Below are 57671 nucleotides of genomic sequence, written 5' to 3'. Positions count from 1 at the left end.
CAGCAGGCCATAAAGCGCTTCCGCATCGCGCAGTTGCTTACGGTCAGCATGCTGCGTCAGGCTGGTAATAATGCGCCGCGTCGTTTCCACACCCACGTCGGCAATCAGCAGTTGTTCTTCCAGTTCTTCGAACAGGTCATCGTCGATTTTCTTGCCACGGAACAGGCTGATAAAACCCGAGCCCAGGTTCTGGCGGGTCTTCACCAGGCTGCGCTTCAGGCGGGCAAAGAATCCCTCTTTGGTGGGGCGCTCCTGTTCCTGCTCGTGCGCTACCAGCGGTGCGGCGGCTAACGGAAGATCGCTGACCGTGTCGTCTGGCGCTGTCGCCCCGGCATCGTGCCCGACAGTTTCAACGTTAACGACGTCCGCGTCTCCCAGTGCCAGCGCAGCCAGTTCTTCGTCACTCAACGGCGCATCGTCCGCCTGTTCAGTTTCAGCGATGGCAGCGTCGTGCGGCGCGATATCTGTCACGTCGGCATCCGCCAGCGCCAGCGCGGCCAGCTCATCGTCGCTCAGCGGCGCATCGTCCGCCACAGGTGCCTGTTCAGGCGCGGATGAGGCAAGCTCAACCTCCGCTGACGGCAGCGCAGTCAGTTCCTCATCGTTGACGTCATCGGCAGGCTCAACGGGCGTGATCATACCGGTATGCGGATCAACCGCCGTTTCAGGCCCGGCTACACGGGCGGTAACCGGTACGTCTTCAGACGTAGCTGCATCACTTTCCTGTTGCTGTTCAACACGGTTTTCAGGTGCGGCACCGCGTTCCTGTTCAGCGGTTTCCGCCTGACTGCGTGCCGGGGCTTCCTGTTCTGGCTGCTGGGCTTCCGGTTGTGCCGTCTGCGCATCCGTTAAGGGTTGTTTCTCTTCTTCTTTGCCAAATCCCAGCCAGGAAAAAAAGCCTCGTTTCTTCTCTTTTGCCATTGTGTAACCACACTCCTCGATGGCTTCATCCCGGTAGCACAATGTTCCCAGGGTTAAAAACAGTATTGGTGATAAACGCCAAAGTGGCGTTAAACCGCAGAATTATGCATAACATCAGCAGCGTCGTAGTCTAACACTTTCCTGGCGGCTCACCACAGCACCCTTTTTTAACGTTTCTTCTCATCGTTTCGCCCGTTAAACTACGCAACAAATTATGACGATTTGTGAGCAAGATGATAAAACCTCCCCGTAAAACAGGTGGTGCGGGCCAAATCCGCATTATTGGCGGACAGTGGCGCGGCCGCAAATTACCGGTGCCAGACAGCGCGGGTCTTCGTCCCACCACCGACAGGGGGCGAGAAACCCTGTTTAACTGGCTGGCACCCCACCTGCAGCAGGCTGACTGCCTGGATTGCTTTGCCGGAAGTGGCGCACTGGGGCTGGAAGCGCTCTCACGCTATGCCGCGTCGGCAACGCTGCTTGAGCTGGAGCGCCCGGTGGCGCAACAGCTGAGCAAAAACCTTCAGACATTGCAGGCCTCAAACGGCAACGTCGTACAAACCAACACCCTGAGCTGGCTGGCGCAGGACGGCCATCCCTTTGGTATCGTGTTTGTCGATCCTCCGTTTCGGCAGGGTTTGCTGGAGCAAACCCTGCAACTGCTGGAAAAAAATAACTGGCTGACAGCGGATGCACTCGTCTACGTTGAAAGCGAAGTGGAAAACGGCCCACCGCCGGTGCCGGTTCACTGGGATTTACATCGCGAAAAAATTGCGGGCCAGGTGGCCTATCGTTTATATCAGCGCCAACAGGAGACGCATGATGTTACTTAATTTAGGACGCCTGCTGATGCTGTGCGTATGGGGTTTTTTACTGTTTAACCTGATTCATCCGTATCCGAAGCCCCTGACCTGGTTCATCAATGTGGCCTTGATATTTATGATCCTGATGCACGGCCTGCAGTTAGTCCTGCTGCGCACGACGCAGGGCAAAGATGCACCACCGCTCGATCGCGCTACCCAGATCAAAGTCTTTTTGTTTGGCGTGTTCGAACTGGTTGCGTGGCAGAAAAAAAATTTCCCACGTAAATAAAGGATAACGGCGGGCGTCACGCTCGCCGTCAGTTTCCGGCAGGCGTGAAGCGGATAAAACGCGTGCCCTGAAGTGTCAGCTCGCCTTTCGTGCCCTTGTCCATCAGGTGGTAGTCGCTTTCATTAACGCGCATCTTAATATCGCTTTCGCCATTGAGCGGATGAAACCAGGCCTCATAGCGCATTTCGTCTCCGGCGATCACTTCGCGCTCACGTGAGCGGCGACTGGATACCGAAAACTCACGTTTGGTTTTGACCTCAACCGCGACGGTGCGTACCGGCGAGGCATCGTTGACGGCTGCCTCGCGCCGCTGTTTGATGAACTGGCGTGTCGCGAGTACGGCAATAATGGCCACGACGATAATAAAAAGTAGCGGTGGTTTCATCTTTCCTCAGCGTTTATCCGGTCTCAGATCGTCTTGCATTGCGCGATAAAGCATACAACCAGAGTTGACCGATTGTCACATCGCGCTGGCATAACCTAGACTGACAGGAGTGTTTCAGGAACTGTCACCATTTTGGTAAAAAGGGAGAAGCAATGCTCTGGTCCTTTCTCGCTGTACTTTTCTCCGGCTGGCTGTACGTTGATGCCTCTTACCGGGGCCCGCAATGGCAACGCTGGTTATTTAAACCTGTTACGTTGCTCCTGTTAGTCGGTCTGGCCTGGCAGGCCCCCACACGCAATACATCTGATTACCTGATTGTGGCTGGGTTAGTCGCCACGCTCATCGGCGACACGCTGACGCTGCTCCCGCGGCAACAAATGCTTTATGCGCTGGGCGCGTTTTTCCTGTCGCATCTGCTGTACACGCTGTGTTTTGCGGCCAATATGACGATGACATTTTACTGGCCCATCCCACTAACGTTTCTGATCATCGGGGTGGTTGTGATTGGTGTGCTGTGGAGTAAGCTGGAAACGCTGCGCTGGCCCGTCTGTACGCTGATCGGCATGACGCTGGTCATGAACTGGATGGCTACTGAACAATATGTCTTCCGCCCCAGCGATTACAGCTTCTCAATTCTGGTTGGCTCTGCCCTGCTGCTGCTGGCCAATATCGTGTGGTTTATCAGTCATTATCGCCGCCGTTTCAGCGCCGACAGCGCGATTGTAGCGGCCTGCTACTTTGCCGGTCACTTTATGATCGTCCGCTCCCTGTGGATCTACTGAAAAAAGACACAATAATGCTGGCGTTGGGTTAAACCTCTGGGTGTAAGATAATCCGTGGGCACGTCGCCCACGTCTTCCGGAGGTTATATGCATCAACATCATGCTTGTGGCTGCGGTAAGCCACGCAATACTCATCGAGCCGCAAAACCACTTTGTGCCATTCGCCCTGTTCGTCCGGGCACCTTATCCATTACTGCGGCCTCTCCTGAAACGACAGAGCGCGCCAGCTGCGGCGGCGACTGTAGCTGCTCTGCCGCGTCTGCCGGCGAAGCCAGTGACGAAGGTGACCGACGACGATCCTCTGATGCTTTTCAGTTCAGCTGGCAGGTTAGCGGTATGGACTGCCCCAGTTGTGCCCGCGCAATCGAAACCGCCGTTCGCCAACTTCCTGACGTCCTGCAGGTCCGCGTCGTCTTTTCCAGTGAAAAACTTGTCGTTAATGCCCGCGCCCCGGTTCAGTCTGCAATAGAAGACGCGGTGGTAAAAGCAGGTTTTCATCTCTCCTCAACCTCTGTTTCTGCGCCTGCGCCATCGCCCTGGCGTGCCCGTTTCCCGCTTTTACTGCTTGCTGCGCTCATGGTAGCCAGCGCTGCGCTCAGTCAGGTGAGTGCCGTTTGGGGCGACCGGTTATTTATTCTGACGACGCTGGTCGGGCTGGTGCCGGTCGCGCGTAAGTCGTGGCAACGTCTGCGAACCGGCTCTGCCTTTACCATTGAAACTCTGATGACCCTGGCGTCGGCAGGTGCGTTATTAATTGGTGCGCATGCGGAAGCCGCCATGGTTCTGCTGCTGTTCCTGTTGGGCGAAAAACTGGAAGCCTATGCCGCAACCCGCGCGCGCAGTGGGGTAAGCCAGCTGATGGCGCTGCGTCCCGAGTTCGCTGTGCGCCTGCAAAATGGCACCCGTAGTGAGGTGCCCCTGTCCGCGTTGCAGCCTGGCGACCGGATCGTAATCGCGGCCGGTGGCCGTTTGCCGGTCGACGGCTGCTTACTGGCGGAAAGCGCCAGTTTCGATGAGAGCGCGCTGACGGGCGAGTCGGTACCGGTGCTGCGTCAGCGTGGCGAAAAAATACTGGCGGGTGCGACCAGCGTTGATCGTCTGGTGGAACTGGAGGTGGTTTCCAGGCCTGGCGAAAGTGCCATTGACCGCATTTTGCAGTTGATTGAGGAAGCCGAAAGTCATCGTGCTCCGGTAGAACGTTTTATCGATAACTTTAGCCGGATTTACACGCCAGCCATCATGCTGCTGGCCCTGCTGGTGATGGTGCTGCCGCCCCTGTTTGGCGCGGGTGCCTGGCTGCCCTGGGTTTATAAAGGCCTGACGCTGCTGTTGATCGGCTGTCCCTGTGCGCTGGTGATCTCCACGCCCGCCGCCATCACGTCCGGACTGGCCGCCGCCGCCCGCCGTGGTGCGCTGATTAAAGGAGGCGCGGCCCTGGAACGGCTGAGCACAGTGCAGACGATCGCGTTCGATAAAACGGGTACGCTGACAGAAGGCCGGCCGCAGTTGACGCGAATTTTGCCGTTCGGCGAGGCTAACGAAGACGCGATTCTGCAATTAGGTGCCGCGGTGGAACAAGGTTCTACCCATCCACTGGCAACGGCGATTGTGGCAGCCGCACAGTCCAGGGCACTGCCGCTTCCGTCTGCCACTCAACAGCAGGCACTGGCGGGAAGCGGTATTCAGGCTGAAGTGGACGGCCAGCGCATAACGTTGCTGGCACCGTCGTACGTCAGCAGCCTGAGCCCGGCGCACCAGGCAATGGTGCATGAGCAGGAAGCCCAGGGCGAAACCCTTGTGATGGTGCTGCGTAATGGCGAGGTGCTGGGGGCGCTGGCCTTACGGGACAAGCTGCGCAGCGAAACCCCCGCCGCCTTGCAGGCCTTAAAAGCACTTGGCATCAACAGCCTCATGCTGACAGGTGATAACCCGCGGGCGGCCGCTGTCGTCGCCCAACCTTTAGGCATCGCCTGGCATGCCAGCCTGTTGCCAGCCGGTAAGGTGGAGGCGGTTCGTCAGCTCAGTGAGCAGCAGGTGGTGGCGATGGTGGGCGACGGTATCAACGATGCGCCAGCCATGAAGGCCGCCACGCTGGGTATTGCGATGGGCAGTGGGACGGATGTCGCGCTGGAAACGGCGGATGCCGCCCTGACGCGCAATCAGCTCAGCAACCTGGCCCCGATGATTGCCCTGGCGCGCCGCACCCGGGCGATTATTCGTCAGAATATTGGTATTGCGCTGGGGCTGAAGGCGCTGTTCCTGGTGACGACGCTGGCGGGGTTAACGGGATTGTGGCTGGCGGTGCTGGCTGATTCCGGTGCCACCGCACTGGTCACGGCAAACGCGTTGCGGCTGTTGCGCACGCGGGATGCATAACCTGACGGCGGCTCACTGCCGCCGTTATTCTCCCATCCCTTTCTGAATCAAAAACTGGTAAGGCAGCGTGTCGGTTTGTTCGGCCAGTAGCTGGTGCTCCATAAACCGGCAAAAACCGGGGATATCCCGCGTGGTTGCCGGATCGTCCGCGATAATCAGCAGCGTTTCACCGTCCTGCATGCCGCGCACCGTTTTACGTACCATCATGACCGGCTCGGGACAACGCAGGCCCTGAGCATCCAGTTGATGGTCGGCGGAAGAAAATGCATCACTCATGACGGTCTCGATTTCAGTTAACGGGCGCTTATTCTAGCGCGTCCGCCCTTTGACGCAAGGCGGTAACGATTGCGTTAAAATTAGCCATTGCATTAATAGCACAACAGGGTAAGATGCGGCCGTTTTTTGTTCATACAACTGCAGCGCACTGAATGTTCAGTTGCCTGCACTGGGTTCCCTCACCCCACCACTAAAAAGGCTTACTATGCTCGCATTTACCCCGCGTCAGCGCGCTCATGCGCTCGTCTGGTTGTCCCTGTTTCATCTGCTGGTGATCACTTCCAGCAATTATCTGGTGCAGTTGCCTGTTTCCCTTTTCGGTTTTCATACCACCTGGGGCGCCTTTAGCTTTCCGTTTATTTTCTTGGCCACTGATCTGACCGTGCGCATCTTTGGTGCGCCGCTTGCACGCCGCATTATTCTGGCGGTGATGGTGCCGGCCCTGTTTATCTCTTACGCGATTTCCAGCCTGTTTTACCAGGGCGAATGGCAAGGCTGGCAGGCGCTGCAACAGGTAAACCTGTTTGTCGCCCGTATCGCCTGCGCCAGCTTTATGGCTTACGCATTGGGCCAGATTCTGGATGTGCACGTTTTCAACCGCCTGCGTCGCTTGCCGCAGTGGTGGGTGGCGCCAGGCTGTGCCATGTTTTTAGGCAACATCAGCGATACGCTGGCCTTCTTTTTCATTGCCTTCTACAAAAGCTCCGATCCGTTTATGGCACAGCACTGGGTAGAAATCGCTCTGGTCGATTACAGTTTCAAACTGCTGATTTGTATGATTTTCTTTTTGCCTGCCTATGGTGTTTTACTCAACGCTGCGCTCAAACGCCTGGCCGAACGCCAGGCCCAGCCGCAGATACATTTCGGCTAACCGGCAATACAGCCTTTCCTGACAATCCGCTAAAATCTCCTGACAATACTCAGGTTGCGTTTGCAACCTGATTCCTGTTGTATAAACGCCTTCGTGGAAAGTTAAAAAGGGATTCTGATGCGTAATTTAGTGAAATATGCGGGAATTGGTTTGCTGGTACTCGGCCTTGCCGCCTGCGATCAAAAGAAAGATGAAGCAGCAAACGATAATGGCGCATCTGCCAGTCAGTCTGCACAAACCGTGGCGCTGATGGACGGTAAATTACGTTTTACCCTGCCACCTGGCCTGTCAGATAAGAGCGGTAAACTGGGTTCTCAGAGTACCAACATGCACGTTTATGCTGATGAAAGCGGTGCGCGGGCGATTATCGTCATTGCCGGTGAGCCGACGAATGAGGCCCTGGATGTGTTAGCGCAACGCATGGAACAACAGCAGCGTAATCGCGATCCCCAGCTTCAGGTTGTCTCCAATAAAGCGGTCACGCTGGGCGGTGAGCCGGCACAGCAGCTGGATACCGTCATCTCAGCAAACAACCAGACCTCCTGGTCCTCGGTTATTCTGGCCAAAGTCGATGGTAAGCTGATGACGATGCAGATTACGCTGCCCGGGGACAATCAACAGCAGGCCCAAAGCGATGCTGAAACCGTGGTGAAAAGCATTACCCTGAAATAACGGCAAGGGCACACCACACCACCGCGCGTTAATACTGAGCCATGCAATGATCATTCTGCCGCATGGCTCAGTTATCACTCATCCCTTCTGCTTTAGACACGCTGTTCGCGCGCCTGACGCCAGTAATCAATCAGCCGCAGGTAGTTCTCTTTTACCGCCGCCACCAGTGCGTCGTCACGTATTTCACCCTGCAACCACTGGCGCGAGGGCTGTGCAAAGATTGTGCGCCCCACCGCAAACCCTTTTACCCACGGGGCCTGCGCCGCCGCGGCAAACCCCGCTTTAAGCGTGGCTTCTGGCGCATCAAGTCCCAGTAATAAAATGCCACGACAGTAAGGATCCTGCTGTTCGATCAAGGCACCTATGTCACGCCAGCTTGCCGGAGACAGGGGTGGGAGCTTCCACCAGTCAGGCTTGATGCCAAGCGAATAAAAGTGGTTCAGCATCTTAAGAAAATGCGCTTCATTGTGGTCTGGCTGGCTGTCAGGCAGGATCACTTCCAGCAGTAACTCATGACCGCTCTGGTTACAGCTTTTCCACACTTCCAGCAACAGCGCGTCCTGCTCCTCGCGCAGTTCGGCACTGTCGTGAGGATGATAAAACACCAGGCATTTCACCACATGCTCCGCTGGCCAGCCGATCAACTGGGAACCAATGCTGCCATGTTCCAGGCGTAACGGACGCGACCCCGGTAGTTCAATGGGTCGGCCAATCCATCGGTTCTTACCCGTAATCGCATTCAGCGTTTTCTGACCGAAGGTCGTGTCCGCCAGAATGCCGCTTTTACTTTCAATGCCGGCTTGCTGCACGGCCTGCTCCGCAGCCTGCAATAGCAAAAGTTTCAACTGCGGAATGCGCGAAACGTCCGCGCCAGCCTCCGTAGCCATCTCTACCAGCTGTTTGCGGTGATCAAAAGCGAAAATATTCAGTTCCGGCCAGGCGTGTTGACGCGACGTGACGCGGTGCAGATGGGTCAGACGGCTATCCAGATCGGGGCGTTTCACGTCCTGTTCGCGGCTTAAAAAGTCATCCAGCTCCTGTCGGGTGGGCATCGCAGGGGCGCACCCGTGTCGCGAAACCACCAACGCGCCACAGGCGTTTGCGTAGCGGCAGGCCTGTTCCCATCCTTCATCATTTAACCAACCGCGCAGCAGACCGGACATAAACGCGTCCCCTGCGCCCAGCACATTCAGGACCTCGACACGCACGCCGCTGTGCAGTTTCACCGCTGCCCAGTTGTCTGGAATCGCGCCTTCAAATACCACGCATCCCATTGCTCCTCGCTTACAGACCAGCGTTGCGTTGCTCACCGTGCGCACGTTTTTCAGCGCGGTCAGCGTATCGGTGCTGCCGCCTGCGATATGAAACTCTTCTTCCGTGCCGACAATGAGATCGAAATAATGCATAACCTGCTGCAGTTGCGCGGTGACTTCAGAGGAGGCGATAAACCGGGTTTCCCCGTCCCCCAGTGAAGTCAGGCCCCACAATACCGGACGATAGTCGATGTCCAGCGCAGTACGCAGATCATGCTTACGGGCATATTCCAGCGCTTTCAGCACGGCCGCTCGCGTCTGCGGGTGCGACAAATGCGTGCCGGTTACCGCAACCGAGCGAGAAGAAGCGATAAAGTCTTCATTAATGTCGTCTGGCACCAGGGCCATATCGGCGCAGTTGTCGCGGTAAAAAATCAGCGGAAAAGTGTCTTCATCTTTAATGCCCAGGATGACCAGAGCGGTCAGCCGCTTTTTGTCCGTGATAAGTGCTTCTGTATTGCAGCCGACCCGCTGCAAACTTTCCCGCAGAAAACGGCCATTATGTTCATCGCCTACACGAGCCAGCATGGCGGATTTCAGCCCCTGAATCGCCGTACCGTATGCGACATTGCCTGATGACCCGCCCAGATATTTCGCGAAAGACGTGGTGTCTTCCAGCCGCGCGCCAATTTGCTGACCATAGAAGTCGACGGCAATGCGTCCGATACAAATCACATCAAGACGCTTCTGTTCTCTCTGCATGCTTCTAGTTTCCTTCTGTGATGAGCAGACACTGCGGACAGGTTGTGCGTGGGGTCTGAAGGTGTCTGGTTAACGATAAACGCAGTATGAGGAACAAATATTCCAAACTCAATTCAAAATGAAACTTACACTGCGATTATGTGAAGCAGTTAAAAATCTGTTATGCCCGACACGTCAGTCAGGCGTTGCCGGACGGGACCTCGCGGACCCGGTGCGACAGGGCCATGACGCTCCTGCCCGTTTTGCAGCATCTTTCTGCGTGATGAAATGAAATCTCGAAAACTTTGTAACTCTCACTAAACATTCCAGTTACGCTTATGGCATAGCTTCCCGCTGTCCTGTAAGCAAGGGTAAATTTGATCCCCCTCGCAAAATGAAATATTTCTTCTGTAATCGTATTTTATGAAAAATGCATTTGTTTATAATCCTCTGACATTTCAGTTCTTCAGGTAGCCTTTTCCGTTACGTCACGCCTTTTTAGCGCGGTGCCGGACTCTGCTACTGCCAGCACGTTGAGGAAGGTTTATGGCCACCATCAAACTGACTACCGCACAGGCATTAGTTAAGTTTCTCGATAATCAATACATTGACGTAGACGGCACAGAGACAAAGTTTGTAAAAGGTATTTTTGCCATTTTCGGTCATGGCAATGTGTTGGGACTGGGACAAGCGCTGGAGCAGGACAGCGGCGATCTGGTGGTCTATCAGGGGCGTAATGAACAAGGGATGGCCCACGCCGCAACGGGCTTTGCCAAACAGTCTTTGCGCCGCCAGATTATCGCCTGTACGTCGTCCGTAGGGCCCGGCGCCGCCAATATGCTGACGGCCGCCGCCACTGCCACCGCAAACCGAATTCCTCTTCTGCTCCTGCCGGGCGACGTCTTTGCCACCCGCCAGCCCGATCCGGTCCTGCAGCAGATTGAGCAGCCCTGGGATCTGAGTATCAGCACCAACGACGCCTTTCGTGCCGTCAGTAAATACTGGGACCGCGTCAGCCGTCCGGAGCAACTGATGAGCGCCTGTATTAACGCCATGCGCGTCCTGACCGATCCGGCTGAAACGGGTGCCGTCACGCTCTCTTTACCGCAGGATGTTCAGGGTGAAGCCTGGGATTATCCGGATTATTTCTTCCAGAAACGCGTTCATCGTCTGGATCGGCGTCAACCCACCGTTGCCCAGCTCGAAGATGCGCTGAAGCTCATCATCCGTAAACGTAAGCCATTAATTATCTGCGGCGGGGGCGTGAAATATTCCGGCGCAGGCGAGGCACTGCGTGCATTTGCCGAACGCTATCAGATTCCGTTTGCTGAAACCCAGGCGGGAAAAGGTACCTTATTATCTGATCATCCTCTCAACGTCGGCGGCGTGGGTGAAACCGGCTGTCTGGCGGCCAACCTGCTGGCAAAAGAGGCCGATCTGGTGATAGGCATTGGAACGCGCTACACCGATTTCACCACCTCGTCGAAATGGATCTTCCAGCATCCTGATGTGAGCTTTCTGAATGTCAACGTCAGCAACTTTGACAGTTATAAGCTTGATGGCGTGCAGCTGCTGGCCGACGCACGTGAAGCACTGCTGGCGCTCAGTCATGGACTGGTTTCACAGCACTATGCCAACGACTGGGGCGATCAGATTGCCCTGGCCCGGCAGCAGCTGGAAGACGAGACACAGCGCGTTTATCACATCACGCCCAACGATACCGCCTTTGAGCCTGAGATTACCGATCACCTTGACCGAAAAGCCGTCTATGCCGAATTTAACCGCCTTACGCAGTCTTTGCTGACACAAAGCAGCGTAGTGGGCACGCTGAATCAGCACCTGCCTGCCGATGCCGTGATCGTGGGCGCTGCGGGCAGCCTGCCCGGCGACCTGCAACGCGCCTGGCGTACGCGGGGTTATAACGGCTATCACCTTGAATATGGTTACTCTTGCATGGGGTACGAAGTGAATGCGGCACTGGGCGTCAAACTGGCGCAGCCTGAGCGAGAGGTTTATGCCCTGGTAGGCGATGGCTCGTTCATGATGCTGCATTCCGAGCTGGTGACCTCCCTTCAGGAAGGGGCGAAAATCAATGTGGTCCTGCTGGATAACATGAGCAATGGCTGCATTAACAACCTGCAAATGGGGCACGGCATGGACAGCTTTGTTACCGAGTTCCGTTTCCGTAATCCGGATGGTGGCAAGCTCGACGGCGGACTGGTTCCGGTGGATTTTGCCGCCATTGCTGCCGGTTATGGCTGCAAAACCTATCGCGTCAGTACGCTGGAGCAGCTTACCGCCGCGCTGGAAGACGCAAAAACGCAGCGCGTTTCCACGCTGATTGATATCAAAGTGCTGCCCAAGACCATGATTCACAACTACTTCAGCTGGTGGCACGTTGGTGTGGCACAAACCGCCCACTCGACGCGCGCGCAACAGGTGGCGAACACGCTGAATACGCATCTGGCTCAGGCCCGTAAATACTGATTTCCGGGCCGTCTGACGGCCCATGTTTCTACTCTCCGATTTAACCCTACAGGTGTAATTATGACATTGAAACTTGGTGTGATTGGAACAGGTGCGATTGGTCAGGAGCACATTCGGCGCTGCAACAATGTCTTACAAGGGGCAAAAGTGGTTGCGGTATCCGATATCAATGCGGAAGGCGCCAAAGCCGCGCTGCAACGTCTGAACAGTGATGCAGACGTATGCGAGGATGGCTTCGCAGTCATTCAGTCACCCAACGTGGATGCCGTGCTCGTCACCTCCTGGGACCCGACCCATGAAGCGTTCACGCTGGCTGCCATTGAGGCGGGCAAACCGGTCTTCTGTGAGAAGCCGCTGGCGATGAGCGCTGAAGGCTGTCGTCGTATCGTGGACGCCGAGATCAAACACGGCAAACGTCTCGTACAGGTCGGCTTTATGCGCCCCTACGATGCCGGTTATCGGGCATTGAAAAAGGTGATTACCGATGGTGATATCGGTGAGCCGCTGATGCTGCATTGCGCGCACCGCAACCCGACGGTGCCGGAAAACTACAACACCGAAATGGCGATTACCAATACGCTGATCCACGAGCTGGATGTCCTGCGCTGGCTGACCCGCGACGACTATAAAACCGTGCAGGTGGTGTTCCCGCGCGTCAGTTCTAAAGCCCGTCCACACCTGAAAGACCCGCAAATCGTTCTGTTTGAAACGCAAAAAGGGATTCGCATTGATGTGGAGATCTTTGTGAACTGTACCTACGGCTACGATATTCAGTGCGAAGTCGTGGGCGAGGAAGGTATCGCCAGACTGCCCGAGCCGTCATCGGTACAGTTACGTAAAGACGCCAAACTGTCCAATACCATTCTGGTCGACTGGAAAGATCGCTTTATTGAGGCATACGACGTTGAGCTACAGGCCTTTATCAACGACGTAAAAGCGGGCCAGTTAACCGGTCCTTCCGCATGGGATGGTTTTGCCGCCTCGGTCGCTGCTGACGCCTGTATCAAAGCGCAGAAGAGCGGCGCGATCGAACCCATTGAAATGCCCGCCCGTCCGGCATTTTATAACTGACTCCTCTCGCCTTCAGGCAGGTAACTGATGAACAATCAAAAGGTTAAGCTGGCGATCGCGCCCATTGGCTGGACGAATGATGATATGCCCGAACTGGGCAGCGAAAACACCTTCCAGCAAACGGTCAGTGAAATGGCGCTGGCCGGGTTCACCGGCAGTGAAGTCGGCAGTAAATACCCACGCGATCCTGCGGTTCTGAAACCGATGCTGGAGATTCGCGGTATTGAGATCTGTAACGCCTGGTTCAGCACCTTCTTTGCACAGGGCGACAAAGCGAAAACGATTGAGGGATTCACCGAGCACATGAATTTCCTCTTCGAGATGGGCGCCCGGGTGATTGGGTGCTCTGAACAAAGCAAGAGCATACAAGGCACGACGCTGGCGGTGCTGGACGATAAGCCCGTGTTTAACGACGATGAATGGCAGCGCACGGCGGAAGGCTACAATGAACTGGCCGCGATCGCCGCCCGTAAAGGCATGCGCGTCTGCCTGCACCATCACATGGGCACCGCTATCCAGACGCCAGCAGAAATTGACCGTTTTATGGCCATGACGAACGATACTGTCGGCTTACTTTACGACACCGGCCATATCTACTATTCCGAAGGCTCACAGCAGGCCATGCTGGCGGTACTGGAAAACCACTTGCCGCGTATTTTCCACGTGCACCTCAAAGATGTGCGGGATGACATCGTCGCTGAAGTCAGAGATCAGCATCTGTCTTTCCTGGACGGCGTAAAAAAAGGCACTTTTACCGTGCCGGGCGATGGCGTGATCGACTTTAAACCCGTGTTTAAAATCCTTGATGATTACGGCTATCAGGGCTGGATGGTGGTGGAGGCAGAGCAGGATCCCGCGCTGGCGAATCCATTTGAGTATGCGGTGAAGGCACGAAAATATATTCGCGAGCACACCGGGCTGTAAATTCACCCTGACGCAGGACGATATGCATAAGGCTGCCCCAGGGCAGCCTTTTTTCAGCCCGATCGCACCGTTTGACGACGAATCTGTGAGTCATTTCATAAACCAATGAAATAAATTATGCCTGAAAAACAAACAAATGAAATTTTCCATCCATCTGGTATCATAGCGATTCTTATCCAGCCACGCTTTCCGCACATGAGCCGACGTAATGAGCAATAACCCTTCCCAACTTTCACTGCTGCAGGACGAGATTCGTCGCCGTTATGAAACGCTGAGTAAGCGTCTGAAGCAGGTGGCTCGTTATATTCTTGATAACAGTAACAGCATCGCCTTTGATACCGTCGCGTCTATTGCTCAGCAGGCCGATGTGCCGCCTTCGACCCTGATTCGCTTTGCCAACGCCTTTGGTTTTAGCGGCTTCAACGAAATGAAACAAATTTTTCGTCAGCATCTGATGGAAGAGACGGTTAACTACACCGAACGGGCACGCCTGTTCCGCCAGACCGCCGCAGACGACGCAGCGAACGCGCCTGAAAGCCCGGCGGAAATTCTGAATGTCTTCACCATGGTAAACAGCCAGGCGTTGCAGCAACTGGCGATGCAGGTGAGCCCGGAGCAGTTGAACAAAACGGTGCAGTTACTCAATGATGCCGAGAATGTCTATGTTATCGGCCTGCGTCGCTCGTTCAGTGTCGCCTCCTATCTGGTTTACGCCCTGCGCCATCTGGAGCGCCGCGCCTTTCTGATTGACGGGTTAGGCGGCATGTTCACTGAACAGCTGACGCTGGTGAATCCGAAAGACGTGGTGATTGCTATCAGTTGTTCGCCTTACGCCCGCGAAGCGGTAGAAGTGGTTGAGCTGGGCGCCAGGCGCGGTGCCCGCCTGATTGCGATTACGGACAGCCAGGTGAGCCCTCTGGCCGCGTTCAGCGACGTTTGCTTTGTGGTGCGGGAAGCCCAGGTTGACGGTTTCCGCTCTCAGGTGGCTTCACTCTGTCTGGCTCAGACGCTGGCGGTTTCCCTGGCACTGAACAATGCCCGGACGCCCCCCGCATCCTGACGATCGCGCCACCTGACAGGGCGGCGTAGCCTGCGCCCGTCAACCAGAAACGGCCTCGTCAGGTAACAGACAGAGCTTGTCGCCGAACACCGTTCTCTGGTCAACTTACAGGTATCATCACGCAATAAAAAAGGCAGCGAATAGCGCTGCCTTGTCAGTTCTCGCCACGGATTAACGTCGCGGATAACTGTCGCTATTAACCCAGGCGTGATCGTGCTCCCAACTGAACTTCCACAAACGTACCGGCCCCGCCATGACGTTAAGGTAGTAATTGTCGTAGCCTGCCAGCGTCGCCACAGGATGATAGCCGCGCGGCACCATGACCACATCACGGTTATACACTGCCATGCACTCATCCAGCGAACGGTCGTCAGTATAAACGCGCTGCATGGCAAACCCCTGCTCGGGTTGAAAACGGTGGTAATAGGTTTCTTCCAGATAGGTTTCGTGTTCGCTGTTTTCCTGATCGTGTTTGTGGCTCGGGTAAGAGCTGGTATTGCCCTCATCGGTATACACTTCCACGACCAGCAGGCTCTCTGCCGGTTGAGAGTCCGGCAGAATATTATGCACCAGGCGCTGATTTTGCCCTTTGCCCCGCCGTTCAACGCCAACATCCTCCGGCGCAATCAGGCGAGCGGGCAGCTTGCCGCCCTGCCCGGGTGCCTGGCAGACCGCCAGCTCAAGATCGCTTTCAGCCTGAACCCTGACGTCATCATCATGAGGAACATACACAGAATAAGGCGGCGTGCGCTCAAACGGTGACAGACGTTTGCCGATATTCGGGAAACGTGCGTGGCGCGTGGTGACGGAAGCCAGCCCCGCGACCAGCACCAGGCAAAGTTCGCTGTCGCCACTTTTCAGGTCGAGCGTTTGCCCTTTTTTCAGCAGATAGGATGAAAAACCGACATAACGCCAACCGGCGCGCGCTGGCGTCACCTGCTGAATGCAGCCGTTATTGTCGGGCTGTTTTACCTTCGAAAGTAAGGCCATTCGCCTCCTCCTGTTTTGCGGTCCTTCACCTGACAACCCGCGCCCCTGTGTGTCGAACGCAGCGTCAGTGGTGCAGGTGATTTAGCCTAACGTTGGCATGCTGAATTCGGACACCGTTTGCTGACCGCCTGGCCAACGCACGGTGGCGGTTTTCATGCGGGTGTAAAAACGCACGCCGTCTGGCCCGTGCACGTTTAACGCACCAAAGACTGACCGTTTCCAGCCCCCAAAACTGTGGAAGGCCATCGGCACCGGCACCGGCACATTGACGCCGACCATTCCGGCCTCAACATCCTGCACAAACTCCCGCGCGGTATGGCCATTGCTGGTAAAGATGGCGCTGCCGTTACCAAATTCGTGGCTGTTAACCAGCTTCAGGGCACTGTCGTAATCCGGCGCGCGCATAATGCTCAGCACCGGACCAAAAATTTCCTCACGCCAGATGGTCATCTCGGCGGTAACGTTATCGAACAGCGTACCGCCGACGTAGTAGCCCTCTTCGAAACCGGCGACTTTGTGGTTGCGGCCATCAACGACCAGCTTCGCCCCTTCCTGCTCGCCCAGATCGATATAGCCCAGCACTTTTTTCTGGTGTGCCGCAGAAACCACAGGCCCCATTTCATTTTCATCGCTGCCTTGCTGGATTCCCGGCCCAACCCGTAATGCGTTGATCAGCGGTGTCAGGCGCGAAATGAGCTTATCGGCGGTATCGTTGCCCACTGCAACGACAACCGGCAGCGCCATGCAACGCTCGCCCGCCGAGCCAAACGCACCGCCCATAATCGCGTTTACCGTGGCGTCCAAATCGGCGTCTGGCATAACGATGGCGTGATTTTTTGCCGCGCCAAAAGCCTGAACGCGCTTACCGTGCGCACTGGCCGTTTTGTAAATATGCTCGGCCACACCGGATGAGCCAACGAAGCTGACGGCGGCAATACGCGGATCTTTATAAAGCTGTTCTGCATTGTCATTGGAACTGTGCACGACATTAAACACGCCATCCGGCAGGCCCGCCTCCTTCAACAGCTCGGCCATGCGCACCGATGCTGACGGATCCAGCGCAGGCGGCTTGAGAATAAAGGTGTTACCGCAGGCCAACGCAATCGGGAACATCCACAATGGCACCATTGCCGGAAAGTTGAAGGGGGTAATCCCTGCCACGACGCCCACCGGCTGCATCAGCGAGTAACTGTCTACGCCACCGCCTACATTCGGGGAATACTCGCCTTTAAGCAGGTGCGGAATACCACAGGCAAATTCGATGACTTCGATACCGCGCGTCAGCTCACCCAGCGCATCTGACCAGACTTTGCCATGCTCAGACACAATCAGCGCCGCCAGTTCATCGCGGTGCTGCTCCATCAGAGCTTTAAAATTGAACATGATGCGTGCGCGGCGCAGCGGGGAGGTTTTTGACCAGGCAGGAAAGGCCGCATGTGCCACATCAATCGCCTGAGCCACTTCATCTGCGCTGCTTTGCGTGAGCTCACGGATAACCTTGCCGGTTGCCGGATCGAACACAGGAATGGTTTCGTTGCTGGCGCTGAATGTGGTTTGACCGCCAATAAAGTTTCCTACGATAGTCATGATGTTGCCTCTTTGGTATGTACGGTTCCAGCGGGCAGAGCACAGAAGTGGCATGCTGGCTGGGCAGGAAAAGCCAAAAGCATGCTGGAAAACTATTACAATGGAATAAATTTTTCAAATAGATATTTTTGGAAAATTACTTTTTAGCGGCACAGATCGCATTTCTGTTTTCATAAAGGATTGACGCCTTCGCGGCGGCCATTCTGGCTCGTCATCGCTGACGGTGTAATCGGGGTCCCCATGACATTGTCGCTTCAGGGCGATTTAACGCCTTTGCGGGATGAAAGGTTTTCGGCCTGACGGCATTAAGCAGCCCGGATATGTTTCATCAATTTAAAATATGAAATATACATTTCTTTTTGCTGAGAGTCGGCCAGAAAAATGGCTGCTGGCCATGAGGACAGGTGTCTGGTGAAAAAACATCACTACGCACTAACGCAGTGCAAAAAAGGGCGTTAATCGTCATTTCATGAACCAATAATTTCCTCACTGCCCCATCAGGAATCATGTGTTTCACTTTCCCTGGGCGAGCAACACGTTTTATCACAACATTATCGCTATGATTTTAAAGGCATTGATAGCAGAGGAACGTTTATCAGATAAACCTGGCCTGCTTTATGCAACATCTGGTGACTTCCCCGCACTGAGATGAGATAACCGTGTCTGACGAAAAAAACAGTGGCTTACTGTACGGCCTTGATCAGCGAATTCCGCCTGTGCAGGCTTTTTTTAGCGCATCGCAGCATGTACTGGCAGGTCTGGTCGGGATTATCACGCCGCCTTTGCTGATTGGCACCGCGCTTGGTCTGGAAGCCTGGCTTCCGTATTTAATTAGTATGTCGCTCCTTGCTTCGGGCATCGGCACCTTTCTGCAGTCAAATCGCGTGTGGGGCGTGGGCGCAGGCATGATATGCATGCAGGGCACCAGCTTTGCTTTTCTCGGCGTCGCCATTTCAGGTGGCCTGTGGGTCAAAGCCCAGGGCGGCAGCCCTGAGGACATTATGGCGATGCTGTTTGGCGTCAACGCCGTGGCCGCGCTGGTTCCGGTTATCGTCAGCCGCTTTATTGATACCTTAAAACGGGTCTTTACGCCGGTCGTGACGGGAAGCGTGATTGCGTTAATCGGTATCAGCCTGATTAAGGTCAGCGTGATTAACTGGTGCGGCGGTCAGAATGCACAGGATTTTGCCAGCCTTAGTAACCTCGCCCTGGGGGCGTTGACGCTTGGCGTGATCGTGCTGCTGAGCTGTTCGGGGAACCGCTGGCTGCGTCTGTCATCCATCGTGGTCGGCATTCTCACCGGCTGCATCGCGGCGGCACTGAGCGGCAAATTTCAGGTGCATGGTTTGGGGGACAGCCTGTTTCGCCTGCCCGCGCTGTTTCCGTTTGGCTTTCACTTCAACAGCAGCCTTTTTGTGCCTGTGGTGCTGGTTTCACTGGTCTGCATCATTGAGGCGGTAGGCGATCTTACCGCAAACCACCTGATCTCCGGTAAGTCGATTACGGATAAAGCGTTCAGTGCGCGCCTGAAAGGCGGCATTCTGGCTGACGGACTGAGTTGTATGATTGCCGCCATGCTGAGTGCCTTTCCAAATACCACCTTTGCGCAAAACAACGGCGTCATACAGATGACCGGTGTGGCAAGCCGTTTTGTTGGCCGCTATATCGGTGTGATGCTGATTTTACTGGCTCTGTTTCCGCCGTTTAGCGAAGCGTTGCGTCAGATTCCCACGCCCGTCCTGGGTGGCGCGACCATGGTGATGTTTGGCTGCGTGGTAACGGCCGGCATTCGTATTCTCAGCCAGACCGCGCTGACGCGCAGAGAGATGCTAATTGTCGGCCTGGCCTTGAGCTTCGGCTTAGGGATTGAGTCCGTGCCTGCTGCCCTTTCCCATCTGCCGCCCCTGTTTGCGAACCTGTTTGGTTCAGCCGCCACCAGCGGCGGGATTGTTGCCATCGTGCTGAATATTCTGATTCCCGGCGGGCAGGAGCCGGTGCCACAGGACGCCACGAAAGAGGAATCTGCGCCCTCAGTGTAAGGCGGCGGCAGGCGGTCGCCTGCGTCGTTTCATTGCGGCGGCATCGCTGTTGACAGCATATCGCAGTGACAGTCGCCATTGTCCGCCGCGGCATCAGGACGCTTAACACCCTTTCGCGTCCTGTTTCCCGTCACCGTCTCGCCTCGCTTACCCTTTTCCTCAACGAATCCGCTTCTGATTTTTCCTTCAACTACACTTCAATCAGTTATTTATGCGTAGAGAGAACGAATGAACGGGTTGCAGCAGGAAAGAATTGGACAAAATATCTTAATCAAACTGGCGATGTTAGTGATTATCCTTGCCGGGATAAGAGCCGCTTCTGATATTCTGGTGCCGTTACTCCTGGCGGCGTTTTTTGCCATTGTGTTGAATCCCTTAGTCACGATACTGATGCGGCGCGGACTGCGGCGCGGGATGGCGATTACGCTGGTGATCACGGTCATTTTTGTTGTGATTTTGCTGCTGGGGGCCGTACTGGCCAGCTCCATGAGTGAGTTTTACGATCTCTATCCTCAACTGCGCACCATCATGGAAAAGAAAATGCTGGTCGTTCAGCATCTGGCGGCCAGCATTCATCTGAATGTCTCTACCGATGCGCTGGTTCAGCGCTTCGATCCCAACACATTGATGAATCTGGCCAGCGTGGCGCTGAGTGGTTTTTCCGGCGCAATGACCAATACTGTCCTGTTGATCCTTACCGTCGTCTTTATGCTGTTTGAAGTGCACCACCTGCCTTACAAAATGCGCAACTCGTTTGTGAACCCCAAAATTCGTATTGCGGGTTTACACAAAGCGCTTAAAGGCGTGACGCATTACCTGGCATTAAAAACGCTGATCAGCCTGATTACCGGTATCTCGGTCTGGCTGACGCTGTACCTGTTGGATGTGAAATTTGCATTACTGTGGGGCGTGGTAGCCTTTATCCTGAATTTTATTCCCAATATCGGGCCGATTATCGCCGGTATTCCCCCTTTCCTGCAGGCACTGTTGCTGAACAGTGTGTTTGACGCGGCGATGGTGGCGGCGCTGTTTACCGCCATTCATATGGTGTTTGGCAATATGTTAGAGCCGCGCATCATGGGGCGCGGACTGGGATTGTCGACACTGGTGGTCTTTCTGTCCTTGATCTTCTGGGGCTGGCTGTTGGGTCCGGTCGGTATGCTGCTCTCCGTACCGCTGACCAGCATTACAAAAATTTTGATGGAAACCACGCCAGGCGGAAGCCGGCTGGCAATCATGCTGGGCACCGGACGTCCTAAACCTGCCCGGCTGCTAACCAAGTAAACGCTGCTGCACATGCTGCAGATGCGCTCTCATCGCAGCCTGTGCAGCCTGCTCATCTCCCCCGACAATGGCCTCTGCAATGCACTGATGGTCGGCGTTCATTTCGTCAGCAAAGGTATTGTCGGCATAATGGCGTTCCAGCCGACGAAAATGCGCGCTGTCGCGTTTGTTCCACAGGTTTTCCATCATCTCCCGCAGCAGATCGTTACCGCTCATCTCGCTAATCAAAAGATGAAAGGCTTTATCCTGTTCTATAAACGCCGCATCGTTTTCATTAAATTGCTGGAGGCTGATGCTCATCGCCATGAGCCGCTCACGTTGCGCCTCACTGCCGTTACGCGCCGCCATTCCTGCCAGCAGACTTTCATAGGCTTCGCGCGCCTGTAAAAGATCCTGCAGGCTGAAATGTTCGGTGTCTTTGACCGCTGAGGGCTGAGGCAGGGTTTGGGCGACAAATACGCCCGTTCCGGTCTGGATAGTGACGTAGCCCGTCATTTCAAGCGCAATCAGCGCTTCACGCACGGACGAGCGACTGACGCCCAACTGCTTTGCCAGCTCTCGCTCCGGTGGCAACGCACCGCCGGGTACGAAATCCCCACGCTGAATGCCCGCGATAATGGCATTGGCGATCTGTCGATAAAGTCGTTCAGTTTTCAGTACCGGTAGCACCATCACCTTCTCCTGTTATGGCCGTCTTTGCAGAATCCAGCCGGACGTATTTACTATGCTGCGATCCGGATCACGGCCTTAATTTACGCGCTAATTTACTCTTGGTCCAGCGGCCTGACCACTGGGCCACCCGTTCATCAAGGAGTAATAATGGAACATACATGGCGCTGGTACGGCCCCAACGATCCTGTTTCACTGGACGATGCTCGCCAGGCAGGTGCAACCGGTATTGTTACGGCACTTCATCACATCCCAAACGGCGACGTGTGGCCCGTAGCCGAAATCAAAGCACGTCAGGCACTACTGGCGGAAAAAGGACTCACCTGGTCTGTTGTTGAAAGCATTCCCGTTCACGAATCCATTAAAACGCAACGGGGCGATTATTCGCGCTATATCGCCAACTATCAGCAGTCGATTCGTAATCTGGCCGCCTGCGGGATCGATACCGTGTGCTACAACTTTATGCCGGTGCTTGACTGGACGCGTACCGATCTGGCCTGGACCTTGCCGGATGGGGCGAAAGCGTTGCGGTTTGACGCCGATGCGTTTGCTGCGTTTGAACTGTACCTGTTAAAACGTCCCGGTGCGGAAAAAGAATACAGCCCCGCCGAGCAGCAGGCCGCTGCTGCCTGTTTTGCCGCGATGAACGAAGAAGAGAAAGCCACGCTGGTGCGCAACATCATTGCGGGTTTACCCGGTGCGGAAGAAGGCTACACGCTTGAACAGTTCCAGGCCCAGCTGGCCCAATATGATGGCATTGATAAAGCCAGACTGCGCGAGCATATGGCCACCTTCCTGCGGGCTATTGTGCCAGTGGCAGAAGAGGTGGGCATCAAACTGGCGGTACATCCCGACGATCCGCCGCGTCCTATTCTTGGCCTGCCGCGCATTGTCTCCACCCAGGAGGATATGCAGTGGCTGAAAGAGACTGTCGACAGCCTGCATAACGGATTCTGCTTCTGTACAGGTTCGTACGGCGTTCGCGACGATAACCCACTGGTTACGATGGCCGAAACCTTTGCCGATCGTATTAACTTCGTGCATTTACGCGCCACAAAACGCGAAGCAAACCCCAACAGCTTCCACGAAGCCGCTCATCTGGCGGGAGACGTTGATATGGTTGGCGTCATCAAAGTCATTCTGGCTGAGGAGCAGCGCCGTCGTCGTGCAGGCAATCTACGCGCTATTCCTATGCGTCCCGATCACGGTCATCAGATGCTGGACGATTTGCACAAGCGTACCAATCCGGGCTATTCAGCAATCGGCAGGCTCAAGGGGCTGGCCGAGCTGCGTGGCGTAGAAGTCGCGCTGAAGCAAATCTACTTCCAGGATTAGCCCACCACGGTGACGCTGGAGGGGGCGTGCCAGACCGGGAAGCCATCGTGTTCCGTTGACCCGGCGCATGTGGTCCGTGCCTGCGGCGTCAATGCCCTTTTGCTTTCTCCACCGCGCGGGGACATTCTTTTGCCCCGCGCACACGGCCTGCCTGCCAGCCACAGGAACACTTAGCAGAAAATGTGAGTATTCACTTTCATCAGTACACTCTGTCATATGCCGTCTTTCACCCAATCCGGGCATGAATTTTCTGTCAATAAATTATGGACGAGGCCGATAATGACGATTATCGGAGGCAAAGGATCTCCGACCGTTCACCCGTGGTGTGAACTGGCGTGCTATGCTGAATAAACCCTTAGCACCGCTCAAAAACATGATTACAATTCAGAGGTTATACGGTGCCGCTGATTAAAGAAAAACCGGCCCATACCAGGCTACTTATCGTCTTTGCTGGCGTCCTGCCACTCCTTCTGGGACTGTTTTTTTGTGCCATTGATGCGCGTCAAACTGTGCGCGAGCAACAGATCAACACGGCAGCGACTTTACTGTCTCAGGCAGAAAAAATCAGCGACAACGCCTGGAGCATGATTGCCTGGCTTCGGCAGTACGAGGAGCAGCCCTGCGAGCAAATTGAGCATGCATTGCGGCTTAACGGCACGCTTTATCCCTATTTTCGTGGCCTGGGCACGCTGGAAAACGACGTGATCACCTGCTCTTCGGCTTACGGTAATAAACCCTCAACCCTGAAGGCGATGATTGGCGTAACGCCGCCGGTGGCGCGCAAAGACGGGTGGAGTTTGTCTCTGCGCGGCTCCTACAGCGTACCCGACCGGCCCGCCGTCATCTTTGTGCGTAACCTTACCGCAGGCAGAGCCGTCTGGGTAATGGTGGAAGGGCAATATCTCATCGATTTTATGAGTGCGTTAGGGAGCACGCACGATTATCAGATCACGATGCGCTTCAGTGATGGTGCGTCAATTGTGTCAGGTGAACATGATTTTACCGGGGATACCGGGCCTTCTCCTCAACTTTATCGCGCCACGTCATCGCGCTATCCCATCAGCGTAACGCTACTGGCACCGGGCACAGAACGCATAAAAGCACTGAAACAGTTGTTGCTCCTGATTATGCCTTTTGCTTCCGTGTTTTCCGTTTTGTTGATGATTCTAACGGCATCATGGCTACGCCGGCGATTTTCATGGGCAGATGACATTCGTCGCGCCATTCGTTCCGGGCAGTTCAGCGTGCACTATCAGCCCACCTACAGCTATGCGCTTAAACGCTGCACCGGCGCAGAAGCCCTTTTGCGCTGGACGCTGCCCAATGGTGACAGCGTGCGTCCCGATACCTTCATCAGCGCGGCGGAAGCCGAGGGAATGATCATTCCCGTTACCCGCCATTTAATGGATTTAATCGTTGAAGACGCGCGGCAGTGGAAAACGAATCCCGGTTTTCATCTGGCAATTAACGTGGCCGCCGACCATCTTCAGCATCCAGACTTCGTCGATGAGATGCTGAGCTTCGCGGAAAAGATGGCAGTAACGGAATTTAACCTCACTCTGGAGCTGACCGAACGAAGCCTGATTAAGGAAGGTAACGTGGTGGCGGACAAACTGGAAAGATTGCGTGCGGCGGGGATGAAAGTCGCGATTGATGACTTCGGAACCGGCCATTGCTCGCTCAGTTATCTGCAAACTTTCGCGCTGGACTATCTCAAAATCGATCGGGGCTTTATTAATGCCATTGAATCACTGGATGGCGAAACGCCTGTGCTGGACGCCATTATCAGCCTGAGCCACAAGCTTAAGCTACAGGTATTAGGTGAAGGTGTTGAAACTGCACTGCAATTCCACTACCTGCAACAGCACGGCGTGACCTTCGTGCAAGGCTATTTTTATGCCCGCCCTATGGAAAACAGCGCCTTCATTGCATGGATGGAAAAATATGGTCATTTGCCAGCGCCTCCTGAAGCGCTCTAGAGCACATCAGGTCACCATCGGATGACAACAGCACGAGATGATTTTGTAGGGATTTAGCGCCGTTTACGTGCCGCGCGCAATGCGACGGCTACCGTTTCTTCCTGCTGGCAGACAGACAGGCCTTCACAGGGCCGACGGGTTCGCTGACTTAGCCGCTGTAGCGTTGGCACCGACTGCTGGAGTAACTGCTGGCATTCTTCATATGCCGAGCACTGCTTCCCCGTTGTCGTCGACGTGATAAGCGTTTCGCTCAGCTTCGTCAGTCGGTTTATCCAGCGTTTCCCCCGACAGCGAAACCAACCCGGCGCAGAGTCCATCTGTGTCCTCTCGCCGCGCTGCCGGTCAGCGGACAACATGGTGGCAGGATAGATTAATTTTTTTTCCACACTATCGATGAGCGCCACCCAGGGATTTTGGCTCATGGCGATATCCTCCTTGACAATTTCTATCCAAATCAAGGGGGATGAGTATTACTGAAGGGAATTGATTAGGCAAGCCTCAACGGTCAACACGAAAAATCATAAGTAATTTTAACCTGTAATGCGTCAGAGCGCATTTTCACTTGCGATCGGCACGTATAGTTACCAGGCAATCGCGTTCGCCTGCTTCTTTTTTTAGCCAGTAAGACTGGTGTAAACACAAGGCAGAGTTGGTCACTTTCAGGCCAAACATGACAAATATCACACAAAAACGTTATACTCTGCGGTCGATGAAATGAATCACGGCAGTTTTCGTTGTATTTATACGTCGACAGATAATGCTGTTTTACGGCTATGCTTAAATTTCCTCAACGCAGCGGTCTGAACGCTGTGGTCGGTTCGCGCCGTTGAGGACTTTCATGTTCCATTACAGGGTAATTCTATGAAATTGCGTAGGAAGCGTGTAAAACCGATTGGGATCGATGATGTGACCATCATTGATGATGCCCGTTTACGAAAAGCCATTACCGCCGCGTCGTTGGGTAACGCCATGGAGTGGTTTGATTTTGGTGTTTATGGCTTTGTGGCTTATGCCTTAGGTAAAGTCTTTTTTCCGGATGCCTCACCGGGCATTCAAATGATTGCCGCCCTGGCAACGTTCTCTGTTCCTTTTCTGATTCGTCCTTTAGGTGGCCTGTTCTTCGGCATGCTGGGTGATAAATATGGCCGTCAGAAAATACTGTCCATTACCATTGTCATTATGTCGGTCAGTACGTTCTGTATTGGTCTGATTCCCTCTTACGCCTCCATCGGCATCTGGGCACCGATTTTGCTGCTGTTGGCCAAAATGGCGCAGGGCTTTTCCGTGGGCGGGGAATATACCGGCGCATCGATTTTCGTGGCGGAGTATTCACCGGACCGCAAACGTGGCTTTATGGGAAGCTGGCTCGACTTCGGTTCTATTGCCGGTTTTGTACTGGGTGCGGGCGTTGTCGTCCTGATCTCGACCATTATTGGCGAAGAGAACTTCCTTGAGTGGGGCTGGCGTCTTCCTTTCTTCCTGGCCTTGCCGTTGGGCATTATTGGTTTATATCTGCGTCATGCGCTGGAAGAAACGCCAGCATTCCAGCAGCACGTTGATAAGCTGGAACAGGGGGATCGCGAAGGCCTGCGTGATGGTCCGAAAGTCTCTTTCAAAGAGATCGCCACCAAACACTGGCGCAGCCTGCTAGCCTGTATCGGCCTGGTCATTGCGACCAACGTGACCTACTACATGCTGCTCACCTACATGCCAAGTTATCTGTCACACAACCTGCATTACTCGGAAGATCATGGCGTGCTGATCATCATCGCCATCATGATGGGGATGCTGTTTGTACAGCCGGTAATGGGCATGCTGAGCGACCGTTTTGGCCGCCGTCCGTTTGTGATTCTGGGCAGTATTGCGTTGATGGTTTTTGCTATTCCCGCCTTTATGATGATCAACAGCGGCGTGCTGGGAATGATTTTTGCCGGACTGCTGCTACTGGCGGTAATCCTGAATGCCTTTACGGGCGTGATGGCATCGTCTCTGCCTGCAATGTTCCCTACGCATATTCGTTATAGCGCCTTAGCCAGCGCCTTCAATATTTCGGTATTGATTGCCGGTCTGACGCCAACGGCCGCGGCCTGGCTGGTCGAAGCGACCAACAACCTCTACATGCCCGCGTACTATCTGATGGTCGTGGCGGTGGTCGGTCTGATTACCGGTCTTTACATGAAAGAGACCGCGAATAAGCCGCTGAAAGGGGCGACGCCTGCCGCATCAGATTTAGAAGAGGCGCGCGAAATCCTTCAGGAACACCACGATAACATCGAACAGAAAATCGAAGATATCGACGCAGAAATTGCCCGTCTCGAAGCGAAACGTAAAAATCTGGTGCAGCAGCACCCGGACATTAACGAGTAAGCTCCCCCCGTCTCCCGCCTTGTGGCGGGAGACGTTTTATTCTCTCAGCGCACCGCACACAAACCTTCATCGCCTGCTCTTAATCGGAGTAGACTGTCCGTCTTATTTGAATTAGCTACGTGAGTAACTATGTCTGATTTTTCCCTTACCCAACGTCCCAGAAGATTGCGCGCCAGCGCATCCATGCGTGCAATGTTTCAGGAGTCCACCCTCAGTATCAACGACCTGGCTTTACCCATTTTTGTTGAGGAAGGCGTTGATGACTATAAAGACATTCAGGCTATGCCAGGCGTAAGGCGTATCCCGGAAAAACGTCTGGCCCACGAGATTGAACGTATCGCCAGGGCAGGCATCCGCTCCGTGATGACCTTCGGGATTTCTCATCATACCGACGCGACCGGCAGCGATGCCTGGAATGAAAACGGCCTGGTCGCACGGATGTCGCGCATTTGCAAAGATACCGTGCCTGAAATGATTGTGATGTCGGATACCTGCTTCTGTGAATACACCAGCCACGGCCACTGCGGCGTGCTGTGCGATCACGGCGTGGATAACGACGCAACCCTCATCAACCTGGGTAAGCAGGCCGTTGTCGCGGCAGCGGCAGGCGCTGACTTTATCGCGCCCTCGGCCGCGATGGATGGTCAGGTGCAGGCTATCCGCCAGGCACTGGATGCTGCGGGCTTTACGCAAACGGCGATTATGTCTTATTCCACCAAATTTGCGTCATCCTTCTACGGCCCGTTCCGTGAAGCCGCTGGAACCGCGCTGAAAGGCGATCGCAAAACGTATCAGATGAACCCCATGAATCGCCGCGAGGCCATTCGCGAATCACTGATTGATGCCGCCGAAGGTGCCGATTCGCTGATGGTGAAACCGGCTGGCGCCTATCTGGACATCCTGCGCGACATTCGTGAACGCACTGAGCTTCCCCTGGCGGCTTATCAGGTCAGCGGTGAATATGCGATGATCAAATTTGCCGCGCAGGCCGGCGCGATTGATGAACGTAACGTGGTGCTTGAGAGCCTGGGGGCCATTAAACGTGCGGGTGCCGATCTGATCTTCAGTTATTTTGCGCTCGACCTGGCGGAGCAAAATCTGCTGTAGGCAGTCGTTCTCTGCGATGCGACAACGTGTCGCAGAGAGGCCTGCTTTAACTTTGCTCAGGGTGACATTTTACTTGCAGCATGGTAACGTGATGTAATAGTACTACAAAGTCACCCCTCCCACCTTTGCAACAAATAATATACATATCACGCATAAATATAATTGCTCATCATGTTATTTCACATTCCTGGAAATAACCATGCACTTCCTTGAGAATCTTTACGTAACGCCTATTTTGAGAAACATATGTTAATTTAAAATCATCCTCATTATTTAAGGGGGTGTTATGAATGAGAACAAATACAATGAGAGCGTAATTATTTCTGTTACTGAATGGATTAATGAAAATCTCGATCAGCGATTAAGCATTGATGATATTGCGGAAAAGGCGGGCTATTCAAAATGGTATCTGCAGAAGTTATTTTCCCGCTATAACGATGAAACGCTTGCACGCTATATTCGCAAGAAGAAATTAATATCCTGTATTAACGATCTCAAAAACAGCCGTACACCTATTATCAACCTGGCCGTTAAATACCATTTTGAAAGCCAACAATCTTTTACGCGCTCGTTTAAACAGATGATGGGCTGTACGCCCAGCGTTTGCCGCAAAAGACAAATGAAAGGGGGAACGGACAGCGCCACGTCCACCGGTGCGCATCCCTGTAGTCTCTGCATACGGACGCCGAAAAAGACAAAAAAGCCGGTTTACAGCGGAATAAATGACACCCGGAGCAGCGACGATTTAGTCCGCTTTTTTTAAATACAGGCGTTACTCGTCCGGCTTATAATATTGCACGCCAATCTGAATTCGCTCTCGCCCGTTGGCAACACGATGACGATTGGTATCGCGTAATGAGTAAATACATCCGCAGTACTCTTGCTGATAAAAGCTTTCGCGCTTACTGATTTCGATCATACGCGCCGAGCCGCCGCCTTTGCGCCAGTTAAATTCCCAGTAGGTCAAATCGGGATATTTTGCCGCCGCACGGACACCGCAGTCATTAATCTGCTGCATGTTCTTCCAACGGGAAATCCCCAGACAACTGGTGATAACAGGAAAACCATTTTCATGCGCATAGAGCGCCGTACGCTCAAAACGCATATCGAAGCACATGGTGCATCGCTCACCACGCTCAGGCTCCCATTCCATGCCTTTGGCCCGTTTAAACCAGTCGTCACGATCGTAATCTGCATCGACAAAAGGCACATTAAACTTTTCAGCAAAGCGGATATTCTCCTCTTTACGCAGTTCGTACTCTTTAAGCGGATGAATATTCGGGTTATAGAAATAGATCGTGTATTCAATGCCGGAGGCCAGCATGGCTTCCATGACTTCCCCTGAACAGGGCGCACAGCAGGAGTGCAGAAGCACTTTTTTGTGTCCACCGGGCAACGGTAGCGGTTGACGCTGATAGGGCTGAGACATAAGCACCTTCAATCAATGAAATAAAAAAGGCAGTGTAATGCCGGGACAGGTCTGTTGCAAAACTTCAGTGTATCGGATCGCCCCTGCCTGTCGTGAAGGCCTGAGGGCGAATTCCTTTACGCCATTACCATTGCAGCGTTTTTCCCGCGTAGTCCACATAGTGGTGACCACCGCGCCCCTGAAACATCGTCAACTGCGTGAAGATCCCTTCCGCGCTTTTTTCAGCCGTAAGGGGGGCCTTATCGCCGCCCATATCCGTTTTCACCCAGCCGGGATGCAGCGTTAACAGCGTGCCATTCTGCGCTTCTACCTCTCTGGCAAGGGAACGGGTCAACATATTGAGCGCCGCTTTACTGGCCGAATACAGAGGAGCGTCCGCGCTGCGGTTCTCATTCAGGCTGGCAAGCTGCGAAGACGTTAACGCAATCACGCCCTTTTGCTGATTCAGCAACGGCAGCAAAATCTCAGCGCAACGTACCGGCGCGACGGCATTGGTCAGGAACAGCTGCATCAGTTCGCTGTCATCCGTCTCGGCCAACTTTTGATGCGCTGGCCCGTAAACGCCTGCATTAATCAAAATGGCGTCATAAGGCTCTCCACTCAGCTGGACCGCAACGTGTTTAACCGCGTCGGTATCCGTTATATCCACTTGATGCCAGTCAACCTCAGAGTGCTCGCCTTGTGGCGGAATAGCACTGCGGTAAGTGGCCGTCACCTGCCAGTGATGGGCTACAAACGCGTTAACCACGGCAAGTCCGATGCCGCGCGACGCGCCGATAACTAAGATTTTCCCCTGATGAGCCATAGGATTGTCCTCGTTGATGAAGTCAGTAAGCAGAGTAGAGGCGGGTTAGCGCACGCACTGCATTATACAGGCTGTTTTGTGCGGATACCGCCGCTCCGACCCTGCTGTGTGTCCTGATACGCCCTGCCTGGGTTATTCAATCTGCTGATCAGGCGGCGAAGATTTGTTGCCATCCCGGCTCTTTTCCACACTCTGCGGATGATCTTCCCCCATTGCCAGGGCTGTCGCGCTGGCGGGATCGAACAATGAGAAGCTCTCGATCTGGTCCAGCATGATCACTTTGCGAAACGCCATGGCATTTTTGGGTTCTGAATCCAGCGTGATGCCGTGCTCGGCGTACCAGCTACTGTAATTATGTTCGACCGCCAGCTTTAATGTATGGCTGTCACGATAACCGCTCAGCATCGGAATGAGCACGATATTGGCGGTGCTTTCATATTCAAAAGTTGCCGCATGCACCATGCCTATGTAGATGCGTCGCGATTTTAGCGTGATCCATGCCAGTTCCCCCTCCTCCATGCACTGGAAAAGCATCTGCTCGACGCCGTTAGAACGGGAGAGTTTTTGATAGAGGTCTTTTCGGCCAGAGACATTCAGCCGTGCGCTACCCGCCCAGTTCGAGCGATAAAGGCAAAACAGAATGGCGAAGGTCAGCATAATGACTACCGGTGCCTGAATACCTAAAAAGCTCCAGTTCATAAACTCCATTTGCAGCTGAAGATGATCGCCGGGAAAAATATAAAGCGCGTTGGAAACGGAGGAAATAATAAATAAGACAAACCAAATAAATGCGGTGGCAAAAACCCCCTGAAGCACGAATATACAACCGTATAACGCCACCAGAAAATAGACATCCCAGCCTGAGGTACGGCGCATTTTGAAACGGCTGGAAAGATCCCGACTGGTGTACCAGTAACCACTTACCATCAATACCATAAAAATCGCGGTACCCACCTCAGACTCCTTTTAAGCTATTGACGTGCCGGTTGAAATCCTCCTTTACTTCCTCACTGAGGATATTGACCGCGGCGTTACCGTTTTCATCGATAATAATGCGCTCACCATCGGCAATGGAGTCGTTTATGTCCTGGCGGCTCATTATCTGGAGGAATTTATCCGGGCTGGCGAACAAGGAACGAACAAAGCTGATCATGACAGGTCACTTACTGAGTTAAAAAACACAAGTATGTGACCGAATTGGCTTTGCTGCCATTTTATTGCCGGTAAACATTCTTAAAAGCCTGATTAACGAAGCGGTAAATGTTGCTGATTTTTTCGCGTTCTGCTCTCCCCCTTTATAAAAGATGGCGAAACGAATTCATTCATCCCTGACGATGATGCCCTTCTTAACGCTATCCGGTCTGCCCGATGCACGCCATAAAACGACAGGGCACAAACCGCTTTTGTCGCCTGAGGGCAGCTCATCGCGGCGGTCGACAGCGCCGTGCATCGTACGCACCTTGTTGCCGGCCCCGACGTAAAGGATCGGCCACTCGCTCGTACGCGGAAAGAGGAATATCGTTTCTTCAGTCTGGATCACATTACCGGGTTATTTTGTTGCACTAGTGTGATGCAAGTTTCAATTACGTTGCACCTCGATTGCGCTTAATTTTTCGGCAGGCTATCAACTCCACCATTCCGCTGCACATAATCACCTGACGTGGCTGTTTTTTAACAGGCCAGGGCAAACTGGCATGCATTGTGCTTGTTACTTCAATAACAACATTGCGAGCAATGACAGCCAGGTAACATTGAGGACGACATGAGCGCTCACGCCGAACTGCTGAAAAAAATCGAGGCTGCCATTAGCCAGCAAACGCCCAGCGAAAAACGGATAAGTTCGTGGCTGCTCAGCCATTCCGAACAAATCCCCTTTGAAACGGCGGACAGCATTGCCCAGGCGACCGGCACCAGCGGAATTACTGTCGGGCGTTATTTGCGCAAGCTGGGATTTAAAAATCTTGATGATGTGAAAAACCTGCTGCGCGATGTGCCGAATACGCCGTACAAGCAATGGGGCGTGATTGACCGTCTTGATTCATGGGAGCAGCAACGCACGCTGCCGGATCCGGCCAGTCAGTCATTACAAATGGAGTTAGAGGCTATCCGCTATGTCTACCAGCTGGCGCAGACGGAGACCTTTCGCCATATCAGCCAGCAAATAGCCGAGGCCGAAACCGTCATCGTGTTGGGGATTCAGTCCACCCGGGGCATCGCGAACACCTTCTTCAGTCATCTGGAATATCTGCGACCGCGCGTGACCTATGCCGATGGCAGCTCGGGCAGTTGGCTGGAGTCGCTGAACTCCGAGTCGTCAAAGCCTTACGTCATTCTTACGGATACGCGAGCCTATTCCACCGTAGCAAGACAGTTTTGTCGGGTCGCCACCGCACGTGGCGTGTCGATGGCGCTGGTTACCGATATCTGGTGTCCATGGGCCCGGGATTATCCGGTGGATTTACTTCAGGTAAAAACGGACACCGCCAATTTTTGGGATTCGCTGGCCCCCATCAGTTGCCTTTTCAACCTTCTGCTGTCTGCAGTCGTCGAACGCCTTGGCCCCGCGCTTTCTCAGCGCCTGGCACAAAACCGACTGTTGCAGCAGGAATTTGGTCAGTTTGAACATTGATAAAACAGGGATTACAGAATGATGCAGGAAACAGAGCTGGTCGATATCGCAGTGGCCTTTCCGGCGCTGACTATCGATCTGAAATATGCCACCGCCGATAACATCACGGGCCAGCCCATCTACAGCGTAGCCCGCTGCCTGCTGCATCCCGATGCCGCCGTCGCGCTGGAGAAAAGTATTGCTATTGCCAGCGTGGCGGGTTTTACGCTGCTGGTGCTGGACGCCTATCGCCCACAAAAAGCGCAGGAGCTGCTTTGGCACGCCTGTCCTGATCAGAATTACGTCGTGCCTTTATCGCAAGGCTCGAATCACAGCCGTGGCACCGCGATTGATGTCACGCTAATCGATGCTGACGGGCACATTCTGGATATGGGAACCGGGTTTGATGAAATGCAGGCGCTGTCGCACCCCTACCATCCCGACGTGCCGCTGGCTGCTCAGCGCAACAGGCTACTGCTTAATGCCGTGATGTTTGGCGGTGGCTTTACTGGCATTGCGACCGAATGGTGGCATTTCGAGTTACCGGAAGCGGCCCGTTATCCGCTGATTAACGATGTTTTCACCTGCATATCCCCAGCCCAGACTGACGGAGTTTTACCATGACAATGACGCACACAGCACCCCGTTATTTTCGCCCTTTGTTACTTGCTATTACCCTCGCGGCCACGACGACATCCGTGCTGGCTGCGGTACCGAAAGACATGCTGGTGATCGGAAAAGCGGCCGATCCGCAGACGCTGGATCCGGCGGTGACGATTGATAACAATGACTGGACCGTTACGTATCCTGCCTACCAGCGCCTGATCAAATACAAAACAGAAGACGGTAAAGGCACCACGGAGATCGAGGGCGATCTGGCTCAAAGCTGGCAGAGTAGTGACGATGGCAAGGTCTGGACGTTTACGCTACGTCCGGATGCCGCGTTTGCCGATGGCTCACCCGTGAATGCTGAGGCGGTTAAGCTCTCTTTTGAGCGTCTGATGCGTATCAAACAAGGCCCGTCGGAAGCCTTTCCAGCCGACATGAAAGTCGAGGTAGTCGATCCGCATACCGTGCGTTTCACGCTGAACACCCCGTTCGCACCGTTTCTTTATACGCTCGCGAATGACGGCGCGTCCATTATTAACCCTGCCGTGCTGAAAGCGAACGCCGCCGATGATGCGCGCGGCTATCTGGCCGAGCATACCGCAGGATCCGGTGCCTATATGCTGCAACGCTGGCAGAAAGGTCAGCAGCTGGTGCTGGTGCCTAACCCGCACTTTACGGGGCCTAAACCGGCCTTTAAGCGCGTTTCCGTGAAAATTATCAGCGAAAGCTCTGCTCGTCGTTTGCAGCTGGCAAAAGGCGATGTCGATATTGCCGATGCGTTACCGGTAGACCAGTTCGCCGCGCTGAAGAAGCAAGGTGACGTCACCGTCATGGATTATCCCGCCCTGCGTGTGACCTACCTCTATCTGAACAACAGCAAAGCACCGCTAAATCAGCCTGATTTACGCAGAGCGATCTCCTGGGCGACCGACTACCAGGGCATGGTACAGGGCATTCTGGGCGGCAACGGTAAACAGATGCGCGGTCCGATTCCGGAAGGCATGTGGGGCTATGATCCTCAGGCCATGCAGTACAGCTTTAACATGGATAAAGCCAGGGCTGAACTGGCTAAACTGCCCAGCAAACCGCAGACCTTGTCCTTTCTCTATTCGGACAACGATCCAAACTGGGAGCCGATTGCCCTTTCCATGCAGGCCAATCTGAAGACGCTGGGCATCAACGTTAAGCTGGAAAAACTGGCCAACGCCACCATGCGCGAGCGTATCGGTAAAGCGGATTATGACATTGCCATTGGCAACTGGAGCCCGGATTTTGCCGATCCCTACATGTTCATGAACTACTGGTTTGAATCAGACAAAAAAGGTCTGCCCGGCAACCGCTCTTTTTATTCCAATCCGGCGGTCGATGCGCTGCTGAAGAAAGCGGTTTCCACGACCAGTCAGGCTGAACGGACCCGCGATTACCAGCAGGCCGAGCAGATCGTGATTAACGATGCGGCTTACGTGTATTTATTCCAGAAAAATTATCAGGTTGCGATGAATAAGTCGGTTAAAGGCTACGTGTTTAATCCGATGCTGGAGCAAATCTTTAACCTCGCCACCATGCATAAAGAATAACAACCTTCACGCCCGTTCACGCAGGGCCTGCCTGGCCCTGCTGAGGAAGACATGATGAGTTACTGGAGTCTGTTAAGACAGCGTAGCTGGGGACTGCTGTTGGTCGTCGCTGGCGTCTGCGTCATTACGTTTATTATTTCGCATCTTATTCCCGGGGATCCGGCCAGGCTGCTGGCCGGCGATCGTGCCAGTGATGAAATTGTCCAACACATCCGCCAGCAGTTAGGGCTGAACTTACCGCTGTGGCAACAATTTATCCGTTATGTACAGCAACTTTTGCATGGCGATCTGGGCACCTCGATCCGCACAGGCCGCCCGGTGTTAGATGATTTGCGGGCATTCTTTCCCGCCACGCTGGAGCTGGCCTTTTGTGCGCTGTTGATCGCGCTGCTGGTCGGCGTGCCGCTGGGCGTGCTTTCTGCCGTTTATCGCAACCGCTGGCTTGATCATCTGGTGCGTCTGCTGGCGCTGACCGGTATTTCGACCCCGGCGTTCTGGCTGGGACTGGGTGCCATCGTCCTGTTTTATGGCAAGTTGAACCTGCTGCCCGGCGGCGGACGCCTGGATGACTGGCTTGATCCACCCACACGCATCACCGGTTTCTACCTGGTTGATGCCTTGCTGGAGGGCAATACTGAGGTCTTTATGAACGCCCTGCAGCATCTGATTTTGCCTGCCACCACGCTGGCCTTTGTCCATCTGGGCATCGTGGCGCGTCAGATTCGCTCGGCCATGCTGGAACAGTTGAGCGAAGACTATATTCGCACCGCGCTGGCGAGCGGACTGCCTAAGTTTACTATCGTCGTGCGCTATGCCCTGCCCAACGCCCTGATCCCCTCTGTGACCGTGCTGGGGCTGGCCCTGGGTGACCTGCTGTATGGTGCCGTCCTGACCGAAACCGTTTTTGCCTGGCCCGGTATGGGCGCGTACGTGGTGTCCTCGATTCAGGCACTCGATTTTCCCGCCGTGATGGGTTTTGCCATCGTCGTGTCCTTTGCGTACGTGCTGGTCAACCTGTTTGTGGATCTTCTTTATCTGTGGATTGACCCGCGCATGGGTCGGGGAGCGTAACGCATGATGATGACGCAAGAACAGCCTGCTGTACGTCAGGCGAAACCCACGCTTCTCGTCTGGAAGCGTCGGCTCTGGATGGTGCGTAAAAGTCCACTGACCCTGCTGGGGGCCGCCATTATTGTCCTGATGCTGGGATTGATGGTGTTCTCGCCCTGGCTGGTGCCCCACGATCCGAATGCCATCAGTTTGACCGACCGTCTTCAGCCGCCCAGTGCTGCGCACTGGTTTGGCACCGATGAAGTGGGCCGGGATCTGTTTAGTCGCGTGCTGGTCGGCAGCCAGCAGTCTGTCGCGGCGGGACTGGCCGTGGTGCTGCTGGCGGGCATCAGCGGTTCATTACTGGGCTGTCTGTCCGGTGTTCTGGGCGGTCGCAGTGATGCGCTCATTATGCGCCTGATGGACATCATGCTGTCTATCCCTTCGCTGGTGCTGACCATGGCGCTGGCCGCGGCGCTGGGACCGAGCCTGTTTAACGCCATGCTCGCCATCGCCATTGTGCGTATTCCTTTTTACGTCCGGCTGGCACGCGGTCAGACGTTGATTGTCAGACAGCATACCTTTGTCGAAGCCGCCAAAACCTTTGGTGCCTCGCGCTGGCATCTGATTAGCTGGCATATCCTGCGTAATGCACTGCCGCCGCTGGTGGTACAGGCCTCGCTGGATATCGGCAGCGCCATTCTGATGGCCGCGACGCTGGGCTTCATTGGCTTAGGCGCGCAGCAACCGACCGCTGAATGGGGCGCGATGGTAGCGAACGGGCGCAACTACGTGCTGGACCAGTGGTGGTACTGCACCTTCCCCGGCGCGGCGATCTTAATCACCGCCGTTGGATTCAATTTGTTTGGCGATGGGATTCAGGATCTGCTGGATCCGAAAGCAGGAGGACGTCACTGATGCAAGAGAGAATCCTGACGATTGAGGATTTACGCCTCAGTTTCCCGGTCTATCAGGGCGAGGTGAATGTGCTGAACAATGTGTCCATGCACATTAACCGTGGTGAAATTGTCGGCGTAGTCGGGGAGTCCGGTTCGGGGAAATCGGTCACCGCCATGCTGGCGATGCGGCTGATTCCCGAACACAGCTATCAGATCAAAAGCGGCAAACTGGAACTGGCGGGACAGAATGTCCTGACCGCCAGTGAGGCCGCGATGCGTAAAATGCGCGGCAATCGCGTTGCCATGATCTTTCAGGAACCCATGACCGCCCTGAATCCCACTCGCCGCATCGGCAAGCAGATGGTAGATGTCATTCGACAACATCGTCCCGTGTCAGCCCGTGAGGCCAACGCACGGGCGCTTGCGCTGTTGGGCGATATGCAAATCGCGGACGCAAAGAACGTGATGGCGCGCTATCCCTTCGAGCTTTCCGGCGGCATGCGTCAGCGTGTCATGATCGCCCTGGCCTTTTCCTGTGAACCCGATCTGCTGATTGCCGATGAACCTACGACCGCGCTGGATGTCACCGTACAGCGTCAGGTACTGCGCCTGTTAAAACAAAAAGCGGAGGCAACGGGCACGGCGGTGCTGTTTATCAGCCACGATATGGCGGTGGTTTCGCAGTTGTGCGACCGGATTTACGTCATGTACGCCGGCGCAGTCATTGAAAGCGGCATGACGGAAACCGTCCTGCATTCACCGAGCCATCCCTATTCCATTGGCCTGCTTGCCTGCTCGCCCGATGCCAGCGAACCGCGCGCCCCGTTAGCGTCCATTTCCGGCACCGTCCCCAACCTGACCTGCCTGCCCTCGGGCTGTACGTTTCGCGAGCGCTGCTTCGCGGCAGGCGAACGCTGCACCCGCGCACCACGTTTACAGGCGACGGGCAACGCTGCCCAGCAGGTGGCTTGCTGGTATCCACAACAGGAGACGCGCCATGTCTGATGCTCTGCTCACGCTACAAAACGTACACGTTGCCTTTCCTGCGAAGAAGAACTGGCGTGGCAAAGTGACGGAACGGGTTCATGCACTGAATGGCCTGGATATCCAGGTCAGACAGGGCGAAACGCTGGGCATTGTCGGTGAATCCGGTTGCGGCAAAAGCACCCTGGCGAAACTGTTGATGGGCATGCTGAGTCCGACAACGGGTCAGCTTGACCTGGCCACCGCCGCTGGCGGAGGCCGGGAACGTCGCATGCAAATGGTCTTTCAGGATCCGCTCTCGTCACTGGATCCCCGCCTGCCGGTCTGGCGTATCATGACCGAACCGGTCTGGATTCAGTCACGCGCGTCAGAAAAAACGCGACGCGCCCTGGCTGAATCCCTGGCCCGTCAGGTGGGGATTCGCCCGGAATACCTGGACCGGCCACCGCATGCGTTTTCCGGCGGTCAGCGTCAACGCATTGCCATCGCCCGGGCACTGTCCTCCCAACCCGACATCATTGTGCTGGATGAACCTACCTCGGCACTGGATATTTCTGTCCAGGCGCAGATTCTGAACCTGCTGGTGGAACTGCAACAGCAGTACAATCTGACGTATATCCTGATCTCTCACAACGTCTCGGTCGTCCGTCACATGAGCGATCGCGTTGCGGTCATGTATCTGGGCCAGATTGTCGAACTGGGCGCGGCTCAGCACGTTCTCGATTCACCTCAGCATCCCTATACGCAATTGCTGATGGACTCTGTGCCACGTATTGGCGCGCCGCTGGAGGGGGCTCCCGTCAACACCGAACTACCGGGTAACCGCCACCTGCCAACCGGCTGTTTCTTTCGCGATCGCTGTCCGCAGGCAACAAGTGGCTGTGCCACGCCTCAGCCTTTGCGCGTTCAGGATGACGGGCGGGCGGTCAGGTGCTGGCTGGCCCATAACCTTATGCATGCCTGATTCACAACACATCAAGCGGGTGGCGCAACGCGACCACCTTTTAACGATCACTCTTTCAGGAAGACATTGCGATGAAAATCATTGTGCTTGGCAGCGGCGTGGTGGGCGTCACCACCGCCTGGTATCTGCAGCAGGCAGGGCATCAGGTCACCGTGATCGAACGTGAAGCGGGCCCGGCATTGGGTACCAGCGCCGCCAACGCCGGTCAGATCTCGCCTGGCTACGCCGCGCCCTGGGCCGCACCAGGCGTGCCGCTTAAAGCGGTTAAGTGGATGGTGCAGCGCCATGCGCCCCTTTCGGTACGGCCGGATGGATCTCGCTTCCAGCTGGCCTGGATGATGCAGATGCTGAAAAACTGCAATCCTCACAGCTATGCCGTCAATAAAGCCAGGATGGTCAGACTGGCAGAGTACAGCCGTGACTGCATCAGTGCGCTGCGGGCCAGCACAGGAATTGAATATGAAGGACGCCAGGGCGGCACCCTGCAGCTGTTTCGCACAGAACAGCAGTTTGAAAACGCAGCGCGTGATATTGCCGTGCTGCAGGAGGCTGGCGTGCCGTATCAACTGCTTGAAGCCGACCAGCTGGCGACCGTCGAACCTGCACTGGCTGACGTAAAGCACAAGTTGACGGGAGGTTTACGGTTGCCTAACGATGAGACTGGCGATTGCCAGCTGTTTACCCAGCGACTTGCCGCCCTGGCGCGCGATGCCGGCGTCACGTTCCGCTTTAACACGCAGGTGGATGCGCTACTGACCGAAGGTGACAGGATCAGCGGGATTGTCTGTGGCGATCAGACGCTGACGGCGGACGGGTACGTTATGGCATTTGGCGCTTACTCTACCCAGTTGCTTCGACCACTGATGTACATTCCGGTGTATCCGCTGAAAGGCTATTCCCTGACGATTCCCCTCGCCGATGAGGCCGGTGCCCCGGTTTCCACGGTACTGGATGAAACCTATAAAATTGCCATCACGCGTTTTGATAATCGCATCCGCGTCGGCGGTATGGCGGAAATCGTGGGATACAGCAAAACCCTGCTGCCCGCGAGACGGCAAACGCTTGAGATGGTGGTAAACGATCTTTATCCCCGTGGCGGCCGCGTTGAGCAGGCGACTTTCTGGACCGGATTACGGCCGATGACGCCTGACGGCACGCCGATTGTCGGTCATACACATTTCACCAACCTGTGGCTGAACACCGGACATGGCACGCTGGGCTGGACGATGGCCTGCGGATCCGGCCAGCTGTTAAGTGATGTGATTTCAGGCAAACAGCCCGAGATTGCGCACGCAGACTATGCGGTTTCGCGCTATGCCTGAGCGCGTCACTGATGGCGAAGCTCGTTACACGGCCTGCGCGCAAGCCCAGGCCGAGCTCCAGGCCCACTGGAAATTATAGCCTCCCAGCCAGCCGGTCACGTCAACGACTTCACCGATAAAATAGAGTCCCGGCACGTCACGTGCTTCCATTGTTTTAGAGGACAGCTGAGTCGTATCCACACCGCCCAGCGTGACTTCAGCGGTACGGTAACCCTCCGTGCCGTTGGGCTGCACCTGCCAGTTGTGCAACGTCTGCACCAGCGCTGACTGCTGCTTGCTGTTCAGCTGCTTCAGCGTGACATCCGGCACCACCTGCATTTCCTGTAAAATTTCGACCAGGCGCTTAGGCAGAATTTTCGCCAGACTGTTTTTCAGACTCAGATTCGGGTGCGCGTCACGCTGAATCGTGAGGAACGCATCCAGCGGCGTGGCAGGCGAGAGATTGACCGAGATAAACTCACCCGGCTGCCAGTAGCTGGAAATCTGCAAGACCGCCGGGCCGGACAGGCCACGATGGGTAAACAGCATCGCCTCTTTGAAGACGGTGCCGTCTTTCGCTTCGATGGTCGTTTCCAGCGCCACACCGGACAGTGTCTGCAGTTGTTCAAGCAGGGGTTTATGCAGCGTAAAGGGCACCAGGGCGGCACGGGTTGGCAACACCGTTAACCCAAACTGCTCGGCCACTTTATAGCCAAACGGTGACGCGCCCAGGCCCGGCATGGAAAGCCCGCCGCTGGCGATGACCAGCTTCTCTGCCTGTACGCTGCTGCCGTTGAGTTGCAGGACGTAGCCCGCTTCATCGCGGGTTACACTCAGGATTTCGCTGCGCAAACGCAGGGTCACACGCCCCTTTTCACACTCGGCGAGCAGGAGATCGACCATCTGCTGCGCAGACTCATCGCAAAACAGTTGCCCCAGCGTTTTCTCGTGCCAGGCAATGCCGTGACGATTCACCAGATCGATAAAATCCCATTGGGTATAACGCGCCAGCGCTGACTTACAGAAATGGGGATTATTCGACAGGTAGGCGGCCGGTTCGGTATAGAGATTGGTGAAATTGCAGCGCCCGCCGCCTGACATTAAAATCTTGCGGCCCGGCTTTTTGCCGTTATCCAGCAGTAATACGCGGCGACCGCGCTGTCCAGCCTGCGCGGCACAAAAAAGCCCCGCGGCCCCTGCTCCAATCACGATAACGTCAAACTGTTCCACTGCCATTGTCCACCTGATAAAAGAGGGGCAGATTGTAGTGATCTGCCTGCGTTGATGCCAGTGTCAAAAAATTGCCGCAATTATGTCATAATGTAAATTTATAATTTTTAAGGAATTTACGCCTTTAAGCTTACAAAATTGACACTTTTAAGCCGGTTCAGGTCTATATTTTCCTTTCCCAGACCACATATTGTCGCGGATAATGCGCCGCGTTCATGTCCTCCAAAATGGCGTAACGTCTATGCTACATCTGTTTGCTGGTCTCGATCTTAGCACCGGCCTGTTACTGGTTCTTGCTCTGCTGTTTGTATTGTTTTACGAAGCAATTAACGGCTTCCATGATACGGCCAACGCGGTTGCGACGGTCATCTATACACGCGCTATGCGTGCTCAGCTTGCTGTGTTAATGGCTGGGGTATTCAATTTCTTTGGCGTGCTGCTCGGCGGATTAAGCGTGGCTTACGCCATCGTGCATATGCTCCCGACCGATCTGCTGCTCAATGTTGGCTCCGCTCACGGTCTTGCTATGGTCTTCTCCATGCTGCTGGCCGCGATTATCTGGAACCTGGGAACGTGGTATTTAGGGCTTCCGGCCTCCAGTTCTCACACCCTGATCGGCGCGATTATCGGTATTGGCCTGACCAATGCGTTAATGAGCGGGACATCGGTGGTGGATGCGCTTAACATTCCGAAAGTGCTGAATATCTTCCTGTCGCTCATTCTCTCCCCCATTGTCGGTCTGGTGATTGCGGGCAGCCTGATTTTCCTTCTGCGCCGTTACTGGAGCAACACTAAAAAGCGTGCACGCATTCATATGACGCCCGCTGACCGTGAGAAGATTGACGGCAAGAAAAAACCGCCTTTCTGGACCCGTACCGCCCTGATTATCTCCGCCATTGGCGTCAGTTATTCACATGGTGCTAACGACGGGCAAAAAGGCATTGGTCTGATTATGCTGGTCCTGATTGGCGTTGCGCCAGCGGGCTTTGTGGTCAATATGAACGCGTCGGGTTACGACATCACGCGAACGCGCGATGCTGTGAATCACCTGGAACAGTATTACCAGCAGCACAGCGAATCACTGACCCATATTATCCAGATGGCACCGCCTAAGCTGCCCACGCCGGAAGAAGTCGAACCCACCAGTCCCAAAGAGTTTCACTGCGACAGTGCACGTGCGCTTCAGGCCGTGCAGCGTGCGCAGGTGCTTCTGAACAATCTGCAAAACTACAACGACTTGTCGGTTGAGCAACGCAGCCAGATGCGTCGCCTTTTGTTGTGTATTTCCGATACGGCCGATAAAGCGGCGAAGCTGCCGGAAACCTCGCCAGAGGATAAACGCTTCCTGGGCAAGCTCAAAGGCGACCTGCTGAACACCATTGAGTACGCCCCGGTGTGGATTATCATGGCGGTCGCACTGGCATTGGGAATCGGCACGATGATTGGCTGGCGCCGTGTGGCCACCACCATCGGTGAGAAAATCGGTAAAAAAGGCATGACGTATGCGCAGGGCATGTCGGCGCAGGTTACTGCCGCAGTGTCCATAGGGATTGCCAGCTACACCGGCATGCCGGTTTCCACGACCCACATCCTTTCGTCTTCCGTGGCCGGCACCATGCTGGTCGACGGTGGCGGACTGCAGAGTAAAACGATCAAAAACATCGCCATGGCCTGGGTTTTCACCCTGCCGGTCTGTATTTTGTTATCAGGTTCACTCTACTGGATAGCGCTGAAGCTCATCTGAGTAAGCAGCTCATCAGGGCGACTTCGGTCGCCCTTTTTAATGCCAGATAGCCAGGGCGATCAAACTGATAATGACTAATCCGCACAGCGAACTGGTCAACAAAAACAAGCCTCTTACCCGCTCACACCGGCGAATAAATTCGTCATCATGATGATCAAGATAGCGCCTTCCCCAAATATAGCGGACCAGCCGCACCTGCTTGCCAGGCTGACCATGGGAGGTGAAAAAACCCGCGCCGTCAACATATTGGTATAAGAGGGGATCGCACCCCCGCAGAACCACCAGCAGCGCACGCAACGAAGAGAAATAGCGCGCCATATTTACAAGGCATACCACACAAAGAGCCCAAAAAAGCGCGATAGTGCTGATCATGTCACCCTCCTTACCGGCACCGCAGAACAGTGCAGAACGCGCACCATGCTGAACAGTCCCTGCAGAATTTGCCAACAACCCCGTTAAGCGATTTGTAGTTTTATTTTTGAATCATCAGAAAAGTAACAGCCATGTGATCAAGGCTGCTTTTTTTAGTTTAGGAGAAATGTTCAATTTTTTACCAGCGAGGATTTTCGTTTTATACGAGTAAAAATCGTTCATCATTGATCTTATTCACAAGCCAGACGGCTTCAGAAGCATTTGTTAACACACAGGGCTATACTTTCAGGTATAACAACAGCATTGCCTGTATTGCAGGTTACCCAATTTGGTGGCGCTCATCGCCCGTTCGCGCAATGGATTTCGCAGCTGTGACGCGTCTGGAAACCGCTGCCATTCTGAATCTCGTGGAAGGAGTTATATCATGGCTTATAAACATATCCTGATTGCAGTCGATCTTTCGCCAGAAAGTCAGTTATTAGTGGATAAAGCTGTCTCGCTCGCGCGCCCTTACGACGCCAAAATTTCGCTGATTCATGTCGATGTGAATTACTCTGATCTGTACACCGGCCTGATTGACGTCAACCTGGGCGATATGCAAAAGCGGATTTCTGAAGAAACCCATCTGGCGCTGAAAAATCTGTCAGATGCAGCGGGCTATCCCATCACCGAAACCCTGAGCGGCAGTGGCGATCTGGGCCAGGTGCTGGTCGATGCGATTAAAAAATACGACGTGGACATGGTGGTGTGCGGTCATCATCAGGACTTCTGGAGCAAGCTGATGTCATCAGCGCGTCAGTTGATCAACACCGTGCATATCGACATGTTGATCGTGCCACTGCGCGACGAGGATGACGAATAACCCGCACGAAAAAAGCCGGGGCGGTTGACGAGAAGGAACGTCGTCGCCGACCGGCTTGACATGACTACTCCGCGAGCGGCGGATAGATATCGAAGTGGTGGCTTTTCGTGACCACCGCAGACTGCGTAACGACACCGGCCAGCGGTGGCGCATAATCAGGACGTTTCACCACGATACGCTTCTTTGCCAGACGGCGGGCCGGTTCCAGCAAGGCATCCGCATCCTCATCCGCGCCGACTAATGACTGAAACACCCGCATCTCTTTTTTCACCATGGCGCTTTTTTGCCGATGGGGATACATAGGATCGAGATAAACCACATCTGGCGGTGGCGCAATATCGGTGAGTGCCTGAATACTGGAGGCATGAATCAGTGAAAGACGTTCACGCAGCCAGCCACCAATTTCCGCATCCTGATAGCCACGCGCCAGCCCGTCTTCCAGCAGTGCCGCCACCACGGGATGCCGTTCCAGCATGCGCACCCGACAGCCTAAGGCCGCCAGCACAAACGCATCGCGCCCTAACCCGGCGGTCGCATCCACCACATCGGGCAGGTAACTGCCTTTAATGCCGACCGCTTTTGCTACCGCTTCGCCACGGCCACCGCCAAAACGCCGGCGATGCGCCATGGCACCGGAAACAAAATCCACGAAGATGCCGCCCAGTTTAGGCTCATCCCGCTTACGCAGTTCAAGATGCGTTGCGGTCTTTACCAGCGCCAGCACCGCATCGTCACAATGCGTCAGTTGCCAGCGTTCGGCCAAAACAGATAAGGCGCCGTCACCGGCGCCTGTTTCATCAAACAAACAAATTTTCACGTACGGCTTATCCCTGAATACCGTAGTGTTCCAGCATGGCATCCAGCTGAGGCTCACGGCCACGGAAGCGTTTAAACAGCTCCATCGGTTCTTCCGAACCGCCGCGCGTCAGAATGTTGTCGAGGAAGGACTGACCGGTTTCGCGGTTAAAAATGCCCTCTTCTTCAAAACGTGAATACGCATCCGCCGCCAGTACATCGGCCCACAGATAGCTGTAATAACCCGCTGCGTAACCGCCCGCGAAGATATGGCTGAACGCATGCGGGAAGCGGCCCCATTCCGGGCTGGGGACCACGGCGACTTTGCTTTTCACTTCGCGCAGCGTCTCCAGGATCTGTGCGCCTTTTTCTGGGTTGAATTCAGTATGCAGACGGAAATCGAACAGACCGAACTCCAGCTGGCGCAGAATGAACAACGCCGCCTGGTAATTTTTCGCTGCCAGCATCTTATTCAGCAGGTCTTCAGGCAGTGGCTCGCCGGTTTCGTAGTGCCCGGAAATAAACGCCAGCGCCTCCGGCTCCCAGCACCAGTTCTCCATGAACTGACTTGGCAGTTCCACCGCATCCCATGGCACACCGTTAATGCCTGACACGCCAGCCGCCTCAACGCGGGTCAGCATATGGTGCAGGCCGTGACCAAACTCATGGAACAGGGTGATCACTTCGTCGTGCGTGAACAGCGCCGGTTTACCACTGACGGGACGGTTAAAGTTACAGGTCAGGTAAGCGACCGGTTTTTGCAGGCTGCCATCGGCTTTACGCATCTGCCCAACGCAGTCATCCATCCACGCGCCGCCACGCTTATGCTCACGCGCATACAGGTCAAGGTAGAAGCTGCCGCGCAGCTCGCCACTTTCATCAAACAGATCGAAGAAACGCACATCCGGGTGATAAACATCCACATCCGTCCGCTCTTTGGCGGTGATGCCATAGATGCGTTTGACGACTTCAAACAGGCCAGACACCGCACGGGATTCCGGGAAGTAAGGACGCAGTTGCTCATCACTAATGGTGTAGAGGTGCTGTTTCTGTTTTTCGCCATAGTAGGTCAGATCCCAGGGATTCATGGTCTCCACGCCGTACTCTTTCTTCGCGAAAGCACGCAGTTGCGCCAGCTCTTTCTCGCCCTGTGGACGTGCGCGGTCGGCCAGATCGTTCAGGAAATCGATCACCTGAGCAGGGCTTTGCGCCATTTTGGTCGCCAGCGATTTATCCGCGAAGGAGTCGAAACCCAGCAGCTGAGCCAGTTCGTGGCGCAGAGCCAGCTCCTCGGCCATAATCGGGCCGTTATCCCATTTGCCCGCATTAGGGCCTTGATCGGAGGCGCGGGTGGAATAAGCACGATACATTTCTTCACGCAATGCGGCGTTATCACAGTAGGTCATCACCGGCAGGTAGCTGGGAATATCCAGCGTCAGCAACCAGCCTTCCTGACCTTTGGCTTCAGCCTGCGCTTTCGCTGCGGCCAGTGCGCTCTCCGGCATGCCCGACAGTTCACTTTCGTCAGTGATCAGCTTGCTCCAGCCCATCGTGGCATCCAGCACGTTGTTACTGTAGGCAGAGCCCAGTTCAGACAAACGCGCGGCAATTTCGCCATAGCGCTGCTGCTTGTCTTTTTCCAGACCAATCCCGGACAGCTCAAAGTCACGCAGGGCGTTATCGACGGCTTTCTGCTGCGCCTGATCCAGCGTGCGGTAATGACTGCCTTCCTTTAAATCCCGGTAAGCCTGATAGAGCCCTTCGTGCTGACCAACCCAGGTACTGTACTCAGACAGCAGCGGCAGCGTTTGCTCGTAGGCTTCACGCAGTTCCGGACTATTTTTAACCGAGTTCAGATGGCTGACCGGCGAAAAAATACGGCTCAGGCGATCGTCGGCTTCTGCCAGCGGCTGGACAAGATTGTCCCAGGTGTAAGGTGCGCCGTGCGCTACCACTTTTTCCACCATCGCCCGGCATTCATTTAAAACGTCGGTCACGGCAGGCACCACGTGCTCAGGCTTAATCGCCGAAAACGGGGGAAGCGTGAACGAGGTGAGTAACGGATTAGTCATAGCGCAGTCCTTTAACAATGTGTGGGGCGCGATGAATCGCGCAACGCAATCTTATTAACATGCGGTCTGGAATGCTGAAAATCAATGGTGTAACCGGTCATGAATAGCAGAATAGCGCCAGGCTGGCCTTCCGCCGGCGTTTGGATTAACCATAGCAGAGGATAAAACAGGCTAACACACCGATGGCGCAGAAGGTTTACCCTGTAATCCAGGGCCAGAGGCCCGCTGCCGTGCGCGAAATGCCAGCAATTATTCTTATCTGTCGTTATAATCGGGCCAACTTGATTATTTTTAGCTTCAACCGCGGACATACCCTTTTTTATGTTGAGTTATCGCCACAGTTTTCACGCTGGCAACCATGCCGACGTGCTTAAGCACACCGTACAGAGCCTCATCATCACTGCGTTAAAAGAGAAAGAAAAACCGTTTCTCTATCTGGATACGCACGCCGGTGCAGGACGTTATCAACTCAGCGGCGAGCACGCAGAGCGCACGGGTGAATATCTGGAAGGCATCGGACGCATCTGGCAACAACCGGACGCGCCCGCCCTGCTGCAACCCTATTTCGATGCGATTCATGCCCTGAACCGTAACGGCACGCTGCGCTACTATCCTGGCTCTCCGCTAATCGCCCGCCATCTGCTGCGCCCTGAAGATAAGATTCAGCTGACCGAGCTGCATTCCAGCGATTATCCGCTGCTGCGTACCGAGTTCAGCAAAGACAGTCGCGCGCGCGTTGAAAGGGCCGATGGCTATCAGCAGCTAAAAGCGAAGCTGCCACCGCTGTCACGTCGTGGACTGATACTGATTGATCCGCCTTATGAAATGAAAAGTGATTACCAGGCCGTTGTAAAAGGCATTCAGGAAGGTCACAAACGTTTCGGTACCGGTATTTATGCGCTGTGGTACCCGGTCGTCTTGCGTCAGCAAATCAAACATATGCTGCGCGAGCTGGAGGCCACGGGCATCCGTAATATCCTGCAGATTGAGCTGGCCGTGCGCCCCGATAGCGATCAGCGTGGCATGACCGCGTCCGGCATGATTGTCATCAATCCCCCGTGGAAGCTGGCCGATCAGATGAACACGCTGCTGCCGTGGCTGCATCAGAAGCTGGTGCCAACCGGCACAGGCCATTTCAGCGTTAACCAAATCGTACCTGAATAATTCCTTTCCCAGCTTAACGTCGCCGCGCACAGCACGGCGGCGTTGAACGTAGGTCATTTTTATGTGGATCATCCTGGCGGGCGCGCTGACCGCCCTGCAACCGGCGAAACGCCTCTCTCTGTTATTACTCGCGCTGGCAACGGCGCTGGGCGTTTATCAAAACGTCCTCGACTGGCCCGTTACCTTTGTGTTTGCGGCTGTCGCTGCCCTGGTCGCGTTTCGTATCTACGATCGCCGGAGTCGGCGATGGCAGATCGTCAGCGAAGCCCTTCTGGTGTTGATTTCGCTGGCGCTGATGCTGCACCTTATTCCGGGATTCAATAATCCCCTGCAGGTCGAGGCGGTTAAGGTCGGTGCCCGCAGCGTGCCCTTCTCATTTTCCTTTAATTTCGATAAAGCGCTGATTCCTTTTCTGCTGCTGGCCTGTCTGCCGACGCTGTTCAACGCAGAGGCGCATCCGCCGCGCTCGCCGGCCTGGTGGCTCGCGCCTGTCGCCGCCGTGCCGCTGCTGTTGGGCAGCGCCGTGTTGCTGGGCGGCCTTGCCGTCGAAACGCACCTTCCGGACTGGCTGGGGGCGTTTGCGCTGGCCAATCTGTTTTTTGTCTCACTGGCCGAAGAGGCGTTTTTCCGGGGTTATCTCCAGCAGCGCCTGCGCCAGAAATGGGGCGGCGTGATCGCCCTGCTGGTAACGGCACTGCTGTTTGGTCTGGCCCATGCATCTGGTGGGGTGCTGCTGATGGTCTTTGCCGCGCTGGCCGGACTGATTTATGGTCTGGTCTGGCACTGGAGCGGCCGCCTGTGGCTGGCGACCGCGTTCCATTTTGCACTCAACATGGTCCACCTGCTGTTCTTTACCTACCCTGCGCTGGCGCACTGATCCCTACAGCGTGAAGACCGCCAGGTCGTGCGCCATCTCGGTGTCAGGGAAAATGCGCTGGCATTCTGCCAGCAGGCGCGCCATGTCCCGGGCGAGATAACGCGAACTAAAATGGGTGGCAATCAGGCGCTTTGCTCCGGCCTGCTTTGCCACCGTCGCAGCCTGTAAGGTGGTAGAGTGACCGCGCCCGTTGGCTTTTTCAGCCAGCGCCTCTTCCAGCGTGGTTTCATGCACCATCACATCAACGTCCGCCGCCAGCTGTAGCGCGACGTCAGTGGGCGCAGTATCTCCAAAAATGGCCAGCGTTTTGCCTTTCACTGGCGGCCCAAGATACTCAGCGCCGTTAACGGTACGCCCGTCTTCCAGCATAATCGTATCGCCCTGCTTTAACTGCTGAAACCAGGGACCGCGCGGTACGCCCTCTGCTTTCAGGCGAGGCGCATCCAGAAAACCGGGTTTGTCATGCTGCTCAATGCGATAGCCAAAGCAGGCAATGGTGTGATTCATCGGCCAGGCGGTCACGCGAAATTCGCCATCATCCAGGACCTCACCCGCGGCGATCTCGACGATCTCCAGCGGGTAATCGGTATACGAGCTGGACAGCGACAGTGCCGTTTCAACGAAGGCTTTCAGCCCTGCTGGACCGTAAACCGTCATTGGCGTGGTTAACCCCGCCATCGAGCGACTGGTAAGCAGGCCCGGCAGCCCAAAAATATGGTCGCCATGAAGATGGGTGATAAAGATTTTATCGAGTTTGCCAGGCTTCAGGTCTGAGCGCATAAACTGGAGTTGTGTGCCCTCACCGCAGTCAAACAGCCAGGTGGCGCCGCTTTTGTCGCGGGTAAACGCGATGGCAGTGACATTGCGTTGCAGACTCGGCGCGCCCCCGCCGGTGCCAAGAAAAGTCAGGTACATGCTATGCTTCCCTGTAAATAATGAAACGATAAGGCCTGTTACAATCATAGGCGCAATTTTTGCGACGCCGTACCCTGCGGCGTTACACTCTCTATCACTTTCCCAGTAACCGGATGAGACTTCCATGACCCGACATTATGACTATCTCGCCATCGGCGGCGGCAGCGGCGGTATCGCTTCAATTAACCGTGCAGCAAGCTATGGCCAGACGTGCGCCCTGATTGAAGCCAAAGCGCTGGGCGGAACCTGTGTCAACGTCGGCTGCGTGCCGAAAAAAGTAATGTGGCACGCCGCACAAATTGCCGAGGCCATTCATCTTTACGGGCCGGATTATGGTTTTGATACCACCGTTAATCGCTTTGACTGGGGCACGCTGGTGAAAAACCGTAGCGCCTATATCGATCGTATTCATCAATCATACGACAATGTTCTGGGGAAAAATAAGGTCGATGTGATCCACGGTTTTGCCCGTTTTATTGATGCCCATACCGTTGAGGTGAATGGCGAAACGATCACCGCCGATCATATTTTGATTGCTACGGGCGGACGCCCGAGTCATCCCGACATTCCCGGCGCGGAATACGGGATTGATTCTGACGGCTTCTTTGAGCTGGATGCCCTGCCAAAACGTACCGCCGTGGTCGGCGCGGGCTATATCGCCGTTGAGCTGGCGGGCGTGGTAAACGCATTAGGTTCAGAAACCCATCTGTTTGTACGCAAACATGCGCCACTACGCAATTTTGATCCGCTAATTACGGATACGCTGGTTGAGGTGATGAACGCGGAAGGCCCAACGCTGCATACGCAGGCGACGCCAAAAGCGGTAGTAAAAAATGCCGATGGCAGCCTGACGCTGCAGCTGGAAGACGGCAGTGAATACACGGTTGATTGCCTGGTCTGGGCGATTGGACGCGTTCCTGAAACCGACGGCCTGAATATTCAGGCAGCGGGTGTGGCGCTGGACGAGAAAGGCTACATCAAGGTCGATAAATTCCAGAACACCAACGTGCCTGGCGTTTATGCCGTCGGCGATAACACCGGTGCCGTCGAACTGACGCCGGTCGCCGTCGCGGCGGGCCGTCGCCTGTCAGAGCGTTTGTTCAATAACAAACCGGATGAGCATCTGGACTACCGCAATATCCCGACTGTGGTGTTCAGCCATCCCCCCATCGGCACGGTGGGCCTGACAGAGCCGCAGGCGCGCGAACAGTACGGTGATGACCAGGTGAAAGTCTACAAATCCGCCTTTACCGCGATGTACACCGCCGTCACGCAGCATCGCCAGCCGTGCCGCATGAAACTCGTCTGCGTCGGTCCGGAGGAAAAAATCGTGGGCATTCATGGCATTGGCAGTGGTATGGACGAAATGCTGCAGGGCTTTGCGGTTGCGTTAAAAATGGGCGCGACCAAAAAAGACTTTGATAATACCGTGGCGATTCACCCGACGGCGGCGGAAGAGTTTGTCACCATGCGCTAACCCGTTCCTCTCTGCTGCCGACAGACAGCAGAGAGACCACCGCTCGCTGGCCTTCGCGCCAGTGAGCGATTTATCAGTTGAAATAGGTCTCCCGCAGCGGCGTCAACGCCGCACCGAGTGCCGAGCTGTCGCCCTCAATAGTGCTCAGCAGAATATCCGGATACTCCGCCGAAATATTCCAGCGTTTGCCCGAACTGACCCGGGGCATGGCTAAAAACATTTCGCCCAGCTTACGGGGCAATTCGCCGCCTAAAATAATGGCACCGGGATCGATAACGGCATTCAGGGCATCCATGGCCCGATGTAAATTGGGCGTGACTTCGTTGACCCATTGCCGGGCAATGGGCCAGTCCGGATCGAATTTATTATTCAGATCGCGAATGTTGTGAATTTCAATACCGCCGTTGCGCAGTCGATCAATTAAGATCCCCAGCGCAGGACGCAGTTTGCCCTCTTCCGGCGAAAAAATCCGGCTGATCTCGCCCGCATTGCCAAAAGCGCCCTGAAACGGTTTGCCGTTAATGACAATGCCGCCACCAAAGCCGTAATTAAAAGAGAGGTAGCCGAAGGTCTCGTAGTGCAGGCCCGCGCCCAAAAAAGCTTCTGCATGCGCGGCCGTCGTGGCGTTATTTTCAATCCAGACGGGCCGGTCAAACAGCGTCATAATTTCACGGCGCAGATCAATGCCCATCCAGTTTTTCAGCGGTTCTGGCGGATTAAAATATTTCCGAGCGTCATACAGAAAGCCCGCCATGCTGTATCCGACGCCACACACTTTTTCTGACGAAATACCAATATGTTTTAAGGTATCCAGATAATGGCGTTTGAGATCCAGCAGCGTTCGGGCAGGATTGCCGGGCAGCGTGTCCAGCACGCAGTATTCGATAATATCGCCGCGGAAATTAATCAGGCTTGCCGCCACGCTGTCAGAGTTAATGGAAATACCGTAACTGTAACGTGCGTCCGGATTCAGGGATAACGACGGGCTGGGCTTACCCCTTCCCTGTGAGGGCGATTCCCCCAGGCTGAGAAAACCGTTTTCGGTCAGTGTATCAACAATACGGTGAACCGATGACTGATTCAGAATCGTTTGTGAAACCAGCGAGGAGCGGGAAATGCCGTGATTGCGGCGGACAAGCTCAAGAATAAGTTTTTCACTGCGATTAAGTTCGACTTCATCACGACCTGAATATCCATGAACCACCACGTTATCCTCACCGTTTTAATGACAGGTTCTGTTACACCCTAGCACGCTTTTATGCATTCCGAATAGTCATGCGCCTGACCTTTACGTGCTGTGTGAACATGCTGATTCAGGACGATATTCCTAAAAAAAATCGCATCACCAAATCATCATAATACTGACACAAAACAGGCCGACACTCTAATTTCATGCGTAAAGCATTATATTAAATCAGCGTTTCCCGTTGCTGAGTCATTGTGCAGCACAAGGTAAACGAACGAGCTCAGGACCTTTCACAAAATGAACGGATTAAGAATGGATACGCGCGTAAAGGTGATTGAACGTATTGCTCAAGAAGCATCACAGCTGGCGCTGGATTATTTCAGGCAGCTCAGTGAATTAGAAATCTGCGAAAAAAGGCCCCAGGATGTGTTCAGTGAAGCAGACCAGGAGGTTGAGAAGCTGATTCGTCAACGTCTGGCGCAATATTTCCCCAATGAACGCGTCATTGGCGAAGAGCAAGGCGGCGAACTCAGTGACCGTTACTGGTCAGTCGATCCGATTGATGGCACCAGTAACTTTCTCCGTGGCTCGTCGTTATGGGGCATTTCTGTCGGTTATGTCATCGACGGCGAACCGGTCATCGGGGTGATTGTTCATCCGGTGTTAAACATCATGCTGAGCGGGGGCAAGGAGGCCGGCATTTATTTTAACGGCCAGCCTTTTACGCGACCCGAAATCGCCCAGGGACTCAAAACCGTTGCCATTGGCGACAGTCCTTCATGGGACTTCACCCACCAGCTCTGCATTGAAAAAGCGTACCGGGATACTGGCTGGAATGTGGTGCGCTACCGCTGTGCCACCATCGGTTTAAGCTTTAGTGTGCTGGGCTATGTCGATGGCTATCAGGAGTGCTTCAGCAGTATGTGGGATGTTTCCGCGGGCTATGCCCTATGCAAAGCCGCAGGGCTTGATGCTCATCTGGCCGGGAGCCAGGAAAAAAGTTCAACACATGTGAGTGTTGGCACCGCGGCACTCAATCGCCTTTCCGCCCAGTTTATTCCGCATCCCCGCTTTACCCCCGCCTGAATATCCGTCAGTCCGAGCTCTCTTCCTGCCGTCTTTTCAGGACAGCGTTTCGGCGCTGTCCTCCCCGCTTTTTTCTTCATATGACCGACAAACGTTCTGCCTTCAATATTATTCACTATGCATGATAATAGTTAGCAGAGTAAATGTACGAAATCAAAGCAACTCATTATTATCATGTTAAATATGGGTTTTATAAAATTAATAAATTCTTAACCTGCCTGAAATTGCCTAATTTCGCCGCATCAAATTATTATGCGCATCGCATTAATTAAGATGCACACATTTCTTCAATGACGGGGCAGCCATACGTGAATACGCTTGAAATCAATAATGCCATGCTCAGATTCGACGACTTTGTCGCGCTGGACGGCATTTCACTGAAGGCCGAAAAAGGACAGTTCGTTTCCCTGCTGGGTCCGTCTGGATGTGGCAAAACCACGCTGCTCAAAGTGATTGCGGGCTTTTACAGCCTGGACAGCGGGGAAGTCCTGATTCACCAGCAGGACATGCATCAGGTTAAACCTGAGCACCGCGATACGGCCATGTGCTTTCAGTCCTATGCGCTGTTCCCTCACCTGTCTGTGGCCGAAAACATTGGGTTTGGGCTGAAGCAGAGGAAAATGGCCAAAGCGGAGAGACAGGATCGCGTCACGCAAACCGCCGCTCAGGTCTCGTTAAACGCCCACTTACCGAAGCTGCCTGCGCAGTTATCGGGCGGTCAGCAGCAGCGTGTCGCGCTGGCCAGAGCGCTGGCTGTGCGGCCCGAAATCGTGTTGTTCGACGAACCGCTGTCGAATCTCGACGCCACATTACGCGACAGAGTCCGCCTCGAAATCCGCCAGCTGCAGCGTTCACACGGGTTTACCGCTATCTATGTGACCCATGACCGTGCAGAAGCCCTGTCCATGTCTGACGTCGTCGTGGTTATGAACGCCGGACGCATTGAGCAAACCGGCACCCCTGAAGATATTTATTACTCGCCGGTTAACCGGTTTGTTGCGGGCTTTGTTGGCCAGGCGAATGTGATGAAAGCGCATGTCATCGACGGTGACAGTCACACCGGAATGTATCGTGTTTCCTGCGTGCTGGGTGAAATGAACATTCACAGTCCTGTTCCGCCCCTTTCCGACAAGGTATACACCTTCTGGCGTCCGGAAGATGCTCTGCTGAGCGAACAGGAAACCGGTATGAATACCCGTGCTTTCGAAATAGGTGCCGTGAGCTTTCTGGGCAACCTGTCCGAGCTACAGGTTCACCCAAAGGACCATGAAGAGCCGGAATACCAGTGGCATATTCAGTTAGTCGGTAAAAATCATATTCGGGAAGGAGATAGCGTTAATTTTTCCATCGCGCCTGACAGGATTCGCTTTTTGCAGGAAAGCTGGTCATGAAAGTGCACAACCGAAACATAGTCGCCTGGTTACTGGTGCTGCCTGCGGTCGCTCCCGTCGTGCTCACCCTGATTCTGATCGTCGTTATGGCCATCGCGCAATCTGTCGGACTGTTCAACTTTGGCGCGCCTGCGCATTTTACGCTGCAGTACTGGGAAACCATCCTGAACGACAGTCAGCTGTGGCGCGCCACCGGCTATTCCCTGAAAATTGGCGTGGTCAGTGCCGTCCTGTCTGTGGCGCTGGCCCTGCCGCTGGCGCTGTGGCTGAGAAAGCCCTTTCCCGGCTCTGTGCTGATGAGCGGCTTACTGAAAGCCCCGTTGATGGTACACGGGCTGGTCGCCGCCCTGCTGTTCATCAATCTGATTTCCTGGCAGGGCTTTATTAACCTCGGCCTGCTCAAACTGGGCATCATCTCGCAACCCATCCGTATGCAGAATGATCGCTGGGGCATTGGTGTCATTATCCTGCAGGTCTGGAAACAGCTTCCCTATGCCCTGTTGATCATCACCGGCAGCCTGCGCGCTATCGGGGACGAAATCGTTGATGCGGCCCGCGATCTGGGCGCAGGCAAAACCGCCCGCCTTTTACAGATCATTCTGCCCTTATCCATCAAAGCCGTTCAGGTCTCGCTGATCCTGATCTTCATTGGCGCATTGGGCGACTTTTCATTCCAGGTCGTGGCTGGCCCCACCAGCGTTTTCTCCCTGTCGCAATACATGCTGCGCTTTCCGGAAATCAGCGCCCAGGGCTGGAACCTTGCGGCCGTGGTGGCGGTGATATTAATGCTGGCGGCGTTTGTCGGTGCGGTGGTGCTGGCCGGTGTGGCGAAGTGGCTGCAAAAAGTGGGAGAACATAAATGATGAGAGCCAGAAAAAGCATGTCGCCCCTGCGTATCATGATGATGATCCTGATTACCGCACTGTTCATGTTGTGGCTGGTGATCCCCTTTATTCTGACCGTGCTGTGGTCTCTGGTGGATAAAACGCATCCCTGGGCCTGGCCGGATGCCCTGCCGCCCGTGCTTTCCCTGGGCCGCTGGGTCGAAGTCTGGACGACCACGGCCCTGCCGCAGGCGCTGAAGAACAGCTATTTACTGGCGGCAACCGTCTCTGTGCTCACGTTGCTACTGGCCCTGCCAGCGGCCTGGGCGTTTGGCCGGATGTCGTTTACGGGTAAATCCCTGCTACAGAATGCGGTTTTGCTTCCGCTCATCGTGCCCGGCTTTGTGATTGCGCTGTTTTTTTCCATGCTGTTGAACGTGGTGGGCATCCACAGTCGGTTTGTCGGCATTTTACTGGGACATACCATCATCTTAATGCCCTATGCCGTGAGGATTCTGACCCTTTCCTTTTCTCAAATACGTCAGGACACCCTGGATGCCGCCCGCGATATGGGCGCGTCTGTAGTAAATCGTTTTTTAGTTGCCTGCCTGCCAACTATCAGACCCGGCATATTTGCGGCCTTAATTATTGTCTTTACGTTATCCATCGAAGAGTTCGCCATTAGCTTTATTGTCGGCTCGCCGGATTTTATTACCGTACCGACAATTCTTTATTCTTATCTGGGTTACAACTTTATCAGACCTAATGCCGCTGTTATTTCTTTAATGCTGGTCGTGCCGAATGTCATTTTAATGCTGATAGCTGAAAAATTACTGACAAAGAATCCCGTCGCCGCTTTTGCTGGAAAAGGCTGACGGTTATTAACTCGCTTAACTGGGGAAAATCATGTTCAGACGATCTGCCACCTTATTATTACTTGCGTGGGCTTTTTGTACTCAGGCTCAGGATATTACACAAATGGACTGGCAACATATTGTTGACGAGGCTAAAAAAGAAGGGAAATTAACCTGGTACCAATGGTATTACCAGGATCGTCTTAAAGAGCAGGTCAGCCTGTTTGAAAAACAGTACGGTATTGCTGTTACGATCTCTGAAGGTCCGCTGCAAGGCAATATTAATAAACTCATGGCTGACCGGGGACGGGAAGCAGGCGATATTGAT

The 57671-nt window shown here is 54.6% G+C and carries 53 protein-coding genes (2 of these 53 cut by a window edge); 35 read left to right on the top strand and 18 right to left on the bottom strand.

The genetic code is table 11. The features are described from left to right. Positions 1 to 921, bottom strand: the 5' portion of a protein-coding gene (gene ftsY / locus RAC65_RS13260) for a signal recognition particle-docking protein FtsY (RefSeq protein ID WP_054632936.1). 681 nt of this gene lie to the left of the window's left edge; 921 of the gene's 1602 nt are visible here — the first part of the coding sequence; the start codon lies at positions 919 to 921; its stop codon lies beyond the left edge, outside the window. 233 nt (positions 922 to 1154) lie between these two features. On the opposite strand from ftsY, the gene rsmD reads away from it, so the two are divergent. Together rsmD and RAC65_RS13250 are read left to right on the top strand one after the other, a co-directional pair. After that, complete coding sequence (rsmD, locus tag RAC65_RS13255) at positions 1155 to 1754, top strand: 16S rRNA (guanine(966)-N(2))-methyltransferase (RefSeq protein ID WP_375096795.1); 600 nt, start codon at positions 1155 to 1157, stop codon at positions 1752 to 1754. Continuing rightward, entirely contained in the window at positions 1744 to 2013 is a 270-nt protein-coding gene (locus tag RAC65_RS13250) for a DUF1145 family protein (RefSeq protein WP_006121057.1), read from the top strand. The genes rsmD and RAC65_RS13250 overlap by 11 nt, the downstream gene beginning before the upstream one ends. 28 nt (positions 2014 to 2041) lie before the next feature. On the opposite strand, the gene RAC65_RS13245 is transcribed toward RAC65_RS13250, so the two are convergent. After that, positions 2042 to 2398 carry a DUF2500 domain-containing protein gene (locus RAC65_RS13245; RefSeq protein ID WP_033738213.1) on the bottom strand — a complete coding sequence of 119 codons (357 nt, stop codon included), beginning with the start codon at positions 2396 to 2398 and terminating at the stop codon, positions 2042 to 2044. A 152-nt stretch (positions 2399 to 2550) separates the two neighbouring features. On the opposite strand from RAC65_RS13245, the gene RAC65_RS13240 reads away from it, so the two are divergent. Beyond that, complete coding sequence (locus RAC65_RS13240; RefSeq protein WP_033738214.1) at positions 2551 to 3180, top strand: lysoplasmalogenase; 630 nt, start codon at positions 2551 to 2553, stop codon at positions 3178 to 3180. An 87-nt stretch (positions 3181 to 3267) separates the two neighbouring features. After that, positions 3268 to 5556 carry a zinc/cadmium/mercury/lead-transporting ATPase gene (locus tag RAC65_RS13235; protein WP_263757418.1) on the top strand — a complete coding sequence of 763 codons (2289 nt, stop codon included), beginning with the start codon at positions 3268 to 3270 and terminating at the stop codon, positions 5554 to 5556. Between the two features lie 24 nt (positions 5557 to 5580). Here the strand turns inward: RAC65_RS13235 and tusA are convergent, their stop codons facing one another. Beyond that, the gene (gene tusA, locus RAC65_RS13230) at positions 5581 to 5832 is read right to left on the bottom strand and encodes a sulfurtransferase TusA (RefSeq protein WP_006121061.1); all 252 of its coding nucleotides are present in this window, start codon (positions 5830 to 5832) and stop codon (positions 5581 to 5583) included. A gap of 205 nt (positions 5833 to 6037) precedes the next feature. Between tusA and RAC65_RS13225 the strand changes: the two genes are divergently transcribed. Together RAC65_RS13225 and RAC65_RS13220 are read left to right on the top strand one after the other, a co-directional pair. Beyond that, on the top strand, positions 6038 to 6703 hold the full coding sequence (locus tag RAC65_RS13225; RefSeq protein ID WP_205955753.1) for a 7-cyano-7-deazaguanine/7-aminomethyl-7-deazaguanine transporter: 666 nt from the start codon (positions 6038 to 6040) through the stop codon (positions 6701 to 6703). Positions 6704 to 6820: 117 nt separating this feature from the next. After that, entirely contained in the window at positions 6821 to 7375 is a 555-nt protein-coding gene (locus RAC65_RS13220; protein WP_375096794.1) for a DcrB family lipoprotein, read from the top strand. Positions 7376 to 7467: 92 nt separating this feature from the next. Here the strand turns inward: RAC65_RS13220 and iolC are convergent, their stop codons facing one another. After that, positions 7468 to 9390: a 5-dehydro-2-deoxygluconokinase gene (iolC, locus tag RAC65_RS13215; RefSeq protein WP_205955754.1), complete on the bottom strand. Its 1923-nt coding sequence runs from the start codon at positions 9388 to 9390 to the stop codon at positions 7468 to 7470. A gap of 525 nt (positions 9391 to 9915) precedes the next feature. Between iolC and iolD the strand changes: the two genes are divergently transcribed. The 4 genes from iolD to RAC65_RS13195 all read left to right on the top strand — a co-directional run bounded on the left by iolD (position 9916) and on the right by RAC65_RS13195 (position 14911). Next, the gene (iolD, locus tag RAC65_RS13210) at positions 9916 to 11856 is read left to right on the top strand and encodes a 3D-(3,5/4)-trihydroxycyclohexane-1,2-dione acylhydrolase (decyclizing) (protein ID WP_033738230.1); all 1941 of its coding nucleotides are present in this window, start codon (positions 9916 to 9918) and stop codon (positions 11854 to 11856) included. Between the two features lie 60 nt (positions 11857 to 11916). Continuing rightward, complete coding sequence (locus RAC65_RS13205) at positions 11917 to 12927, top strand: Gfo/Idh/MocA family protein (protein ID WP_033738232.1); 1011 nt, start codon at positions 11917 to 11919, stop codon at positions 12925 to 12927. 27 nt (positions 12928 to 12954) lie between these two features. Beyond that, complete coding sequence (gene iolE, locus RAC65_RS13200) at positions 12955 to 13851, top strand: myo-inosose-2 dehydratase (protein ID WP_006121068.1); 897 nt, start codon at positions 12955 to 12957, stop codon at positions 13849 to 13851. A gap of 208 nt (positions 13852 to 14059) precedes the next feature. Further along, the gene (locus tag RAC65_RS13195) at positions 14060 to 14911 is read left to right on the top strand and encodes a MurR/RpiR family transcriptional regulator (protein ID WP_006121069.1); all 852 of its coding nucleotides are present in this window, start codon (positions 14060 to 14062) and stop codon (positions 14909 to 14911) included. A gap of 171 nt (positions 14912 to 15082) precedes the next feature. Here the strand turns inward: RAC65_RS13195 and iolB are convergent, their stop codons facing one another. Together iolB and RAC65_RS13185 are read right to left on the bottom strand one after the other, a co-directional pair. After that, positions 15083 to 15901, bottom strand: coding sequence for a 5-deoxy-glucuronate isomerase (iolB, locus tag RAC65_RS13190; protein WP_054632931.1), 819 nt, complete (start codon positions 15899 to 15901; stop codon positions 15083 to 15085). A gap of 81 nt (positions 15902 to 15982) precedes the next feature. Next, on the bottom strand, positions 15983 to 17488 hold the full coding sequence (locus RAC65_RS13185; protein ID WP_033738237.1) for a CoA-acylating methylmalonate-semialdehyde dehydrogenase: 1506 nt from the start codon (positions 17486 to 17488) through the stop codon (positions 15983 to 15985). A gap of 659 nt (positions 17489 to 18147) precedes the next feature. Between RAC65_RS13185 and RAC65_RS13180 the strand changes: the two genes are divergently transcribed. Together RAC65_RS13180 and RAC65_RS13175 are read left to right on the top strand one after the other, a co-directional pair. After that, positions 18148 to 19527, top strand: coding sequence for a nucleobase:cation symporter-2 family protein (locus RAC65_RS13180; protein ID WP_110268712.1), 1380 nt, complete (start codon positions 18148 to 18150; stop codon positions 19525 to 19527). Between the two features lie 228 nt (positions 19528 to 19755). After that, the gene (locus tag RAC65_RS13175; protein ID WP_006121073.1) at positions 19756 to 20811 is read left to right on the top strand and encodes an AI-2E family transporter; all 1056 of its coding nucleotides are present in this window, start codon (positions 19756 to 19758) and stop codon (positions 20809 to 20811) included. Here the strand turns inward: RAC65_RS13175 and RAC65_RS13170 are convergent. Continuing rightward, positions 20800 to 21483, bottom strand: coding sequence for a FadR/GntR family transcriptional regulator (locus tag RAC65_RS13170; RefSeq protein WP_039342744.1), 684 nt, complete (start codon positions 21481 to 21483; stop codon positions 20800 to 20802). The genes RAC65_RS13175 and RAC65_RS13170 overlap by 12 nt on opposite strands. A gap of 147 nt (positions 21484 to 21630) precedes the next feature. Here RAC65_RS13170 and uxuA point away from each other — a divergent pair, with 147 nt between their 5' ends. Next, complete coding sequence (gene uxuA, locus RAC65_RS13165) at positions 21631 to 22815, top strand: mannonate dehydratase (RefSeq protein WP_039342747.1); 1185 nt, start codon at positions 21631 to 21633, stop codon at positions 22813 to 22815. 398 nt (positions 22816 to 23213) lie between these two features. After that, positions 23214 to 24794: an EAL domain-containing protein gene (locus RAC65_RS13160; protein ID WP_375096793.1), complete on the top strand. Its 1581-nt coding sequence runs from the start codon at positions 23214 to 23216 to the stop codon at positions 24792 to 24794. Between the two features lie 53 nt (positions 24795 to 24847). On the opposite strand, the gene RAC65_RS13155 is transcribed toward RAC65_RS13160, so the two are convergent. Continuing rightward, positions 24848 to 25216 carry a hypothetical protein gene (locus tag RAC65_RS13155; RefSeq protein ID WP_226374594.1) on the bottom strand — a complete coding sequence of 123 codons (369 nt, stop codon included), beginning with the start codon at positions 25214 to 25216 and terminating at the stop codon, positions 24848 to 24850. A 439-nt stretch (positions 25217 to 25655) separates the two neighbouring features. Between RAC65_RS13155 and proP the strand changes: the two genes are divergently transcribed. The 3 genes from proP (at position 25656) to RAC65_RS13140 (ending at position 29031) form a co-directional block, all read left to right on the top strand. Next, positions 25656 to 27161 (top strand): glycine betaine/L-proline transporter ProP, encoded by a 1506-nt coding sequence (proP, locus tag RAC65_RS13150; RefSeq protein ID WP_006121078.1) that lies wholly within the window; start codon positions 25656 to 25658, stop codon positions 27159 to 27161. Positions 27162 to 27290: 129 nt separating this feature from the next. Beyond that, the gene (gene hemB / locus RAC65_RS13145) at positions 27291 to 28268 is read left to right on the top strand and encodes a porphobilinogen synthase (RefSeq protein ID WP_006121079.1); all 978 of its coding nucleotides are present in this window, start codon (positions 27291 to 27293) and stop codon (positions 28266 to 28268) included. 286 nt (positions 28269 to 28554) lie between these two features. After that, positions 28555 to 29031 (top strand): helix-turn-helix domain-containing protein, encoded by a 477-nt coding sequence (locus RAC65_RS13140; RefSeq protein WP_054686856.1) that lies wholly within the window; start codon positions 28555 to 28557, stop codon positions 29029 to 29031. 9 nt (positions 29032 to 29040) lie between these two features. Here RAC65_RS13140 and RAC65_RS13135 read toward each other — a convergent pair whose 3' ends face one another. From RAC65_RS13135 to RAC65_RS13120, 4 genes are all read right to left on the bottom strand, one after another. Beyond that, positions 29041 to 29697, bottom strand: coding sequence for an epoxyqueuosine reductase QueH (locus RAC65_RS13135; RefSeq protein ID WP_006121081.1), 657 nt, complete (start codon positions 29695 to 29697; stop codon positions 29041 to 29043). A 124-nt stretch (positions 29698 to 29821) separates the two neighbouring features. Further along, positions 29822 to 30502: an SDR family oxidoreductase gene (locus RAC65_RS13130; protein WP_375096792.1), complete on the bottom strand. Its 681-nt coding sequence runs from the start codon at positions 30500 to 30502 to the stop codon at positions 29822 to 29824. A 132-nt stretch (positions 30503 to 30634) separates the two neighbouring features. Continuing rightward, positions 30635 to 31456 carry a hypothetical protein gene (locus RAC65_RS13125; protein ID WP_375096791.1) on the bottom strand — a complete coding sequence of 274 codons (822 nt, stop codon included), beginning with the start codon at positions 31454 to 31456 and terminating at the stop codon, positions 30635 to 30637. 1 nt (position 31457) lies between these two features. Next, the gene (locus tag RAC65_RS13120) at positions 31458 to 31655 is read right to left on the bottom strand and encodes a hypothetical protein (protein ID WP_033738245.1); all 198 of its coding nucleotides are present in this window, start codon (positions 31653 to 31655) and stop codon (positions 31458 to 31460) included. 609 nt (positions 31656 to 32264) lie between these two features. On the opposite strand from RAC65_RS13120, the gene RAC65_RS13115 reads away from it, so the two are divergent. The 8 genes from RAC65_RS13115 to RAC65_RS13080 all read left to right on the top strand — a co-directional run bounded on the left by RAC65_RS13115 (position 32265) and on the right by RAC65_RS13080 (position 40515). Further along, positions 32265 to 33131, top strand: coding sequence for a MurR/RpiR family transcriptional regulator (locus RAC65_RS13115; protein ID WP_205957071.1), 867 nt, complete (start codon positions 32265 to 32267; stop codon positions 33129 to 33131). An 18-nt stretch (positions 33132 to 33149) separates the two neighbouring features. Continuing rightward, entirely contained in the window at positions 33150 to 33734 is a 585-nt protein-coding gene (gene ddpX, locus RAC65_RS13110) for a D-alanyl-D-alanine dipeptidase (RefSeq protein ID WP_039342773.1), read from the top strand. Further along, positions 33731 to 35296, top strand: coding sequence for an ABC transporter substrate-binding protein (locus RAC65_RS13105; RefSeq protein WP_006121087.1), 1566 nt, complete (start codon positions 33731 to 33733; stop codon positions 35294 to 35296). Before ddpX ends, RAC65_RS13105 begins: the two co-directional genes overlap by 4 nt. Before the next feature lie 54 nt (positions 35297 to 35350). After that, positions 35351 to 36367 carry an ABC transporter permease gene (locus RAC65_RS13100; RefSeq protein WP_164483230.1) on the top strand — a complete coding sequence of 339 codons (1017 nt, stop codon included), beginning with the start codon at positions 35351 to 35353 and terminating at the stop codon, positions 36365 to 36367. 3 nt (positions 36368 to 36370) lie between these two features. Further along, positions 36371 to 37264 carry a D,D-dipeptide ABC transporter permease gene (gene ddpC / locus RAC65_RS13095; RefSeq protein ID WP_006121090.1) on the top strand — a complete coding sequence of 298 codons (894 nt, stop codon included), beginning with the start codon at positions 36371 to 36373 and terminating at the stop codon, positions 37262 to 37264. Next, positions 37264 to 38250: an ABC transporter ATP-binding protein gene (locus RAC65_RS13090; protein ID WP_205958914.1), complete on the top strand. Its 987-nt coding sequence runs from the start codon at positions 37264 to 37266 to the stop codon at positions 38248 to 38250. The genes ddpC and RAC65_RS13090 overlap by 1 nt, the downstream gene beginning before the upstream one ends. Then, a complete protein-coding gene (locus tag RAC65_RS13085; protein WP_110268708.1) occupies positions 38243 to 39193 on the top strand; it encodes an oligopeptide/dipeptide ABC transporter ATP-binding protein in 951 nt (316 codons plus the stop codon). Before RAC65_RS13090 ends, RAC65_RS13085 begins: the two co-directional genes overlap by 8 nt. A 71-nt stretch (positions 39194 to 39264) precedes the next feature. Then, positions 39265 to 40515, top strand: coding sequence for a D-amino acid dehydrogenase (locus RAC65_RS13080; protein WP_039342784.1), 1251 nt, complete (start codon positions 39265 to 39267; stop codon positions 40513 to 40515). Positions 40516 to 40539: 24 nt separating this feature from the next. Here the strand turns inward: RAC65_RS13080 and RAC65_RS13075 are convergent, their stop codons facing one another. Further along, positions 40540 to 41724 (bottom strand): NAD(P)/FAD-dependent oxidoreductase, encoded by a 1185-nt coding sequence (locus tag RAC65_RS13075; RefSeq protein ID WP_277284282.1) that lies wholly within the window; start codon positions 41722 to 41724, stop codon positions 40540 to 40542. Between the two features lie 241 nt (positions 41725 to 41965). Between RAC65_RS13075 and pitA the strand changes: the two genes are divergently transcribed. Beyond that, positions 41966 to 43468, top strand: coding sequence for an inorganic phosphate transporter PitA (gene pitA, locus RAC65_RS13070; protein WP_039342786.1), 1503 nt, complete (start codon positions 41966 to 41968; stop codon positions 43466 to 43468). A gap of 36 nt (positions 43469 to 43504) precedes the next feature. Here pitA and uspB read toward each other — a convergent pair whose 3' ends face one another. Continuing rightward, a complete protein-coding gene (uspB, locus tag RAC65_RS13065) occupies positions 43505 to 43840 on the bottom strand; it encodes a universal stress protein UspB (protein WP_375096790.1) in 336 nt (111 codons plus the stop codon). Positions 43841 to 44264: 424 nt separating this feature from the next. Here uspB and uspA point away from each other — a divergent pair, with 424 nt between their 5' ends. Continuing rightward, on the top strand, positions 44265 to 44702 hold the full coding sequence (uspA, locus tag RAC65_RS13060; protein WP_006121100.1) for a universal stress protein UspA: 438 nt from the start codon (positions 44265 to 44267) through the stop codon (positions 44700 to 44702). 64 nt (positions 44703 to 44766) lie between these two features. On the opposite strand, the gene rsmJ is transcribed toward uspA, so the two are convergent. Continuing rightward, positions 44767 to 45519 carry a 16S rRNA (guanine(1516)-N(2))-methyltransferase RsmJ gene (gene rsmJ, locus RAC65_RS13055; protein WP_375096789.1) on the bottom strand — a complete coding sequence of 251 codons (753 nt, stop codon included), beginning with the start codon at positions 45517 to 45519 and terminating at the stop codon, positions 44767 to 44769. A gap of 7 nt (positions 45520 to 45526) precedes the next feature. Next, the gene (gene prlC / locus RAC65_RS13050) at positions 45527 to 47569 is read right to left on the bottom strand and encodes an oligopeptidase A (RefSeq protein ID WP_054632922.1); all 2043 of its coding nucleotides are present in this window, start codon (positions 47567 to 47569) and stop codon (positions 45527 to 45529) included. A gap of 321 nt (positions 47570 to 47890) precedes the next feature. Between prlC and RAC65_RS13045 the strand changes: the two genes are divergently transcribed. Continuing rightward, positions 47891 to 48733 carry a 23S rRNA (adenine(2030)-N(6))-methyltransferase RlmJ gene (locus RAC65_RS13045; protein WP_006121111.1) on the top strand — a complete coding sequence of 281 codons (843 nt, stop codon included), beginning with the start codon at positions 47891 to 47893 and terminating at the stop codon, positions 48731 to 48733. A 61-nt stretch (positions 48734 to 48794) separates the two neighbouring features. Then, positions 48795 to 49610, top strand: coding sequence for a lysostaphin resistance A-like protein (locus tag RAC65_RS13040; RefSeq protein WP_375096788.1), 816 nt, complete (start codon positions 48795 to 48797; stop codon positions 49608 to 49610). 3 nt (positions 49611 to 49613) lie between these two features. Here the strand turns inward: RAC65_RS13040 and rnz are convergent, their stop codons facing one another. Continuing rightward, positions 49614 to 50525, bottom strand: a complete 912-nt coding sequence (gene rnz, locus RAC65_RS13035; RefSeq protein WP_375096787.1) for a ribonuclease Z — start codon at positions 50523 to 50525, stop codon at positions 49614 to 49616. Positions 50526 to 50649: 124 nt separating this feature from the next. Here rnz and gorA point away from each other — a divergent pair, with 124 nt between their 5' ends. Continuing rightward, on the top strand, positions 50650 to 52002 hold the full coding sequence (gorA, locus tag RAC65_RS13030; protein WP_033738266.1) for a glutathione-disulfide reductase: 1353 nt from the start codon (positions 50650 to 50652) through the stop codon (positions 52000 to 52002). Between the two features lie 73 nt (positions 52003 to 52075). Here the strand turns inward: gorA and RAC65_RS13025 are convergent, their stop codons facing one another. Further along, positions 52076 to 53206 (bottom strand): ROK family transcriptional regulator, encoded by a 1131-nt coding sequence (locus RAC65_RS13025; RefSeq protein WP_033738268.1) that lies wholly within the window; start codon positions 53204 to 53206, stop codon positions 52076 to 52078. A 294-nt stretch (positions 53207 to 53500) separates the two neighbouring features. Here RAC65_RS13025 and RAC65_RS13020 point away from each other — a divergent pair, with 294 nt between their 5' ends. From RAC65_RS13020 to RAC65_RS13000, 5 genes are all read left to right on the top strand, one after another. Continuing rightward, positions 53501 to 54274: an inositol monophosphatase family protein gene (locus tag RAC65_RS13020; protein ID WP_039342793.1), complete on the top strand. Its 774-nt coding sequence runs from the start codon at positions 53501 to 53503 to the stop codon at positions 54272 to 54274. 290 nt (positions 54275 to 54564) lie between these two features. Then, entirely contained in the window at positions 54565 to 55665 is a 1101-nt protein-coding gene (locus tag RAC65_RS13015) for an ABC transporter ATP-binding protein (protein ID WP_054632917.1), read from the top strand. Continuing rightward, positions 55662 to 56528 (top strand): ABC transporter permease, encoded by an 867-nt coding sequence (locus RAC65_RS13010; protein ID WP_039342799.1) that lies wholly within the window; start codon positions 55662 to 55664, stop codon positions 56526 to 56528. Before RAC65_RS13015 ends, RAC65_RS13010 begins: the two co-directional genes overlap by 4 nt. Next, positions 56528 to 57364, top strand: a complete 837-nt coding sequence (locus tag RAC65_RS13005) for an ABC transporter permease (protein ID WP_039342845.1) — start codon at positions 56528 to 56530, stop codon at positions 57362 to 57364. The genes RAC65_RS13010 and RAC65_RS13005 overlap by 1 nt, the downstream gene beginning before the upstream one ends. 31 nt (positions 57365 to 57395) lie before the next feature. Next, positions 57396 to 57671, top strand: partial view of an extracellular solute-binding protein gene (locus RAC65_RS13000; RefSeq protein ID WP_164482707.1) — the start only. The gene runs 828 nt beyond the window's last position; the window shows 276 of its 1104 coding nt (coding positions 1-276); the start codon lies at positions 57396 to 57398; its stop codon lies off the right edge, out of view.

Origin of the sequence: Pantoea sp. BS_8, assembly GCF_041954965.1 — a bacterium.
GTDB classification, from domain to species: domain Bacteria; phylum Pseudomonadota; class Gammaproteobacteria; order Enterobacterales; family Enterobacteriaceae; genus Pantoea; species Pantoea stewartii.
Note: the sequence above shows the minus strand (reverse complement) of the source record. Positions and strands in the feature narration are given on the sequence as shown.

Bases quoted from the DNA above. Each gene is read 5' to 3' on its own strand.
- rsmD (WP_375096795.1), top strand. From the start codon at position 1,155: ATGATAAAACCTCCCCGTAAAACAGGTGGTGCGGGCCAAATCCGCATT.
- RAC65_RS13250 (WP_006121057.1), top strand. From the start codon at position 1,744: ATGTTACTTAATTTAGGACGCCTGCTGATGCTGTGCGTATGGGGTTTT.
- RAC65_RS13245 (WP_033738213.1), bottom strand. From the start codon at position 2,398: ATGAAACCACCGCTACTTTTTATTATCGTCGTGGCCATTATTGCCGTA.
- RAC65_RS13240 (WP_033738214.1), top strand. From the start codon at position 2,551: ATGCTCTGGTCCTTTCTCGCTGTACTTTTCTCCGGCTGGCTGTACGTT.
- RAC65_RS13235 (WP_263757418.1), top strand. From the start codon at position 3,268: ATGCATCAACATCATGCTTGTGGCTGCGGTAAGCCACGCAATACTCAT.
- tusA (WP_006121061.1), bottom strand. From the start codon at position 5,832: ATGAGTGATGCATTTTCTTCCGCCGACCATCAACTGGATGCTCAGGGC.
- RAC65_RS13225 (WP_205955753.1), top strand. From the start codon at position 6,038: ATGCTCGCATTTACCCCGCGTCAGCGCGCTCATGCGCTCGTCTGGTTG.
- RAC65_RS13220 (WP_375096794.1), top strand. From the start codon at position 6,821: ATGCGTAATTTAGTGAAATATGCGGGAATTGGTTTGCTGGTACTCGGC.
- iolC (WP_205955754.1), bottom strand. From the start codon at position 9,390: ATGCAGAGAGAACAGAAGCGTCTTGATGTGATTTGTATCGGACGCATT.
- iolD (WP_033738230.1), top strand. From the start codon at position 9,916: ATGGCCACCATCAAACTGACTACCGCACAGGCATTAGTTAAGTTTCTC.
- RAC65_RS13205 (WP_033738232.1), top strand. From the start codon at position 11,917: ATGACATTGAAACTTGGTGTGATTGGAACAGGTGCGATTGGTCAGGAG.
- iolE (WP_006121068.1), top strand. From the start codon at position 12,955: ATGAACAATCAAAAGGTTAAGCTGGCGATCGCGCCCATTGGCTGGACG.
- RAC65_RS13195 (WP_006121069.1), top strand. From the start codon at position 14,060: ATGAGCAATAACCCTTCCCAACTTTCACTGCTGCAGGACGAGATTCGT.
- iolB (WP_054632931.1), bottom strand. From the start codon at position 15,901: ATGGCCTTACTTTCGAAGGTAAAACAGCCCGACAATAACGGCTGCATT.
- RAC65_RS13185 (WP_033738237.1), bottom strand. From the start codon at position 17,488: ATGACTATCGTAGGAAACTTTATTGGCGGTCAAACCACATTCAGCGCC.
- RAC65_RS13175 (WP_006121073.1), top strand. From the start codon at position 19,756: ATGAACGGGTTGCAGCAGGAAAGAATTGGACAAAATATCTTAATCAAA.
- RAC65_RS13170 (WP_039342744.1), bottom strand. From the start codon at position 21,483: ATGGTGCTACCGGTACTGAAAACTGAACGACTTTATCGACAGATCGCC.
- uxuA (WP_039342747.1), top strand. From the start codon at position 21,631: ATGGAACATACATGGCGCTGGTACGGCCCCAACGATCCTGTTTCACTG.
- RAC65_RS13155 (WP_226374594.1), bottom strand. From the start codon at position 25,216: ATGAGCCAAAATCCCTGGGTGGCGCTCATCGATAGTGTGGAAAAAAAA.
- proP (WP_006121078.1), top strand. From the start codon at position 25,656: ATGAAATTGCGTAGGAAGCGTGTAAAACCGATTGGGATCGATGATGTG.
- hemB (WP_006121079.1), top strand. From the start codon at position 27,291: ATGTCTGATTTTTCCCTTACCCAACGTCCCAGAAGATTGCGCGCCAGC.
- RAC65_RS13140 (WP_054686856.1), top strand. From the start codon at position 28,555: ATGAATGAGAACAAATACAATGAGAGCGTAATTATTTCTGTTACTGAA.
- RAC65_RS13135 (WP_006121081.1), bottom strand. From the start codon at position 29,697: ATGTCTCAGCCCTATCAGCGTCAACCGCTACCGTTGCCCGGTGGACAC.
- RAC65_RS13130 (WP_375096792.1), bottom strand. From the start codon at position 30,502: ATGGCTCATCAGGGGAAAATCTTAGTTATCGGCGCGTCGCGCGGCATC.
- RAC65_RS13120 (WP_033738245.1), bottom strand. From the start codon at position 31,655: ATGATCAGCTTTGTTCGTTCCTTGTTCGCCAGCCCGGATAAATTCCTC.
- RAC65_RS13115 (WP_205957071.1), top strand. From the start codon at position 32,265: ATGAGCGCTCACGCCGAACTGCTGAAAAAAATCGAGGCTGCCATTAGC.
- ddpX (WP_039342773.1), top strand. From the start codon at position 33,150: ATGATGCAGGAAACAGAGCTGGTCGATATCGCAGTGGCCTTTCCGGCG.
- RAC65_RS13105 (WP_006121087.1), top strand. From the start codon at position 33,731: ATGACAATGACGCACACAGCACCCCGTTATTTTCGCCCTTTGTTACTT.
- RAC65_RS13100 (WP_164483230.1), top strand. From the start codon at position 35,351: ATGAGTTACTGGAGTCTGTTAAGACAGCGTAGCTGGGGACTGCTGTTG.
- ddpC (WP_006121090.1), top strand. From the start codon at position 36,371: ATGATGATGACGCAAGAACAGCCTGCTGTACGTCAGGCGAAACCCACG.
- RAC65_RS13090 (WP_205958914.1), top strand. From the start codon at position 37,264: ATGCAAGAGAGAATCCTGACGATTGAGGATTTACGCCTCAGTTTCCCG.
- RAC65_RS13085 (WP_110268708.1), top strand. From the start codon at position 38,243: ATGTCTGATGCTCTGCTCACGCTACAAAACGTACACGTTGCCTTTCCT.
- RAC65_RS13080 (WP_039342784.1), top strand. From the start codon at position 39,265: ATGAAAATCATTGTGCTTGGCAGCGGCGTGGTGGGCGTCACCACCGCC.
- pitA (WP_039342786.1), top strand. From the start codon at position 41,966: ATGCTACATCTGTTTGCTGGTCTCGATCTTAGCACCGGCCTGTTACTG.
- uspB (WP_375096790.1), bottom strand. From the start codon at position 43,840: ATGATCAGCACTATCGCGCTTTTTTGGGCTCTTTGTGTGGTATGCCTT.
- uspA (WP_006121100.1), top strand. From the start codon at position 44,265: ATGGCTTATAAACATATCCTGATTGCAGTCGATCTTTCGCCAGAAAGT.
- prlC (WP_054632922.1), bottom strand. From the start codon at position 47,569: ATGACTAATCCGTTACTCACCTCGTTCACGCTTCCCCCGTTTTCGGCG.
- RAC65_RS13045 (WP_006121111.1), top strand. From the start codon at position 47,891: ATGTTGAGTTATCGCCACAGTTTTCACGCTGGCAACCATGCCGACGTG.
- RAC65_RS13040 (WP_375096788.1), top strand. From the start codon at position 48,795: ATGTGGATCATCCTGGCGGGCGCGCTGACCGCCCTGCAACCGGCGAAA.
- rnz (WP_375096787.1), bottom strand. From the start codon at position 50,525: ATGTACCTGACTTTTCTTGGCACCGGCGGGGGCGCGCCGAGTCTGCAA.
- gorA (WP_033738266.1), top strand. From the start codon at position 50,650: ATGACCCGACATTATGACTATCTCGCCATCGGCGGCGGCAGCGGCGGT.
- RAC65_RS13020 (WP_039342793.1), top strand. From the start codon at position 53,501: ATGGATACGCGCGTAAAGGTGATTGAACGTATTGCTCAAGAAGCATCA.
- RAC65_RS13015 (WP_054632917.1), top strand. From the start codon at position 54,565: ATGACGGGGCAGCCATACGTGAATACGCTTGAAATCAATAATGCCATG.
- RAC65_RS13010 (WP_039342799.1), top strand. From the start codon at position 55,662: ATGAAAGTGCACAACCGAAACATAGTCGCCTGGTTACTGGTGCTGCCT.
- RAC65_RS13005 (WP_039342845.1), top strand. From the start codon at position 56,528: ATGAGAGCCAGAAAAAGCATGTCGCCCCTGCGTATCATGATGATGATC.